A 57,671-nucleotide genomic window follows, 5' to 3' on the forward strand; every position below is an offset into this window, starting at 1 on the left:
ACGTCCTGTTGAACTGTTTGCGCCTATTCTTCATTATGGGAAGAAAAGGGGGATTTTCATGCCCGGGTGGAGAGCAAAAATTGCTCATGGATCTTTTCCATGCATTCCCTTGCTTTGTCTGCATCTCCTCTTTCAATGGCTTCGAATATTTGAATATGTTCTTGAATGGCTGATTTCATCCGCAACATATTTTGTTTTAAGATAGCAATTCTGTACAAACTGTTTATGCCGCGAATTTGTTCGATCATCCTAATTAAAAACGGATTTCGACTAGCTTCTACGATCCCCTCATGGAATTTTGTATTCATCTCGAGAATTTCTTTTAACCCCAACGGTTGTGCATCTATGCCAATGAGCTGCCTCCTGAGATCTTCAATTTGGTTTTTCGTTATTCTCTGTGCGGCATAGTAGGCGGCAAGTGGTTCAAGCACCACCCTGCATTCATAAAGATACTGGAAGTTTTCAATGTCCGGGCTGAATACCGCCACCCCTCCCCCTTTATTCACTGTGACAAGTCCCTCTTTTTCGAGCATGCAGATCGCTTCGCGAATAGGACTTCGGCTTACCTGAATTTGTTTCGCTATTTTTTCCTCTACGAGTCTTTCCCCTGGGGCAAATCCTCCTGTAATAATTTCCTCACGTAAATATTCATACACTTGCTTTTTCAACGTTTCTTTTTTCACTATTTGCTGTTTCAACATTAACCACCTTCATTTTCGTCGACTGTATACAGGACATGCCCAATGCTGAACCGATCGGCTCTGTTGTCATCATATTTATTAAGCAAGGAGAAAAATTATTACATTGATTTTTATAGCGAAAAAGACCATAACTCAGATATACCGCCTCATCTGACACATAAGTAAAACCGCTCGCTGTTTCGAACTTCTGCTGAAAGGGAAGGGAGCCTGTCTTCTTCCTTGCTTATTGTTGCCTTCCCACCCATCATTTTCTATAATGAAAGTACATCACACGCCCGGGAGGTCACGTATGTCAAAAGAAAGTTCGTTCGATATCGTATCCAAAGTCGATTTGTCGGAAGTGGCGAACGCCATCAACATCGCCATGAAAGAAATCAAGACGCGCTATGACTTCAAAGGAAGCAAAAGCGACATTTCGCTCGAGAAAGACGAGCTCGTTCTCATCTCCGACGACGAGTTTAAGCTTGAGCAGCTGAAAGACGTGCTCATCGGCAAGCTCATTAAACGCGGAGTGGCGACGAAAAACATCCAATACGGCAAAATCGAGCCGGCCGCAGGCGGCACAGTGCGCCAGCGCGCCAAGCTCGTCCAAGGGATCGACAAAGAAAACGCGAAAAAAATCACCACGATCATCAAGAACACCGGCTTGAAAGTGAAAAGCCAAGTGCAAGATGACCAAATCCGCGTCAGCGGCAAAAGCAAAGACGACTTGCAAAAGGTGATCGCCGCCATTCGCGAAGCGGATTTGCCGATTGACGTGCAGTTTGTGAACTACCGCTAAGCGGATGGGGAAAACCTCCATCCGCTTTTCTTGTTTAGTGAAACGCCTCTCGCCAAACAACGATGACGGGGTTGCGGCTCAATTCTTCAAACTCCAGGAATTTCCGCGCCTCTTTCTCCGCCTCCCGCAGCATTTGTTCGTAAACACTGGCATTCTTGATGCTGTTGTCAATCCCTTGGGCAACGACCACACCGATTTTGGCATGGGGAAATATGGCCCAAACATCGTCTTCAACAACAAAACGTGTCATCATTCACTCCTCCATTTCCTTACGGTTTCGAAGGGTTCGCCAAGGCGGAGAATAGTCCTAACAAGATATAACAACAGCCCGCCACCCGGTTCATCACCTTCATACTTCCTTTCTTGGCAGCCAGCCGTTTGCGGATGCCCGCGGCCAACATGGCATACAAGCTGTCATTCAGCAAGGCGAGAACAACAAATATCGCCCCCAAAAGCTACGCCGAGCACCGATACAACCCCTGCTTTCGTTCCTTGGCTCATGCTCCTAGCCATGATGTACAATACTGCCGGTCCGGGGACGATGAGTAGCGCCGTGGCTGCCACTATAAACACACCGATCGCCGCAAGATCCATCACATCTCACTCCTTCATTTTCTATTTCACTGCTGTTGCTTTTTCATCAGGAAAGCGATTCGCTTTTCGTTTTCAAATGGCATTTGCTCGAGCTGCTTGATGATCCTCTCTTGCCGATGTACAGAATGGTTTTGACTTAATTTGGCTTTTCCCTCTATTCGCTCGATATGGATTTTAAAAGCTTGAATTCCGCTTCTCATCTTGGAAAGCAACTTAGCATCGACCTCTGACAGCTGGTAACGGCTGCCCGGTGCTTCGTATTTTTCTACCATATCGTGCAGCGACTGCATGATTTCTTCTTCATCGTCGATCAACTCCACGTTCCCATACACATGGACGGCCACATAATTCCATGTTGGCACCGCCTGGTTCGTTTCATACCAAGAAGGAGAAATGTAACAATGTGGACCGTGGAAAATCGCCAAGACCGTCTGATGTTGAATGTCGTTCCATTGCGGATTCGAACGGGCAAAATGGCCGTACAAACACGTTTTCTCCCGATTGAGCAACAGCGGCAAATGGGTGGCAAACAACTCCCTTTGATGCACAGACACCAAGGTGGCAAAACTGTTCTCCTTAATTACTTGATAGGCGACATCCACATCGTTGATGGCAAAATCCTTCGGAATATACATTAAATCCCCCCTTCACTTTTTCCAACTTAACAATCGAATCTTTACGATGTATCATATAACTAAATTTGACATAGAAAAAGGGACAATAACAAAAAAATAAACATGTCAGAGGGATGGACATGAAAACGATCATTTTTGCTCTACATGACCGCTTGCCTAAATACAAACAAATCTACGAAAAGTTAAAATCGATGATTGAACAAGGCGACATCCAGGCGAATGAACCACTTCCCTCGATCCGTCAACTTGCTGAATCGTTGAATGTGAGCCGCAACACCACCTTAATGGCCTACGAACAGCTTGTTGCTGAAGGATATATTCGTGCGGAAAAACGAAAAGGGTATTTTGTCAATGAGGTGGAACCACTTTTCATTCCAAAAATCCAGGTTTCCTTGCGCCAATCGAAAAATAAACCGACATCGACTGTTGTTGTCGATTTTCGTGCTGATGCAGTCGATGCTGCTCATTTCCCTCTTAAAGCATGGAGACGAATTTCGAATCAAGTCTTTACTTCAGCACACTGCTTTCGCTATGGAGACCCGTTCGGGGAATTATGTTTGCGCGAACAAATCTCTGTCTACCTTTTGGAATCCCGTGGAGTAAATGCAGAGCCAAATGCCATTATCATCGGGAGCAGCACTCAACAAATGCTCCTCTCTCTCGGTCATATTCTTAAAGAGGAATTCCGGAGCATCATCGTCGAGGATCCCGGCTACGATGGTGCTAGGGAAGCGTTTCAGTTTCATCACTTCCGATTGGAGACAGTGCCCGTTTCCGAAACGAGCGTGGAACTTTCGTCACTGAGGGAGATGTCATCGCGGCTCATCTATGTGACCCCTTCACACCAAAGTCCCATGGGAGTCAGCATGCCGATCCAGCAGCGATTCCTGCTCATCCAATGGGCCAACGAGGTGAATGGCTATATTATTGAGGATGATTATGACAGCGAATTTCGCTATACGCAAAAACCGTTTCCGGCTCTTGCCTCCATTGATTCGTCAAGAGTCATTTATCTGGGCAATTTCTCAAAATCGTTTCTGCCTGGGATTCGCTTAAGTTACATGGTGTTGCCGCCGTCGCTTTTGGACCGTTATCAGCAGCGGTTTCGCCTTTTCGAGAGCACCGCGTCCATCCTTAGCCAATTGGCGATGGCCAAATTTATGGAAGAAGGGGAGTGGAGCCGCCATATTAAACGCATGCGCCTCGTGTATAGACGAAAAATGGAGCACTTAACATCACTGCTGCGAAAAGCATTTGGGGATATGATCTCCATTATTGGCGAACAGTCCGGTTTATACGTGTTAATCAAAGTTCAGTCGGATTGTACAGAAGAACAGTTGCTTCAGCGCGCCCTATCGTGTGGGGTAAAAGTGTATCCCACTTCGCGCTATTTTGTGAACCAACAGCCGGACCAACCCATGATCAAGATCGGTTTTAGCGGCTTGTCGCTCGAGGATATTGAGCTTGGAGTCCAACTGCTCAAAAAAGCATGGTGTTGACGATGACTTCACGGAAAACGATCTCTTTTTACACAGGCTCATGGAATCCCTGTCTTAGCGTGTATTTTTGATCGATTTCTAATATCACGTTAATTTTGGCTCTTCACCACAACATGTACTTGACAAGCAATACAGCTTCCTGCATAAAGATTTGAAAAAATCACTGATTTGTTGATTTTCCCTTACAAGCGTAAATAGAGTATGTTCAGAAAAAAATCAAGTACAACTTTTGGTGAAGATCCTTAATTTTAAATATTTACTTTTTTCTTTTTTTTTGTATAATGCAATTAAATTAGGAAAAGAAAGGAGAAAGAGAATATGGGTGGAAAAAATCATAGACCAACGAAAGGCCTGGCTATTACCACCGCTTTATCTGCTCAATGCGCTTGGGCTATAGGGCACCACCCTAGCTTACTAAATTGAAAGGGTAGAAAAAATGATTGCCGTGCAAGACGTAAACAAAATCTATCCGCCAAACCGCCAAGTATTACATGATGTCTCTCTCGAACTGGTTGAAGGGGATCGGCTTATTCTGTTAGGGCCGAATGGAGCCGGAAAAACTACTTTAATAAGGTGCATCATCGGGCTTACCGCACCAGACAGCGGCAGCATCTATGTAAATGGAATGGATGTTGTCCGCCATCCAGATGAAGCGCGCGAGTCGATTGCGGTTGTATTTGAAGAAGCTGACAACTCCTATTCCTATTTAACTGTTTTGGAAAATCTCATATACTTCGGCTTGCTGAACAAATGGAGTCGTGCTGAAGCAAAACGAAGAGCCGAACGAATGATGGCCGTGTTGAATCTAACCCCATACGCTGAGCGTCTTACCCAAACCCTTTCACGCGGGATGAAACAAAAACTGGCATTTGCGATCGCCTTAATGAAAGGAGCGCCGTTTTTGTTCCTTGATGAGCCGACTCTTGGCCTTGATGTGGAGTCGCAGCATCATATCCGAACCATGTTAATGGAAGAAAGCCAATGGTGGAAAGCCGTTCTCATCACCACCCACGACATTCCTTTTGCCCACGCCGTTGGAAATAAGTTTGTCTTTATCCAAGACGGAAAAATCGTTTGGAGCGGCACGAAAGAACATTTTTCAACTCCAGCCGACCTTGAAACTCATTTTTTGGCCGCTGTTCGTTCCAACCTATCCGTCTAAGGAGGTGAGTCGGTTGTTCCCCCAAATTTTGAATGTCGTATGGGCGTCCTTTTTGAAAAAAAGGGCAGAGTATCGTCGGTATTGGTTCGATTTTACCGTTGGGCTGATCATTAAATTTGTCTTTTTTCTCGGCACGCTGTACGCAAGCCCGATACAGACCGGAAAAGAAGCGACGGTCAAACTATTCGGTTTCAGCCTTTGGTACTTAAGTGCTCATTTGATCTCGAAGCTCGGCAACACGGTGATCGAAGAAGCATATCTCGGCACCGCCGAGCAAGTGCTTTCCACCAAGACTGCTCCATGGAAAATTTTGATCGGCGTAGTGATCGCTGAAATCGCGTTATCGTCCATGTGGGTGACGCTCTTTTTCGTTTGTGCGGCTTTGATGATCGGATTTTCCGAAATTCTCTCGGGAATCGGATCCATGATAACGGAGATCGTCGTATTTGGCGGCGTCAGCCTCATCGGGATGACGGGAATCGGCGTGTTGATTTTAGGGCTGTCCCTTCGCTTAAAGCAAGTGGGAGCGGTTACCGAGGTGCTGCTTTATTATTTATTGATCTTCTCAGGATTTTTTCTATCTTCGAATGTATTGCCGACAGCGTTTCATATTCTCAACTGCTTTTCTCCTCTTTCTTGGGCCGTGCAAGGAGTGAATGAAGGATGGCCCGTATTCTTTCCTGCTCTCGGGATCTCGCTATTATGGCTGGCCATGGGCTCATTGGTCTTGAAGCAACAATGGCATTGGGCGAGAAAAAACGGAAAAATCGGAAGCTACGTATAAAAGATCGGACGTTATCCCTCACTTTTCGCACCCTTTCGGCGAAAATCGAGAGGATGTTTTCGCGACCATGCCGAATGAATCCTCCGCACTCAGGGAAAGCAAAGGAGTTTTCATAACACGGACATCTTGCGCGAAGAGAGCTCTCTTTATTCCGACGCCGCCTGCGAACATCAATTTATCAACACTGGCAAAGAAGAGTGCCGCTATAATCTGATTATTCACTCGCCTGCTTCGAAAACATGACCCATAGTCATGTCCGTCCAAGGCGTCGCTTTTTTTTTTGCCGTCACATAGAAAGAAATCACAGCATCGACGGCGAATAAAAGAGATGTCATTTCTTTGACGGAGGTGTGTGAATGAACATCGGCCAAGAATATTTGCGAGTGGTGCGCGCACGCTTTCTTGACATGAAAAAGACCGCCGAACGGGCTATGGACCAATGTTCCGAGGAACAGCTGTTCCATTGCTTTCATGAGGAAGCCAACAGCATCGCCATCATTGTCAAACATATGAGCGGAAATATGGTGTCGCGCTGGACAGACTTTTTGTCGTCGGATGGGGAAAAACCGGACCGAAACCGCGATGATGAGTTTATCAACGACTTCCATACGCGCAAAGAAGTCATGGATTGCTGGGAAAAGGGGTGGTCTGCTTTCTTTCAGACGCTGAACGAACTGCAAGAAACGGATTTGTTGCGGACGGTCACGATCCGCGGCGAACCCCATTCCGTCATCGAAGCCATTGAGCGGCAAATGTACCATTATTCGTATCATATCGGGCAAATCGTCTATATCGCGAAACAGCTGAACGCAAACAATTGGAAAACATTGACCATACCAAGAAATCGAAAAACAACATAGGCAACTCCTTATTGGAATCATCTTGCAAACGCCATCCACCCCTCAGAACCGTCAGTCGATAAAGGCGGATGGCTTTTTTTTTGCAGCTTGGCGTTTCTCTACAATCATACCGATCTAAATCATGGTCATCGTCTGGAAAGTTTCACAATGCCGGCCAGCAAACAAACCATCCCTGCTCCCCACGCCAACCCCGCCTTGCCGAGAAGAAGGGAGATTTCTTCGGATGCCTGCGGATGGGTAAGATCAAAGGAAATGGCTCTAAACGCAAAGTAAGCGGCAATAGAGAGCAGCAGAAAATGAGCAAAAATCCAATAGAATGCCAAACGACGCGTCCGATTCTTCCTCCAAAGGGAAACGACCGTCATGATGGCGATCAACATCACGACGGAAAAACCGCCAATGAGTAAATCCATCACTTCCTCTTCCATCGGCAAATGTTTATGCATGTTTACAGCCCCTTTCATCAAGGTAAGGTGATATTTCTTCTATTCTTCTCTTTCCATTCCTCCTCTTCCTTTTTAATATTGGCTCTTCATCACAAAATGCACTTGACAAAGAAATATGTTCATAATAAAGAAAATCAAAATAACGTTTTTCCTTTTTATACAATTTACCTTATTTGAGCAACATTACTTTCTTTTTTCACATATAAAGCAGCCGCCATGTTTCATATCCTAACCTACAATATTGTTCTGCAACAAAGAAACAAGTCATCAAGACTTTGTGAAAACTTTCTCATCAAAATATGACAATTTTTTGAACAAACTTGCCGAACATTCGGAGAAAATGGACGAAATCTTGGCACATTTCCCCTATAAAATCTCTTTAGGCGCTGGCGAAACACATTTATTTCTTCTCAACCGCTTATTCGCAAATCCTAAAGAAGACGGCGGCCGTATTGCTTTTCAAACTCAGAAACTTGCTTGCTTGAAAAGTTCTTTCACTTTACCACCGGTCCCTTTTCCCCGTCACTATTGCTTGGCACGATTTTTGCGTTTCATAGCAGGTGAAACAAAAAAACTTTATAAAGGAGATGGTGAGAATGAAAGCCGCCGTTGTTCACAAATTCAAACAAAAACTTCAAATTGAAGAAGTGGAGAAACCAAAACTAGGGTATGGCGAAGTGCTTGTGAAAATTGAAGCTTGTGGCGTCTGCCATACCGATTTGCATGCGGCCCATGGAGATTGGCCAGTAAAACCGAAACTTCCGCTTATTCCTGGTCATGAAGGAGTAGGAATCGTTGTTGAGGTCGGCGAGGGAGTGAAATCAATCAAAATTGGCGATCGTGTTGGCATTCCATGGTTATACTCGGCATGCGGTGAATGTGAATATTGTTTAAGCGGTCAAGAAACACTTTGTCCACATCAATTAAATGGTGGGTACTCTGTCGATGGCAGTTATGCAGAATATTGCAAAGCCCCGGCCGATTATGTCGCACGAATTCCTAAAAATCTCGATCCTGTACAAGTTGCTCCTATTCTTTGTGCTGGAGTCACAACGTATAAAGCATTAAAAGTTTCAAATGCCAAGCCTGGTGAATGGGTCGCTATTTATGGAATCGGGGGATTGGGCCATATTGCTCTTCAATATGCCAAAGCAATGGGATTAAATGTCGTTGCTGTTGATATCAGTGATGAAAAGGCAGAGCTTGCAGCAAAGTTAGGAGCTGATATTACAATCAATGGCCTGCGTGAAGACCCCGTAGCAACAATTCGTGAAAAAGTAGGCGGAGTGCATGCAGCTATTAGCGTTGCTGTAACGAAAAAAGCTTTCGAACAAGCCTATCAATCCGTTCGACGCGGTGGTTGCCTTGTCATCGTTGGACTGCCTCACGATGAACTACCGATCCCTATTTTTGACACTGTATTAAATGGCGTTACAATAAAAGGTTCGATCGTCGGTACACGAAAAGATATGCAAGAAGCTTTAGATTTCGCCGCACGCGGAAAAGTTCGCCCCATTGTGGAAGCGGTACCATTAGAAAAAATTAACGAAGTATTTGAACGGATGGAAAAAGGCCAAATCAATGGCCGCATTGTTTTAACAATGTAACACAAAGCGGCAGAAGAACAATCCTAAATTTTCTAGAAGGCTGATGAAAAACGGCCGATTCCGCTGAAACCCTTGTTTTCAGCTGACAGAGAAGCATTGATTTGACAAGTCTTCTCCATTTGAGAAGAGAGTCCGTTTTCTGTGATGTTTCACTACATCACCGGCCTTCTAGGGGAACGGAGAAAAATGGAAATTTTTGGCATTTCCTGTTTTTAGTTTAGGCACAGATCGATATCATAAAGTTTCTCATTTTGAGAAATCAACCGGTTCAACCACCAGTGCCTAATAAATCCACCTGCTTTCTAGTATTACGAAAAGTGCTATCCGATTATGTCAAACTCTTAGGGGAAGATTCCCCTTCCCCTAAGAGCATATCTGAAGGAAAATAGCTTAATTTAAACATCTTTATTACACAAGGAGGATGCAAATGATTTACAGCAAACCAGGCGAAAGAGACGCAAAAGTTCAATTCAAAGCAAGATACGATAACTATATTAACGGAGAATGGGTGCCGCCTATTTCAGGCCAATATTTCAAAAATATCACGCCCATAACAGGAGAAGTATTTTGTGAAGCAGCACGCTCGCAGGCTGAGGATATTGAACTGGCATTAGATGCCGCGCACGCAGCAAAAGAAGCTTGGGGAAAAACATCCCCGGCTGACAGAGCGTTGATTTTAAATAAAATCGCTGATCGCATGGAAGAAAACTTGGAAATGTTAGCGGTTGCCGAAACATGGGATAACGGCAAACCGATCCGTGAAACGTTAAACGCCGACCTACCCCTAGCCATCGATCATTTTCGTTATTTCGCTGGAGCCATACGCTCCCAAGAAGGAACAATCAGCCAAATTGATGACGATACGATCGCGTACCATTTTTATGAACCACTCGGCGTTGTCGGGCAAATTATCCCATGGAATTTTCCATTATTGATGGCAGCATGGAAAATTGCTCCTGCGCTTGCTGCCGGAAACTGCATTGTGCTAAAACCAGCTGAACAAACTCCGGCATCGATTATGGTGCTTATGGAGCTGATTGGCGATCTGTTGCCTCCTGGAGTGCTCAACGTTGTCAATGGGTTCGGATTAGAAGCTGGCAAACCATTAGCTTCTAGTTCACGTATCGCCAAAATCGCGTTTACCGGTGAAACAACGACAGGGCGGCTGATTATGCAATACGCTTCACAAAATATTATTCCTGTTACACTGGAATTGGGAGGCAAATCCCCAAACATCTTCTTTCCTGATGTAATGGAAAAAGACGATGACTTTTTAGATAAAGCGATTGAAGGATTTGTCATGTTCGCTTTAAACCAAGGCGAGGTTTGTACGTGCCCTTCTCGTGCTCTCATCCATGAGTCCATTTATGACGAATTTATGGAGCGCGCTCTTGAACGCGTGAAAAAGATTCGAACAGGAAATCCGCTTGATACAAGCACAATGATGGGAGCGCAAGCTTCAGCAGAACAAATGGAAAAAATTCTTGCATACATTGATATTGGAAAACAAGAGGGCGCCGAATGCCTAATCGGCGGCGAAAAAAACATAATCCCTGGATTCGAAAACGGGTATTATATCAAGCCAACCGTATTTAAAGGACATAATAAAATGCGCATTTTCCAAGAAGAAATTTTCGGTCCAGTAGTCTCAGTAACAACGTTTAAAGATGAACAGGAGGCTTTGGAGATTGCTAATGATACGTTGTACGGCCTTGGCGCCGGGGTATGGACGAGAAACATCAACTTGGCTTATCGTTTCGGAAGAGGCATTCAGGCAGGAAGAGTTTGGACAAATTGCTATCATGCTTATCCGGCCCATGCTGCTTTTGGAGGATATAAACAATCTGGGATCGGTCGTGAAACCCATCATATGATGTTAGCGCACTATCAACAAACGAAAAATTTACTCGTTAGCTACAATCCAAAACCATTAGGATTTTTCTGATCAATCAAGCAACAAAAAGCTGATCCGAAAGCCATTTACGCTTTTGGATCAGCTCCTTTTTCTTTTAATAAATATCTTAATGTTCGTACGGTGATATTTAACCGTTCTGCTGCTTCTTTACGATTTCCTAACGTTTCTTTTAACATTTTCAGTACAAAAGATCGGCCGATTTTCGTTTCTAGTTCTTTCACTGAAGATAATACATGTTCAAGATCTAACCGATCACTGTTTCTCCATAGTGCTAGCACACCATTCATCCATTCTTGCAAATAAGCTTCTAAGTCTTCTACTCCATCTTTTGGACTTCGCACGCTATTCGATACTTGCCCTAAATGCAACGGAATCTTAAGCTTCTCCGGCAAATAGTCAAGGGTGATCACCTCTGTTTCTCCTTCCGCTAAAGTTACCGCCCTTTTAACAACATTAAACAATTCTCTCACATTCCCCGGCCAATGATACTGTTTCATCTGGGAAATACAGTCCTCTGAAAACGATAGAGGTGTATTTAGTTTTTTTAAAAAATAATCAATCAAAATTGGAAGATCTTCGAGCCGTTCTCGAAGCGGAGGAATGGTAAGTTTCACAACATCTAATCTGTATAATAAATCCTCTCTAAACGTCTTCTCCTCGACTGCTTTTGCCAGATTGACATGCGAAGCAGCAATAATGCGTGTATTCGTTTTGCGGATCGTTTCACCCCCGACGCGAATATACTCCCCTGTTTCCAGCACTCTTAACAGTTTTACTTGCGTTGCAAGAGACGCTTCTCCAATTTCATCTAAAAATAACGTGCCACGGTTAGCAATTTCAAAAATCCCCTTTTTTTCTTTTACCGCTCCTGTGAACGCCCCTTTTTCATGTCCGAACAATTCGCTTTCTAACAGTGTTTCCGAAACAGCGCCACAATTCACCCCAATAAAAGGCTGATCATAGCGCATGCTCGCGTTGTGGATAAAATGAGCGAGCACTTCTTTTCCAGTCCCAGTCTCTCCTTCAATCAACACATTCACATTTTTTTTCGCAATTTTATAAGCTAATTTAAGCAAATCATTCATCTCTTTATTTGTTCCAACGATGAAACCGAGCGTCTCAGCCAACTTATACATATCATCTTGGGATGAAAGAGGACCATCACTTAATAATTCATCGATTAATCGTTCTAACTGTTCAATATCGTCAAACGGTTTTTCAATATAGTCGTTTGCCCCATGTTTAATCGCTTCAACTGCTGTCTTTATTGTGCTATAGCCTGTCATTACAACCGCTTTGCAAGAAGGATATGAGCGTTTTAACTGTTTTAATAAATTTAAACCGTTTGCATCTGGAAGTTTCACATCGATGAAAGCAAGATCAAACTTGTATTGTTGAATCAACTGAAAAAAATCTTTCCCGCTAAATCCAAGCTTGACCTTGTTCCCTTTCCCTTCTAATAAATGTTGAAAAAACGTTCCTACTTCCCTTTCGTCATCAATAACTAAAATATTCCCCACTCATCTCCCCCCTTATTTCTTTTTTGGAAGTTTTAATATAAACTCACTTCCTTTACCAAGTTCGCTGACCACCTCAATCGTTCCACCGTGCGCCTCAGCAATCCCTAAACTAACAGACAGCCCAAGCCCGGTTCCCTTACCTGGCCTCTTCGTTGTAAAAAATGGATTAAAAATTTCCTGCAAATGTTGTTCTTCTATTCCTTTTCCGTTGTCACGGATCGATAGAACAACCCAATGTTCTCCGGCTTCAACGATCGACTTTGTTTCTATGACAATGATTTTCTCTGGAATATCCATCTCTTCAAGCGCATCTTTAGCGTTTATTAATAAATTTAAAATAACTTGGCTTATCTGTTGAAGGTTTCCTTCAATCAATTCAATGGAAGCGTCTAATCTTTTTTGAATACTAATATTTTGTTTGCAAATTTGATCACCAATTAACCCTAATACTTGTTCAACGGCATCATTTATAGAACAATCTTCAAACCTATATTCATCTTGTCTTGAAAATGTCAATAAATTTTGAATAATGGTTTTGCAGCGTTTCCCGCATGAATAAATATCAAATAGCAGTTTATATATACGATCATCTTTTGAAAAAGACCGCAACAACAGCTGGGCATTGCCAAGAATAGCGGTGAGAGGGTTATTCAATTCGTGCGCAATTCCAGCAGCCATTTCCCCAATTGCAGCTAACTTTCCTGATTGAACAAGTTGAGCTTCAATCTGCAATTTTTCAGTAATGTCATTAAGATACATAATCACAGCGTACATATTTTGTTTTTCATTCAAGACGGGATAAGAACGCAATTCGCATACCCTCTGCTGGATATGAATACGCCGATGAACAGATTTTTTTGTTTCTAAAATTTCCACGATCGGGCTTTCCTTTGGATTAATTGATAACAATTTACATATATCTTTTTTATACAAGTCAACTTGAAAAAACTCGTTAGCTGCATCATTATACCGTAAAATATTCCCTTCTAGGTCGACGAGGAATATCATTTCTGAAACAGCTCGGAATGTCTCTTCCCATTCTTTTTTACTGGTAAGTACCTCATTATAAAGACGGACATTTTCAATACAAACCGCCAGTTGGTCGCAAAATTGCTGAAAAAAGGACAGATCATCTTCATCATACACCACTTTTTCCTTGCTTCCTATACTCAGTACCCCGATCACCTTTCCTTTGCTAATAAGTGGAATCAATAATACACTGCGAACTCCTAAGGCGTTATATACAGCTGCTTCAACATACAAATCTTCGTCTTCTTCTATTTGATAAAAAATTTTTTCGAGCGATTGTACGACTTTCCAATAGAGCGACCTCTCTTTTGGTAAAACAAAACCAATAGGAAAATACAAAGAGTGAGCGGGATATACATTTGTTAACACTAATTTATGATTTTCACATAACGATAAGCTGATTCGTTCCACTGGAAAAATTGTTTTCAATTTATCCATACTATTTTTCATCATTTCATCCATTGATATATCAATATTGAAGCTTTTTGTAATATCATTAATAATCTCCAACTGCATATTTTTCTTTTTTAACTCTGTGACCATCTTTTTTAATTCTGTGTAATAACTTTTTTTCGAAGATTGAACTCCTGTTAAAAGGCTAATGAGTTGTTGCCGGTCATTCATTTTGTTTACCACGCCTTTCTGAATATTCCTTCAATTTCTTCTACAGTGATATCACGAGGGTTGGTGATCATACATGCGTCATGAAAGGCGACCAAACTCATTTTCCGTATTTCTTCTTGTTTCACTCCTATATCCGATAATCGCTGCGGCACCCCAATATCCTCTGCCAATCGTTTTACATACTCAATCGCCTTTCTTCCCGCTTCCATATAGGACATGCCGCGAGTATCAATTCCGAGAAAATAAGCAATATCAGCAAATTTTTTCGGATTCGCCAACAGATTGAACTCCATCACATGCGGAAGCAATATAGAGTTTATATCCCCATGAAGAAGAGGATACCTTCCCCCGACAGCATGGGACATGGCATGAACAGCGCCTAAAATCGCGTTGGAAAAAGCCAATCCTGCCTGTAAACTCGCCATTGCCATATTTGCTTTTGCCTCTTGGTTGATTTTAGAGGCGACAGAAGGGCGTAAATATTTTCCTACTAAAGAAATAGCGTTTTGAGATTGAACATCTGTAAGTGGTGTAGCTGCTAAGCTTACATAAGCCTCAATGCCATGCGTTAAAACATCTAATCCTGTTGAGGCTGTCAAATGAGCGCTTTTTGTCGATAATGTTTCTGGATCAATGATTGCAATATCAGGAATAAGAGATCGGGAAATGATCGTCATCTTTTTTTTCTCTTTTGTATCAACAATAACAGAAAATTGAGACACTTCTGATCCCGATCCTGCTGTTGTTGGAACCATCACTTGAGGAGGAAGGGGAAATTGAATTTTATCCACTCCCTCATATTCATGAATTTGTCCACCGTTTGTAGCAAGAATGGCGACAGCCTTTGCGGCATCAATAGAACTTCCTCCACCGATTCCAATGATGGAATCGCATTCATTTTCAAGATATGCTTCACAGCCTTTTGTCACTTCTTCATCCTTTGGATTTATTGTTACATCACAAAATGTCGCGTATTTTAATCCTGCCTGTCTGCAACTCTTAATGACAACATCGAGCCAACCGGCTTCCGCAACACCTGGATCGCTGACAATCAACACATTTGTCGCACCAAGCCTTAGACAACTTTCCCCTACTTGATGAATGGAACCGTTGCCAAAAATCACTTCGGGCATCACGAACTTATGAATGTTCATCCTCGTGCCCCCTTATTGGCCATCTTCTTTTTATTGCTCAACAACTTTATGTTTTAAGCACTCATTCGACATCTGGATGAAAAATCCTCCTGATTTTCTGCACGAGAAGGAGAAATGAGAGATCAAGACGAAAATCCCTCTATGATTAATGACACACTTGGCAAACATGGTGAGCACTGCCTGCAAACAAAAATCCTGACACTGTCCGACCTTTATAGGACGCAACACCCCGGATATGTTCGTTCTTCTCAATGTCGTTCCAATACAATCTCGTCTACATTCACCGACACATCATTTTAGTACATCGCAACGGCTTTCTCACTTTTACCGTTACCGCACCACCTGTAAGCACACCATTATTCATATCATATCAGACAAATCGTCTATATTATCAAACATCTGAACGCCGATCGCTGGGAGACACTGACCATCCCGAAAAAAGAAGCCGCTCAGCCCTTCTGCCAAAAAAGCGAGCGCCAGTCCTCATGAATGAAGACGGCGCTCGCTTCGTTGGTAAAGGGGACATCGCTTGTTCACTTTTGCTGCATCTTAAACTGCAAAAACAGTTCGTTGTAGTAGGCGAGCATGTGTTTTCCTAAGTTTTCGTACACTTCGAGATGCCCTGCTGAATCCAAATCGGGGTAAAAGCGCCGATCGCCCGCGATGTCTTTTGGCAAATAGCGAAGCGCCTTTTTGTTCGGCGTCGAGTAGCCGACGTACTCGGCGTTTTGCGCCGCGTGTTTTGGGTCGAGCATAAAGTTGATGAACGCGTGCGCTCCTTCGATGTTTTTCGCTGTTTTCGGGATGACCATGTTGTCAAACCATAAGTTGGAGCCTTCTTTCGGCACGACATAGTCGAGCTTGTCGTTTTCCGCGATGATTTCGGCCGCATCGCCCGACCAGACGACGCCGATGGCTGCTTCTTCATTGGCAAGCAGCAGCTTGATTTCATCGCCGACAATCGCCTTCACATTCGGCATGAGCCGATCGAGCTTCCGCTTTGCTTCTTGCAAGTGGGCTTTGTTCGTGTCATTGAGGGAATAGCCGAGGCTGTTTAACGCCATCCCCATCACTTCGCGCGCCCCGTCGACAAGCAAAATTTGATTGCGCAAGCTTGGCTCCCATAAGTCGTTCCAGCTTGTGATGGTCTTGCCGCCAAGCATCTCGCGGTTGTAGACGATGCCGACCGTCCCCCAAAAATACGGCACGGAATACCGGTTGTGCGGATCAAACGGCAAGTTGAGGAACCGCGGTTCGATATATTGTAAATTCGGTAGCTTGTCGTGATCGAGCGGCAACAGCAAGTTTTCCTCGATCATTTTGCTGATGGCGTAATCGGATGGAACGGCGACGTCAAACGTTGCCCCGCCTTGGGCGATTTTCGCCATCATCGCCTCATTGGAATCAAACGTTTGGTAAATCACTTTCCACCCTGTCTCTTTTTCAAATTCGCGAACGAGCGCGGGGTCAATGTAATCGCCCCAGTTGTAGACCGTCACCGTTTTGCCTCCGCCGTACCCTTCCGCTTCGTTCAGCCGATGAGTGACAAACATCAGGACGAACGCGGCGATGAACACGGCCGCAAATCCTTGGACAAGCCGTCTCACCTACTTTCGCCCCCCTATCCCGTACAAGTGGCCGCCTTTTTGGCTGAGCACGTAATAGCCGATGACGAGCAGCATGGTAAATAAAAACAGAAGCGTCGACAATGCGTTGATTGACAAGGAAATGCCTTGGCGCGCCCGCGAATAAATTTCCACGGACAGCGTCGAGAACCCATTTCCCGTGACAAAAAAGGTCACGGCAAAGTCATCGAGCGAATACGTGAGCGCCATGAAAAAGCCCGCCCATATGCTCGGAGCCAAAAATGGCAGCACCACACCGGACAACACTTGCCAATGACTGGCTCCTAAATCTCTAGCCGCATCAATCAGCGTCGGGCTCATTTCCTCGAGTTTCGGCAGCACCATCAACACGACAATCGGCACGCTGAACGCGATATGAGACAACAGCACGGACGTAAAGCCGAGCTTGATGCCAGCGATTGTAAACAGCAGCAAAAACGAAGCGCCGATGATGACATCGGGGCTGACGATCAGCACGTTGTTGAGGGCGAGAAGAGCGTTTTTCGTCCGTTGCCGCTTGACATAGTAAACGGCGAGCGCCCCGATGACCCCAAGTATCGTCGCGACCGCCGCCGACAGCAGCGCAATGACGATTGTATTCAAAACGATGATGAGCAAGCGGTCGTCGGACAGCACGTCGCGGTACCATTTAAACGTGAACGATTGAAAATCGTGCATCGTCCCGCCGCTGTTGAACGAATAATACATCAAATACACAATCGGCGTATACATCACGGCAAACACGGCTAACAGGTACACACGTCCCCACCAATGCGTCCGTTTCATCGGCTTCCCTCTTTTCTTCCGCTTCCTGTCAGGACGACGATGACCGCCATCGCGATCATTAACACAACGGCGATCGTCGCCCCCATCCCCCAGTTTTGGGTGACAAGAAAATGCTGCTCAATGGCGGTGCCGAGCGTAATGACGCGGTTGCCAGCGACAAGGCGTGTAATCATAAACAGCGACAGCGCCGGGATGAATACCGCTTGGCAGCCGGCCTTCACTCCGCCAAGCGTGAGCGGAAAGACGACGCGGCAGAACGTCGTCCAAGCCGAAGCGCCCAAATCGCGAGCGGCATCGACAAGCGATGGCGGCAGCTCCTCCAGCGCGTTGAAAATCGGCAGCACCATAAACGGAATAAAAATGTACACAGAGACGAACACAAAGCTGAAATCGGTGAACAACAACTGCCGCGCCCCGAGGCCGATCGCCTGCAAAAAAGCGTTGGCCAGTCCATATGTGCCGAACAGCCCTAAAAACGCATACACCTTCAGCAGCAAATTCACCCACATCGGCAAAATAAGCAACAACAGCCATAACTGCTTGTGGCGCGTCTTCGTCAGCCAATAGGCGGTCGGATAGCCGATGAGCAGCGACACAAGCGTGATTAAAAACGCATACCAAAACGAATACGCCATCATTTTCAAATAAATGGGCGTCCACACGGATTTGTAGTTGGACAACGTCCAATGGCCGTCAAGATCCAAAAACGATTCATACACCAAAAAGACAATCGGGGCCACGACAAACAGCACAAGCCAAATGCCATAAGGGATTAAATACCAGTTCCGCCACGCCCGTTCCGTCATGCGTCCTCATCCTCCTTTTCGACTCGCATGACGTGAATCGCTTCCGGTTCAAAACGAAGGCCGACCGTTTCCCCGACTTCGGCCTTTTTCGTCGAATGGACAAGCCATTCGTTGCCGTTTTCGTCATAGCCGCAAATTTCATAATGGACACCGCGGAATAAGAGCGAATCGACGCGGATGACGATCTGCCCATCTTCCGGCGCCGCGAGCTCCAAATCTTCCGGGCGGATGACGACATCGACCGGTTCGTTTGGCGCGAAGCCGCGGTCAACACACGCAAACTGTTTGCCGGCAAATTCGACGAGGAAATCATCGATCATGCGCCCTGACAAAATGTTCGATTCGCCAATGAAATCGGCGACGAATCGATTGACAGGCTCGTCGTAAATGTCTTTCGGCGTCCCAAACTGCTGAATTTTTCCTTTATTTAGAACAAAAATGTAATCGGACATCGCCAATGCTTCTTCTTGATCATGCGTGACAAAAATGAACGTAATCCCTAAGCGGCGCTGCAGTTCGCGAAGTTCGTACTGCATTTCCGTGCGCAGCTTCAAATCCAAGGCCGATAGCGGCTCATCCAAGAGCAACACTTCTGGCTCATTCACAATCGCCCGCGCAATCGCGACGCGCTGGCGCTGACCGCCGGACATCTCTTGAATGCGGCGGCGCTCATAGCCGTCCAAGTTGACAAACCGGAGCGCTTCGCTCACTTTTTGGCGGATGTGCGCTTCTTTCATCTTTTTCACGCGCAAGCCAAATGCCACGTTTTCAAACACATCGAGATGAGGAAACAACGCATAGTCTTGAAAGACAGTGTTGACTTGCCGCTTGTTCGGCGGGACGTTTTGAATCGGCTTCCCGTGGAAATAAATCGTTCCTTCCGTCGGTTCGATAAACCCGGCAATCAGCCGCAAAATCGTCGTCTTCCCGCACCCTGACGGGCCAAGCAGCGTATAAAACTTCCCGCGCTCCATCGCAAAACTGACATCATCCAGTACGGCTGCGCCGTCGTATTCCTTCGTCACTCGCTCGAAGCGGATGATTTCTCCGTTCACTTTCAGCCCCCCATCTTCTTGATGTTCACTATTCCTAATTAGAACATAGGAGAGTAGAAAGTGCAACGGAAAAATATGCTTTCCGCCATGTCGGCGACTAAAAAACAAAAAGCGGCTGACTATTCCGCAGAACAGCTTCCAATTTTGCCCGCAATGCGGAAAGCCGCTGTCTCATTGATCGTTTTTTCAAATTTCCTTGCTTCACCGTATTGAATAATTTCAAAAAATACATTAAATTATATAGTAATAGTCAAGACGAAATAAACAACCGCATACGGACATTCTTATCAAGAGAGGGGGAGGGACTGGCCCGGTGAACCCTCAGCAACCTGGCCGCGGCCAAGGTGCTAAATCCAGACAGGCAACAGCCTGGAAGATAAGAAGAAGCGAACGAAAAGTCTTCTTCTTAGAAGGCTTTTTTCTTTTACTACAACGAAATGGGGGAATCAAACGTGGGGCTGCTCGATGAGTTGAAACAACGCATTCTCATCGCCGACGGAGCGATGGGGACGCTGTTATATTCGCATGGCGTCGACCGTTGTTTTGAAGAATTGAATCTATCGAATCCAGACGAAATCATTCATATTCATGAAGCGTATATCGCGGCGGGCGCCGATGTCATTCAGACGAATACATACGGCGCCAACTATGTGAAACTCGCGCGCTACGGCTTGCAAGACGAGGTGCCGGCGATCAATCGCGCCGCTGTAAGACTGGCGAAGCAAGCAGCCAATGGGGGGGCGTACGTGCTCGGAACGATCGGAGGGCTGCGCACGTTAAACAAAAGCGTCGTCACGCTCGAAGAAGTGAAACGGACGTTTCGCGAGCAGCTGTTTGTGCTGCTTGCCGAAGGGGTTGATGGTGTGCTGCTGGAGACGTATTACGATTTGGAAGAGTTGGAGACGGTGCTTGCCATCGCGCGCAAAGAGACGGACTTGCCGATTATCGCCCATGTGTCGCTCCATGAAGTCGGCGTTTTGCAAGACGGCACGCCGCTCGCGGACGCCCTTAGCCGCCTGGAGGCGCTCGGGGCCGATGTTGTCGGGCTCAACTGCCGGCTTGGTCCGCACTATATGATTCAGTCGCTTGAGGAAGTGCCCCTGCCCAATCGCGCATTTTTGTCGGCGTATCCGAACGCGAGCCTCCCGGATTACCGCGACGGCCGGCTTGTCTATGAAACGAACGCGGAATATTTTGAAGAGGCGGCCAAAGCGTTCCGCGATCAAGGGGTGCGCTTGATCGGCGGGTGCTGCGGCACGACGCCGAAACATATTGAGGCAATGGCAAAGGCGCTCGCCGACCGGACGCCGGTGACGGAAAAAACGGTGAAGCGGCGCACGACGGCATCTGTATCGGTGCAAGCCGATCGGCCCGCGCCGACTCCGCTTCCCGAGCTCGCCCGCACGCGCCGCTCGGTCATTGTGGAGCTGGATCCGCCGAAGCAACTCGGCATTGACAAGTTTCTCGCTGGGGCGAAAGAGCTCCATGACGCTGGCATCGACGCGCTGACGTTGGCCGACAACTCGCTTGCTACGCCGCGCATCAGCAACGCCGCCGTCGCCACGATCGTGAAAGAGCGGCTCGGCGTCCGCCCGCTCGTGCATATTACGTGCCGCGACCGCAACTTGATCGGCCTGCAGTCGCATTTGATGGGGTTGCATACGCTCGGCATCACCGACGTGCTCGCTATTACCGGCGACCCGTCGAAAATCGGCGATTTCCCGGGAGCGACGTCCGTGTATGATGTGTCGTCATTCGATCTCATCCGCCTGATCAGCCAATTCAACGAGGGATTATCGTACTCGGGCAAACCGCTCGGGCAAAAAACGAACTTCTCGATCGGTGCGGCCTTCAATCCGAACGTCCGCCATTTGGATAAAGCGGTCGAGCGAATGGAGAAAAAAATTCAATGCGGCGCCCACTATTTCTTGACCCAGCCGGTTTACTCGGAAGAAAAAATCGTGCAAATATACGAAACAACGAAACATCTCGCCACGCCGATCTACATCGGCATTATGCCGCTTGTGAGCGCGCGCAACGCCGAATTTTTGCACCATGAAGTGCCGGGGATCACTCTGTCGGACGAGATTCGCGCCCGCATGGCCGCCTGCGGCAGCGACCCAGTAGAAGCGGCGCGCGAAGGAATTGCCATCGCCAAATCGCTCATTGACGCGGCGTTTGATTTGTTTAACGGCATTTATTTGATCACGCCGTTTTTGCGCTATGACATGACAGTCGAGCTCGTCCGCTACATCCATGAAAAAGAAGCGGCCGCCAAAGAAAGGAAGGTTGTTCATGGCTAACATCACCTTAGAACAGCAGCTGCAGCGAAAAATTCTCGTCATTGACGGCGCGATGGGGACGATGATCCAAAGCGCCAACCTATCAACCGCCGATTTTGGCGGCGAGGCGTATGAAGGGTGCAACGAATATTTGACCCTCACCGCCCCGCCTGTCATCCGCCGCATTCACGAAGCGTATTTGGAAGCGGGCGCTGACATCATCGAAACGAACACGTTCGGGGCGACGCGCATTGTGCTCGATGAATACAACCTCGGGCATTTGGCGCTCGAGTTGAACATCGAAGCGGCCAAGCTCGCCAAACAAGCGGCGGAGGCGTTCTCAACTCCCGACTGGCCGCGCTTTGTCGCCGGGTCGATGGGGCCGACGACGAAGACGTTGTCGGTGACAGGCGGCGCGACCTTTGAGGAACTCGTCGCCGCCTATGAAGAACAAGCGCGCGGGCTGCTGTTGGGCGGCGTCGATCTTCTGTTGCTGGAGACGTGCCAAGATACGTTGAACGTAAAAGCCGGATTTCTCGGCATTTCCAAGGCGTTTGAGGCGGTCGGCCGCCGCGTGCCGCTCATGATTTCCGGCACGATCGAGCCGATGGGCACGACGCTCGCCGGGCAGGCGATCGATGCGTTTTTCATCTCGGTGCGCCATATGAAGCCGATCGCCGTCGGCTTAAACTGCGCGACCGGCCCGGAGTTTATGACCGACCATTTGCGGACGCTCGCCTCGCTTGCGGATACGGCGGTCAGCTGCTATCCGAACGCCGGGCTGCCGGATGAAGAAGGCCGCTACCATGAAACGCCGGAGATGTTGGCAGAGAAAATCCGCCGCTTTGCCGAAAAAGGATGGATCAACATCGTCGGCGGGTGTTGCGGCACGACGCCGGACCATATTCGCGCCATCGCCGAAGCGGTGCGCGGCATCCCGCCGCGGGCGATCCCGTCTTCGTTTGACGTCCACGCCGTCTCCGGCATCGAGGCGCTCATTTATGAGGAAACGATGCGCCCGCTCTTTGTCGGCGAGCGGACAAACGTCATCGGCTCGCGCAAATTCAAGCGCCTCATCGCCGAAGGGAAATACGAAGAAGCGGCGGAAATCGCCCGCGCACAAGTGAAAAACGGCGCCCATGTCATCGACATTTGCCTCGCCGACCCAGACCGCGACGAACTCCATGACATGGAGCAGTTCGTCCGCGAAGTCGTGAAAAAAGTGAAAGTGCCGCTTGTCATCGATTCAACCGACGAGCGCGTCATCGAGCGCGCCCTCACCTACTCGCAAGGGAAAGCGATCATCAATTCGATCAACTTGGAAGACGGCGAGGAGCGGTTTGCGAAAGTCGTTCCTCTCTTGCACAAATACGGCGCCGCTGTCGTCGTCGGCACGATCGATGAACAAGGAATGGCGGTCACCGCCGAACGGAAGCTGGAAATTGCCTTGCGTTCGTATGACTTGCTCGTTAACCGCTACGGGGTGCCGGCGCGCGACATCATTTTCGATCCGCTCGTCTTCCCGGTCGGCACCGGTGATGAGCAATACATCGGCGCGGCGAATGAAACGATCAAAGGCATTCGCCTCATTAAAGAGCAACTGCCGGAGTGCTTGACGATGCTCGGCATCAGCAACGTCTCGTTCGGCTTGCCGCCGGCCGGGCGCGAGGTGCTCAACTCCGTCTTTTTGTACCATTGCACGCAAGCTGGGCTCGATTATGCGATCGTCAACACTGAGAAGCTTGAGCGGTTCGCCTCGATTCCGGAAGAGGAAGTGCGGATGGCCGAAGCGCTTTTGTTTGACACGAGCGATGAAACATTAAACACCTTTATCGAATTTTACCGAAGCAAAATCACCGCCGCCAAGCCGGCTGAGGAGAACTTGAGCCTTGAAGAGCGGCTCGCCCGCTACGTCATTGAAGGGTCGAAAGACGGGCTCATTCCCGATTTAGAGAAGGCGCTTGAGACCTACTCCGATCCGCTGTCGATCATCAACGGTCCGCTTATGGCCGGCATGGATGAAGTCGGGCGGCTGTTCAACAACAACCAGCTCATCGTCGCTGAAGTATTGCAAAGCGCGGAAGTGATGAAAGCGGCCGTCGCCTTTTTAGAGCCGTATATGGAAAAGAAAGAAGGAAGCACAAAAGGAAAAGTCATTCTCGCCACCGTCAAAGGCGATGTGCATGACATCGGCAAAAACTTGGTCGACATCATTTTAAGCAACAACGGCTACGAGGTGATCGACCTCGGCATTAAAGTCGCTCCGCAGCAACTCATTGAAGCGGTGCGCGAACATCAGCCCGACATCATCGGGTTGTCGGGCTTGCTTGTCAAATCGGCCCAACAGATGGTCGTCACCGCCCAAGATTTGCGGCAAGCCGGCATCTCAACGCCCATTTTAGTCGGCGGCGCCGCCTTGACGCGCAAATTTACCGAAAACAAAATCGCACCCGAATACGACGGCGTCGTCCTGTACGCAAAAGACGCCATGGACGGGCTCGCGCTCGCCAACCAACTCCAGCAAGGCGAAATTGACTACAAGAAAAAAGAAGCGACCGAAAACGAGCCGACACGGCCAACGGCGGTCGCCACCGCGTTCAAATCGAACGTCTCGACCGATGTGCCGGTGTATGTCCCGGCCGACCTCGAGCGCCACGTGCTGCGAAACGTGCCGCTTGACCATGTGTTGCCGTACGTCAACTGGCAAATGGTGCTCGGCCACCACCTCGGCTTGAAAGGAAAAGTGAAGCGGCTGCTTGAAGAACGGGACGAAAAAGCGTTGGCGTTAAAAGCGGTCGTCGACGAACTCGTTGCCGAAGCGAAAGAACGCGGCTGGATTCAACCCGCCGGCGTCTACCGCTTCTTCCCGGCGCAAAGCGACGGCAACCGGGTTTACATTTACGATCCGACTGACGGCAAAACAGTGCTCGAGATGTTCGACTTTCCGCGCCAACCGCGGGCGCCGTATCTTTGCCTCGCCGATTATTTGAAATCGAAAGAAAGCGGCGAAATGGATTACGTCGGTTTGTTCGCCGTCACCGCCGGGCATGGCGTCCGCGAACTCGCCCAGCGCTGGAAGGAAGAAGGCGAATTTTTGAAAAGCCATGCCATCCAAGCGTTGGCGCTCGAGATTGCCGAAGGGTTCGCCGAACGAATCCATCAAATTATGCGCGACCGCTGGGGCTTCCCGGACGACCCGGATTTCACGATGGAAGAGCGCTTCGCCGCCAAATACCAGGGCCAGCGCTACTCGTTCGGCTACCCGGCCTGTCCGAACTTGGAAGACCAGGAGAAACTGTTCCGTCTGCTTCATCCAGAAGACATCGGCATCCGTCTCACCGACGGCTATATGATGGAACCCGAAGCATCGGTTTCGGCGATCGTCTTCGCCCATCCGGAAGCGCGGTATTTCAATGTCTTATAAGCGGGAAACGAGCTGGCGAATAGGCCGGCTCGTTTTCCTAATTTTTCTGACAAACCGATCATCGAACGATGGACTCAACTATCTTTTTTTATTATAATTGTTATAACTTGTTATAACCATGAATAAAATAGTATGGAAGGAGAATCGATATGAGTACGGTGGTGAAACCAATGGAACGAAAAATAACGAAAGTAGGGAACAGTCTAGGAATCACTCTTCCCCAGGAAGTGTTGGACCATTTGAAGGCAAAACAAGGAGATGAAATTCAATTTCGCCTCGAAGCAGATGGAAAAGTGGTCATCAGCAAATACTCACCCATCGACTACAGCATCCTAGACGACTTCGGCCAAGATTTTGTCGATGGTCTCAAAGACTTATTTGCGAATTACGACAACACCCTCCGAAATTTGGCAAAAAAGTAGGCGAAAACAGATATGACTCGTTTTTTGACCGAAAAAGAGATCATCTTCCTCAATGCCTTGTTGATCGAAAAATACACTCCAGAGGAACAAAAAGGCGTAAAATTTCCAGAGCTGTTGAACAGCGCGGTCAACCGCCCGAAACAAAGCGCTTTCGGACAGGACGCTTATCCAACCCTTTGGCTGAAGGCGGCAGCGTTATACGCCAGCCTCTGCCAAAACCATCCGTTTCACAATGCCAATAAACGAACAGGCTTTGCCGCCATGAAACAGTTTCTTTGGCTAAACGGTTATCTCCTCGCCGCTCCGGAAAAAGAAGCAGAAGAATATACCGTGAAAGTCGTGACCGATAAACCATCGATTGAGGAAATCGCAATGTGGATTGAAACGTGGGCGAAAAAAAGATGACCAACGGCTTATTCATTGTTCGTGGTCCATCCCCTCTTAACACATAATTCCCCTCCTCCGTCCCATACTAACGATGACAATACATGCTAAGGAGGAACAAACATGGTCACAAAGCAACAAACAACGCTGCCCCCGCAGCACCAGACGCGCCAGCCCGGCCTGCAAACGGAGATGAACCCGCAGCCGGTCACCATCAAAGACACCTATAAAGGAAGCGGCAAGCTCAAAAACAAAACCGCCATCATCAGCGGCGGCGACAGCGGCATCGGCCGCGCGGTCGCGGTTCATTTCGCCAAAGAAGGGGCCGATGTGGCGATTCTCTATCTCAACGAACATGAAGATGCCGACGAAACGAAACAGCTCGTCGAGCAGGAAGGAAGACGGTGTCTGGCCCTTGCGGGAGACATTGGCGATGAAGCGTTTTGCAAAGAAGCGGTGAAACAAACAATCGAAGCGTTCGGCAAGCTCGATATCGTCGTCAATAACGCCGCTGAACAGCACCCGCAGCCGAACTTTCTCAACATCACCGCCGCGCAGCTGGAAAAAACGTTTCGCACGAACGTATTCGGCTGCTTTTTCCTAACGAAAGCGGCGCTCCCGCACTTAAAAAGCGGAAGCGCGATTATTAACACCGCTTCGATCACCGCCTACGAAGGAAATGAGCAGCTCATCGACTACTCGGCGACAAAAGGCGCGATCGTCGCCTTCACCCGGTCGCTCGCCAAAGCGCTCGTCGGCCAAGGCATTCGCGTCAACGGCGTCGCCCCAGGCCCGATTTGGACGCCGCTCATCCCGTCGACGTTCAAAAGCGAGCAAGTCGCCACATTCGGCGCCAACACGCCGATGAAACGTCCCGGCCAACCGTGCGAAGTCGCTCCGTGCTACGTCTTTTTGGCGAGCGATGAGTCGTCGTACATGACCGGACAAATGCTGCACGTCGATGGCGGAAAATTCGTCAGCGGCTGACCATCTCAGCCGCTGCGGTCAATCCTTTTTGACAAAACTTCGTTATCTTTTCTTACAAAAATATAGAATCATTGTAAAAAAACCGATACGATAAAGCTACGATGTTCCTCCACTTCTTTGCAAGGTGCCCCTCTTCTCTCAGTCCGCCCCGGAATGGGGTGGATTTTTTTACGTTAAAGGTTCACTAAAGGTAGATCGTTGAACCTAAAAATGCCTCCGCGGCTTCCCCCCTCTGTTTTAAGCAGTCAATAGTTCGGGGAATGCCACTGCATGTTTTCTATTCACCATCTCATGTGAAGAGCGTTTCCGCCTCTTGCCCAGCAACCGCTATGTCTCGTTTTTTCTTGCGCACGCAAAGAACAGCCAAAGAAGCGATAACGCCTGGCAGCGCAAAAGCAACAAAGCACATGAAAATGGGGGCTTTCATTCCTAGCAGCGCCCCGCCAAGCATCGGGCCAACCATTCCTCCTAAGCGACCGACGCCATTGGCCAATCCAACGCCCGTAGAGCGGACATGGGGCGGGATAATATTGCGAGACAAATGTATTCAACAAACTTTGCGTCCCCATTGTACAAACACCAGCTACCGCAATGCGGAAACATTCCATACGTACGGAACACCCAGCATTCCAAGCAACATAAAACCATAACCGCATTCAGCTCCTCTCAACGCCAATGCCATGAGCGAAAAGAGGAGCTCTTTTTCATTTCCCTTTTTCAATCTTCAGCCGACGCTGACTGTGCCGCTTGTTTCACCGCCTTCACCTCATAATGTCCGACTTCGACATTGAGGATGTACTCCGGCTTCGCTTCGTTTCGTCTCTGTTTATGTCCGGCGATATGAGCGTCGCTTTTCTCCCATCTTCCGTCGTATATTTCAAGGCATTGTCAAGCAAAATGACGATCAATTGATGGATGCGTTCACGGTCGCCCACCCACTCAATAGGGATTTGCGCTTCGACGCTCATCGTTTTCTGCTGGAAGCGATCTCGCTGTACTGTTCGCCAATGTCGCGGACCAATTCATCCAGCCGAAACGCTTCTTTTTGCATTTCCAACTGATTCGAGTCTGAACGCGCCAAGGTGAGCACATCATTCTTTCTTGCCGCCCTGGATTATTCGTACTGGAGGAAGTGGAAACGCTCGGCAGCTGCACGATTTGCCCTTCGCTCAATCCATCGGTAATTTCAATGTTGTCTTCATTGCTAATGCCGGTTTTCACCGTTTGGCGCACAGCCGTGCTGCTCCCGTCCGCCGACTGTTGGACGACAAGCACGAACTTTTCATCATTCATCGTGTGAACCGCTTCGATCGGAACATACAACGCATTATCTTTCTTTTCGACTAAAATGCTTACTTCCGCTGTCATGCCGATTTTCACATTCGTCGGTTTATCGATGTGCACCGTCACATCGAAAGTCGACACACCGTTCGAAACCGTCCCTTCTTTGGCGATGGAGGTGACCTTTCCGGTATATGTCGCCTCAGGAAAAGCGTTGATCTTAATCGCAGCAGTTTGTCCGACCTTCACTTTTGGAATATCAAGCTCATCCACTTGCACTTTTACTTGCAAATCGCTGTAATTGGTGAGATGGGCGACGACTTGTCCGTCATTGACGCGGTCTCCTTCTTCCACGTCGAGCGAGGTGATCGTTCCAGCTGCTGGCGCTTCAATCGGATCGCTGCCATCAGTAAATGTAATGAGGTCTTCCCCCTTCGTCACGGTTTCCCCTTCGGAAACGAGCACTTCATCCACTTCTTTGCTGCCGTCAGCTTGAATGTCCGTGCTCGTTACGGACTCAACCGTTCCCGATCCACTCACTTTCACTTCCAACATGCTCGAAAACAAAAAAAAAACGCCCGCCAATACGACGGACGTCTCTTTGCCAACACCGCTTCTTTCTAACGCTGTGCACACGACCCCCGTTCCACGAGCCGGTGCGGGATGATGATGCGTTTGATCGGTTCATTCGGGTTGGTGATTTTCTCAATTAAACTTTTCGCCGCTTCGTAGCCGAGCTGAAAAATGCCGATGTCAACCGACGTGAGCGGCGGACGCGACATTTCGGCGAGCAGCGTGTTGTTGAAGCTGACGATCGAAACATCTTCCGGGACGCCAAGCCCCATTTCATCAAGCGTTTTCAAGATGCCGAGCGCCATGAGATCATCGGCGACGACAAGCCCGGTCGGCGGCTCAGGCAACGAAAGAAGCTCCTTCATCGCCTCTTGGCCGCCTTCCTGCAAAAATTCTGCATGGACGACGTATTCCGGCCGGTACGGAAGCCCCGCCTCCTGCAAGGCCGCGGCGTAGCCGGTTTGGCGGTCGACGGTCACCAAATATTGCGGATTGCCGCCGACAAACGCGATGCGTTCGTGCCCGCGAGCGATCAACCAGTTTGCCGCATCTTTCCCCGCCTGGACGTTGTCGTTGTCGACATGGGTCACTTGTTCCGCTTTTTGGTGCGGTTTGCCGATGACGACGAACGGAAAGCCATGCTTTAACAAGTACTTCATGAGCTTATCGTTTTGCCGCGAGTAAAGCAAAATAACGCCGTCGACGCGCCGTCCTTGCAGCATCTCCACGACTCGCTCGTAAATGTCGTTTTCTTTCTCTCCGGTCGACATTTGCAAAGCATATCGCTTTTCATGGGCAGCTTTGCTGATGCCGCGGATGACTTCCGGGAAAAACGGGTTTTGTAGCGCTTGGTCGGCGGAGCTCGGCATGACGATGCCGATCACTTGCGTCATTTGGCTCGCGAGGCTGCGAGCAATAAAGTTTGGGTGATAGCCGAGCTCTTTCATCGCTTCGCGCACCCGCTGTTTCGTCTTCTCGCTGATGCGCGGGCTGTCGGCGATGACGCGCGAGACGGTTGACGGCGCAACGTTCGCTCGTTTCGCTACATCTTTAATCGTAACGGTCATAAGGTCCCTCCTTTCCCTCTATTCCGGCATCCGCTTCGCCCGTTTTTTCACCAAATACAAAAACAAAAGAAACAACACGCAAACCGATACGATGGCGGCGATAAACGAAACGTTGATCCCTGTTTTTTCCCGCAGTTTGTACACTTCCGCCGTTTCGCGGTCGAGCACAAGATCGTATCCGTCGCCATCGCCGCGGACGAGATCGTCCAATAAAAAGCCGCGCAGTTCCTTGTTTTTTGGCAGCTGGTCGTTCGTTAGGTGAACGTGCTGCGTTTTGCCCGTGTTGTTGATGGCGATAACCGTTGTTTCATCTTCATATTGCCGTTTCCACACCGCCATGCCGTCTTTTTCATACAGGAGCGTAAAATCGCCGCGCCGCAAAGACGGCAGCTGTTGGCGGAGCGGGCCGATTTTTTTCAAGTAATCGATGATCTCCGGATCGGCGCGGAAATCCATCAAGCGGCGGTTGTCCGGGTCTTCGCCGCCGTTCATGGCGATTTCCGTTCCGTAATACATGATCGGGATGCCGGGGGCGGTGAACAAATACGTCATCGCCAGCTTGATGCGTGAAATCGGATTGTTGCGGTTGTCAATCGAAAGTTTCGTAAACCGCACGTTATCGTGATTGTCCAAAAACGTCCCGAGCAAGTACGGGCGGTCGTAAAACGTTTTGTTGTATTCCCAGGCGTCATACAACGGCCGGAGCGATGCATCGCGCCTAGCAAGCGACTGCTTCACCGCGCCATACAGCGGATAATCGACAAAACCGTCGATGCCGTATTGGCCGTACTCGGCAATATAGCGCGGATCGTCGCTCCACACTTCGCCAAGAAGGAAAAAGTCTTGTTTCACCGATTTCACTTCTTTGGCAAACTCCTGCCAAAATGATTTTGGCACATGGCGCACCGTATCGAGGCGATAGCCGTCAATGTCCGTTTCTTTGATCCACCATTTGGCCGCATCGATTAAATATTTCTTGACTTCTGGATTTTCCTGCGCTAAATCCGGCAGCCCATACACCCATCCGTTTTCTAGTTGTGTTTGATCATTCCAGTCGAAAATCTCTTTTTTCGGATGGAACCAATCTTTTTTCGCCGGGTCGCGAAGCCATGGATGGTCGTAGCCGACATGGTTGGCGACAAAGTCCAAGATGACTTTCATATGGCGCTTGTGCGCTTCTTTGACAAGCGTCTTCAAATCATCCAGCGTGCCGAAATGCGGATCGACGCGATAAAAATCTTTGATCCAATACCCGTGGTATCCGCCCGGCATGTTTTCGAAAATCGGCGTCAGCCAAATGGCTGTAAATCCCATCTCCTTGATGTAATCGAGTTTCGCCGTCACCCCTTTCAAGTCGCCGCCGAAATACCCTTTCGGATCGTTGACATTGACGCCCTTGTCATTCGTCGGATCCATATTGTTAAACCGGTCGACCATAATGAAATAAATCGCTTCATCTTGCCACGTCCGTTCTTCTTTCTCCGCCGCCTGCACCGGCCAGGCATAAAAAAGAAGGAACGGAAGGACGAGCAGCATAAAGAGCCGGTTCCCCATTTCCATTCCTCCCTTCCCGATTCATTTGCTCATTCGGAAACGGGTAAGCCCACTATTTATGATAGCGGTTCTTACCCTTTTGTGCCACCGGCCGTTAAGCCGGAAATCAAATACCGTTGCAGGAACAAAAAGACGACGGCGATCGGCGCGGCAATCAAAATTGAGCCGGCGGCAAAGCGGGTGAAGTTGTTCGCAAACCGGTCGCTGATGAAGTTAAACAGCCCGACCGCCAATGTAAATTTGTCCGGGTCGCGCAACACTATCGACGGCAGCAAAAAGTCGGTGAACGGCGCCATAAAGTTGAACAACGCGACAACGGCCAAAATCGGCTTGGCTAAGGGCAGCATAATGCGGAAAAAGACGCCGAAATGCCCGGCGCCGTCGATGCGCGCCGCCTCATCCAGCTCGCGCGGAATCGTATCAAAGTAGCCTTTGACCAGCCAGGCGTTAAACGGAATTTGTCCGCCTACATAAATGAGAATGAGCCCCCACAGCGAATCGAGCAAATGGAGCATATTGAGCAAAATATAGATCGCCACCATCGCCATGAGCGACGGAAACATTTGCAACACTAAAAACAAATACAGCCCCGTTTTCCGCCCGACGAATTGGTAGCGCGAAAACGCATAGGCGATGAGCGCCGTAAACAAGACGGACAACGCCGCATTGGCCGTCGCAACAAACAAGCTGTTTTTATACCAAAGCAAATAATCGCTGTCCGGACTGGTAAACAACCACTTATAGTGCTCAAACGACCACTTCTCCGGGATGAGCGACGCCGAATACAGGCTCGTTCCTGGATTGAGCGACATGCTGATCGTCCAAAGGAGCGGATAGGCGATGACGACAAACATGAAGGCGATAAACAAATAAATAAGCGCTACTTCCACGCGCGATTTCCATTTGCGGTTCATCAAATGTTCCCCTCCTCTTTAAAGGAACGGGTGCGCCGGAACTGGTAAATGGCAAACCCGCTGACGATCAAGCCGATGATGAGCGAGATCGCCGCTGCCATATTGTAGTTGTTCGTCGTGAACGTCAAATCGTACACCCATGAAATGAGGATGTCCGTTCCACCGGCGTTTTGCCCGCGCACCGCAGGCCCCCCGTCGTTGAACAAATAGATGATGTTAAAGTTGTTGAAGTTGCCGGCGTATTGCATAATCAACAGCGGTGCGGTCGCATACAGGACGTGCGGCAGCGTGATCGATTTGAACTTTTGCCAGCGCGTCGCCCCGTCGATGTCGGCCGCTTCGTACCAGTCGCGGGAAATGCTTTGCAAAACGCCGGTAAACAGCGCAAAGACGAACGGAAAGCCAAGCCACGTTTGAATCAAAATAAGCGCCACTTTCGTCCAAAACGGATCGGTCATCCACGGGATCGACACCCCAAACAAACTCAACACTTCGCGGTTGATGGCTCCGAATTTGTCGTTGAACATCGCCGCAAACACCAAAATCGTGACAAACGCTGGCACGGCCCACGGCAAAATCAACACCGTGCGGATGAACCGCTTGAACTTGATGCGCGGGTCGTTGACAAGGAGCGCCAAAAACAGGCCAAGGGCGATTTGCGCCGTTGTCGCCACCACGGTCCAAACGATCGTCCAGGCGAGAACGCTAAGAAACGTGCTTTTCCAAATCGGAATCGACACTAAGTTTTTGAAGTTTTCCAATCCAACCCAATTCAGCAAATGCCGTGGCGGCGAGTGGTACAAGTTGTAGTCGGTAAAGGCGAGCGACACCATAAACAACAGCGGCAGCACGACGATAAACAACAGCATCACAAGCCCGGGCGTGACAAAGATGTACGGAAATCCTTTATCCCAAGCGTTGCGGCACGATTCCCACAGCGACGGAAACGGTTCGCCCCTTTGCCGGCGGCGGGCGTCGTTGCGCGCATCAATGATGTTCGCAATATGCAGGGCGGCCGCAAATGCGATGATGATGACCGAAACCAATCCTTGAATCAAGAGAAAAATCGAATGATCCAACATCGGAATTTCGCCAAGCGTGACGAGTCCCCACAGCCCGATGTTTAAAAAGTTGTAAAACGTCAGCAAAAACGAAGCTTCAATGATGATGAACAAGATGCCTTTGACATACCGGCGGTTGTACAACTGCCCAAGGCCGGCAAACAACAAAGACAGCGCCATCGCCACCGCCGGCCGATGGCGGACGTTTGCTTCCGGCATTCCAATCCCCCCTATCATATGGATAAGAATAGTGGATAGGGCTGATCCTATCCACCACGACATCACTCGTTATTTTCCAGCGCCGCTGGCGGCGATTTTATCTTGAATCGTTTTCACTGCCTCACCGAGCACCGCTTTCGGGTTGTCGCCTTTCGCGATAAATTGCAACGCATTGCCCATCGGCTCCCACACTTGCGACATTTCCGGCACGTTCGGCATCGGCTCGCCGTATTGGATTTGCTCCGCAAAACCGGCGATCAGCGGGTCGTTCGTAATTTTCTCATTCGTCAACGCTTTTTCGTTCGCCGGCATTTCGCCCGCCACTTCATAGTAATGAAGCGAATTTTCTTCGTTCGTGACAAACTTCATGAAGTCGACCGCCCATTCTTTGTTTTGTGAATAGGCGGAGAGCATCCATGTTTTTACGCCGACGAACGATTTCGGATGCTCGCCGTTGTCCAAAACCGGCAGCGGCGCCGTCGCCAATTTGTCGCCCAACGCTTCTTTATACGACGCGATGTTCCATGGTCCGGTGATGGCAACGGCCACATTTCCTTTCGTAAACAGCCCGTTCATAATATCGCCGGTGATTTCTTTCGGAATGTAGCCGTTTTTAAACCACGATTGGACGAGCTCGGCTCCTTTGACGGCTCCATCATTCGCGAGCCCAATGTCGCTTATGTCGTATTTGCCGTTTTCATTTTTAAACACATAGCCGCCATAGCCGGCGAGGAACGGATAAACGAAATAGAAATTCGTCGCTTCCATTAAAAAGCCGTATTGGTCTTTGGCCGCATTCGTTTTTTCCTTGGCGATCTTCATCAAGTCATCCATCGTTTTCGGCGCTTCCGGCACTAAATTTTTATTGTAGAACACGCCGTATGTTTCAACGACCATCGGCACGCCATACGTCTTTCCGTCATAGGTGACCGCGTTGATGGCCGTCGGACTGTACTCGCCTTTCGCATCGCCAAGGTCGACTGGATCGGCCAATCCTTGCAGCACAATGTCGCCGATGCGGTCATGCGGCTGGTAGAACACATCCGGCCCTTTGCCAGCCGGTCCGTCGAGCGCTAGTTTTTTCGTTTGATCGAGCATGTTGACCCCAACCATCTCGATTTTGATTCCGGTTTTTTCTGTGTACTTTTGGAAAATATCTTTTAATGCTGGTTTCTGCTTTTCGTCGTCGTTCACCCAAACGACCAGTTTGTCCGGTTTTTCCGCCTTTTCGGTCGTTCCTTGACTTTCTTTCGGCTGTTGAACGTCCCGTTTCGGTCCGCAGGCAGCGAGCACGCCCACGAGCAGCACAGCCATGAGAAACAAAGACAATGTTTTCTTCATGCTCTCCCTCCTCTTTTGATCGACTCTTTTTCAGTGCAACCATAGCGAAACCGTTTGCGCATTAAAATCGCAATCACTCCAATGAAAACGATTGCACCTTTCAACTCTATTATATCGTCTATTTTTCATTTTACAAGCTTATTTTCTATGAAATTTGACTTTTTTTTTACATTGGCGTACGCTTTGTTTAACGGAAGTCTATCATGCAAACGATTGCTTTTACCCAAATTGGATTCAAGAGGGGGAACGATGATGCAAAAAGAAGCCATTCACCACCGCCCGACTGACAACTTCGCCTATGCCTATGATGGCGAAACGCTTCATCTTCGGCTTCGGACAAAAAAAGATGATGTTGATCGGGTGGAGCTGTTGCACGGCGACCCGTACGAGTGGCAAGACGGCGCCTGGCAGTTTCAAACGATGCCGATGCAGAAAACGGGAAGCGACGAACGATTTGACTATTGGTTCGCCGAGGTCAGACCGCCATATCGGCGGCTGCGCTATGGGTTTGTGCTTCGAGCTGGGGGCGAACAACTGGTCTATACGGAAAAAGGATTTTACCATGAAGCTCCGAGCGACGACACCGCTTACTACTTTTGCTTTCCCTTTCTTCATCGGGTCGACCTGTTCCAAGCGCCGGGCTGGGTAAAAGACACCGTATGGTATCAAATTTTCCCTGAGCGGTTCGCCAACGGCAACCCGGCCATCAGTCCGGAAGGAGCGCGGCCGTGGGGAAGCGAAGACCCAACGCCGACAAGTTTTTTTGGGGGGGATTTGCAAGGAATTATCGACCATCTCGATTACTTGGCTGACCTTGGCATCACCGGCCTTTACTTGACGCCGATTTTCCGCGCGCCGTCGAACCATAAATACGACACCGCTGATTATTTTGAAATCGACCCGCACTTTGGGGACAAAGAGACGTTGAAAACACTTGTCAAGCGCTGCCATGAAAAAGGGATCCGCGTCATGCTCGATGCAGTCTTCAACCATTGCGGCTATGAGTTTGCCCCGTTTCAAGATGTGTTGAAAAACGGCGCAGCCTCTCGGTATAAAGATTGGTTCCATATTCGCGAGTTTCCGCTCCAAACCGAGCCGCGCCCGAACTACGACACATTTGCGTTCGTGCCGCACATGCCGAAACTCAACACCGCTCATCCGGAAGTGAAGCGCTACTTGCTTGATGTCGCGACATACTGGATTCGCGAGTTTGATATTGACGGCTGGCGGCTCGATGTGGCAAACGAAATCGATCATCAATTTTGGCGCGAATTCCGGCAGGCAGTGAAGGCGCTAAAGCCCGATGTGTACATTCTCGGCGAGATTTGGCATGACGCCATGCCTTGGCTGCGCGGCGACCAGTTTGACGCCGTCATGAACTACCCGTTCACGGACGGGGCGCTTCGCTTTTTCGCGAAAGAGGAAATCAGCGCCCGCCAGTTTGCCGATATCATGATCCGACTTCTTCATTCGTATCCGAAACAGGTGAACGAAGCGGCATTCAACTTGCTTGGCAGCCATGATACACCAAGGCTGCTTACGGTTTGCGGCGGCGACGTCCGCAAAGCGAAGTTGTTGTTTTTGTTCCAGCTGACGTTCACCGGTTCGCCGTGCATTTACTATGGCGATGAGATCGGCATGACGGGCGGAAACGATCCGGAGTGCCGGAAATGTATGGTGTGGGATCCGGAGCACCAAAACCGCGAACTGTTGGCGCATGTCAAGCGGCTGATTGCGCTAAGGAAGCAGCACCCGGCGCTCCGGCGCGGAGATGTCTCCTTTCTTTCCGCCGACGACAACCCTAACCATCTCGTGTATGAAAAAATTGACGGCGCTGAAACCGTGCTCGTCATCATCAACCGAAGCAATGATGCCGCCGACATTCCGCTCCCGCTCGACCTTCGCGGAAAATGGCTTGTTGACCTCTTGACCGGAGAGCGGTTTGCGGCCGAGGCGGAAACGCTTTGCGCCTCTTTGCCTCCGTATGGGTTTGTGCTCTATAAAGTTGAAAGCTGGTAAGATGGCGCAGCCATGTGTTGCTTTGATCACAAACCGGTGCAGCGGTTCGCTGCGCCGGTTTTATGTACGCCTAGCCATGCGCCGGTATTCGGTCGGGGTCATCCCTTCCATCTTTTTGAATACACGCGAAAAATACGCGCCATCATCAATGCCGACCCGCTTGGCAACCGCCTCGACTGTTTCATTCGTTTCCGCAAGCCATTGCTTGGCTTTCGACAGGCGGTAATACGTCAAATAACGGCTAAATCCCATGCCCATCGTTTTTTGCATACAGCGGGTGATGTAATCGGGATGAAAACGGAGCCCTTTCGCAAGCATTTCGAGCGTAATCGGCTCGTTGAAATGTCGTTCGATGTACGCCACCGCCGCCGCACTGACTTGTTCCGCTGCACTTGGGACGGACAGCTCCTGCTTTTGCAAGTGCCAAAGAAATTCCACAAACAAAAGCAGCTGTCGGAGCGGCCGGTCCATATCCCGCTCCACGTTCGGCTCGACAAGTTGGGCGAGCAGCTGTTCGGCGCGCTCCCGTTGTTTCAGCTCCCCATATTGACGGATCGAAAGCCGGTATTGGATTGGCTCAGTGTACGTCGCCTCTTTTTCCATCACCGTTTGCCGGCTCGCCGGGCAGTCCGGAGCAACCGTGTAGTCCGGCAGCAAAAAGTGCAGCCAAACAAGCTCCGTTTTCTCTTCACACGGGCGGTGTCCGTAATGTTCGCGGCCGGGGATCAACAGCAAATATTGCCCGCTGCCGATGGCAAACTCGCGCCCGTTTTCCGTCATATACAAACAGCCTTGTTTCACATACAGCAAGTCAAATACGGTAAACGTGCGGCGAAAATGCCGTTTTCCTTTTGGAAATACGCTTTCCGCCCCTTTAATAAACACCGGCAGCGGCGGCAACGAAAACGTGATATAGTCCATCGTCGTCCCCTCTTTCCTTGTCGGAAAAATGCAAGTGAAATCGCTTCTTTCTCTTTCCATTATGCAGCAAACTAGCTAAACTGAGTATATCGTTCAAGTCGGAATTTGAAAAAGGAGTTGTCTCAATATGCGCCAAGAGGCAAAAACATGGTCACTGTTCTCGTTAACGTGGCCGATTTTTATTGAAACGTTGCTTTATATGGTCATGGGCAACGCTGATACACTTATGCTCAGCCAGTACTCGGATCATGCGGTCGCCGCCGTCGGGGTGGCGAACCAAATCATCGCGTTAACGATCGTGCTGTTCAACTTCGTTGCCTTGGCGACCGCCGTACTTGTCACCCAATATTTAGGTGCCCGGCGGGAACAAGAGGCCATTGACGTGTCGCGCGTATCCCTTGCCGCCAATTTGCTGTTTGGGTTGCTGCTAAGCGCCGTTCTCGCCGCGTTTAGCCGGCCGATTTTGCGGCTGATGGGGCTGCCGGCTGAACTGTTTGACGAGGGGAGCAGCTATTTGGCGATTGTCGGCGGGTTTTTGTTCATCCAAGCGCTGATGATGACGGTCGGCGCCATCTTAAAAAGCTACGGCTTTACGCGCGATACGATGTATGTCACGATCGGCATGAATGTACTCAATGTCATCGGAAACTACTTCCTTATTTTCGGCTCATTTGCTCTTCCTCCTCTTGGGGCGGAAGGAGCTGCTATTTCAACAGCAGCCAGCCGGTTGGCCGGCTTTGTTGTGCTCGTTGCCTTATTGCGCAAACGAACAGGTATTGCACTCGCGCCGCGTGCCTTTTGCGCCCTGCCGTTTCGCCACTTTCGTTCGCTATTGAAAATCGGTGTGCCGTCAGCCGGCGAGCACCTTTCCTACAATACAGCGCAAATGGTGATCACCTATTTGATTACGTGGCTGGGCGCCGAGGCGCTAACGGTACGAGTGTATACGCAAAACATTATGATGTTCGTCTTTTTGTTCGGCATCGCCATCAGCCAAGGAACGCAAATCCTTGTCGGCCATTTTGTTGGCGCCGGGCGGTATGAGGAAGCGTACGCCCGTTGTTTAAAAAGTTTGTACAGCGCCATTGGCATGTCCGTGTTGCTTGCTACAGCCGCCTATTGGTTCGCCGAACCGCTGCTCTCCTTCTTTACTGATGACGCGTCGATGATTGGGCTTGGGCGCAAACTGTTGCTTTTAACCATCATCCTTGAGCCGGGGCGGTCGTTTAATCTCGTCATCATCGGCTCGTTGCGGGCAGCCGGAGATGTGCAATTTCCGGTCTATATGGGCATTTTGTCGATGTGGGGCGTCGGGGTCACAGTGGCATACATCTTCGGCATTGCCCTTGGGTTTGGCCTTGTCGGCATTTGGCTGTCGTTCATCGCCGACGAATGGTTGCGCGGACTGTTGATGCTTTGGCGCTGGCGGTCGCGCGTCTGGATGAAAAAAACGATGGTGCCACAAGCAAAAATGGCGTAGCGCCGCCAAATCGAATAAGAGCTGCGCGTAGGCGCAGCTCTTATTCTTTAATGCGAATGCCGTAATGATCAAACCAAACGTGCACTTGGCCAAGGTAAGCGAGCAGCTGCGGACCGGTCATGAGCTGCCCAAACCACGGCACTTGGAACGACTTCCCTTCTGTTTCAATGAGCGCCAACAATTTTTCCCGGTCGAAAAACTCGTGCAAAACCGAAGAGCGGTCATGGAGCAACTGCTCAAGCCATTGCTTGACAAGTTTCGTATATAGAGGATGGTGCGTTTTCGGATATGGGCTTTTTTTCCGGTAGAGCACCTCTTCGGGAAGCAATCCCTCGAGCGCTTTTCGCAAAAGGCCTTTTTCTCGTCCTCCATACATTTTCATATCCCACGGAATGTTCCAAACGTATTCGACAATGCGATGGTCAGCGAACGGCACGCGCACTTCCAAGCTTGCTCCCATGCTCATCCGGTCTTTCCGGTCAAGCAGTGTCGTCATAAACCAAATCATATTTAAGTAAAACAGCTCACGCCGCTTCGCCTCCTCGGCGCTTTCCCCCTCGAGACGCGGCACTTCAGCAAGCGTTTGTTCATAACGCATTTGCACATAGTCGTCAAGGCGAAGCTTTTGCCGCCACTCATCTTTTAATAGACCCATGCGCGCGTCGACCGAACGCATCCACGGAAATCCTTTGCGCGCCAAATCGTCCGGGCGATGAAACCATGGATAGCCGCCGAAAATTTCATCGGCGCACTCCCCTGATAAGCTGACGACAAACTGGTTGCGAATTTGTTTGCAAAACCAAAGAAGCGACGAATCGACATCAGCCATGCCCGGAACGTCGCGAACGATGACGGCTTCATGCAAATGGCGGAACAGTTCTTCTTGCGTGATCACGCAGCGATGATGAACCGTTTGAAATTGGTTTGACACCTGTTCGATAAATGGTGCATCGGTGTTTGGCTGAAAATCGTTTGCCCGGAAATACTGATCGTTTCCTTCATAATCGATCGAGTACGTATGAAGCGGCCCTTTTCCAGCTGTCGCAAAGGCATTGGCGGCAATCGCCGTAATGGCGCTCGAATCGACCCCGCCAGAAAGGAAGGTGCAGACCGGCACATCGGAAATGAGTTGGCGCGTGACCGCATCCGTCAATAGAAAGCGCAGCTTTTCGACCGTTTCCTCGAATGAATCGCGATGGACGTCGCTTTCGACATTCCAATACCGCCAAATGCGAAGCCCGTTGCGTGAGAAAGTCAACGCGTGCGCGGGGCGCAATTCTTGGATGCCGCAAAACACGCCGTGCCCCGGCGTGCGCGACGGCCCCAGCCCGAATACTTCCGCCAAGCCTTCATAATTGACTTCCGCTTTCACATCCGGATGGGCCAAAATCGCCTTGATCTCAGATCCGAACAAAAGCTCCTTGGCATCTTGGCGATAAAACAGCGGTTTGACCCCGAGCCGGTCGCGCGCCATAAATAGCTGCTCCCGTTCTTCATCCCAAACGGCAAAGGCAAAAATGCCGTTGAGCCAGTCAACACATTGTTCTTTCCATTCGATATAAGCGGCGAGCAGCACTTCCGTATCGGAGTGGCCGTCAAACCGGTAACCTTTATGCAACAGCTCCTTCCGGATGTCTTCCGTATTGTACAGCTCGCCATTGTAAACGATTGTGTAACGCCGTCCGTTTTTGTTCCGGATCATCGGTTGTTTGCCGCCAGCCGGGTCAACCACAACGAGCCGCTTATGCCCGAACGCGGCATGGACGTCAAGCCATGTATTTGTATCATCCGGCCCGCGTTTCGCGAGCGTCTCTGTCATCTCGGCAATCGTTTTCCGCTCACGGCGCAAATCGCGCCCGAAATGCACCCAGCCAGTAATGCCACACATACGAACCAATCCTTTCCTTATCAAAATGACAGGCAACTGTTCTTCGCCGAACTGTTCGCATTGTTCTTTGGATCGCCCGTTCTTTTTTCTTGCGGATCTCGTGGGCTGCCGCCATTTTCCCCAAGGCGCTAGCCCTCCCCGCATCGGCATGATTCCATTTTATGCACCACGGGTCATTTCGATGAATTGTCCGATGTCAACAATAACGTGAATAAACGGACAAAAAGGTGGAAAAAAAGAGAAGTACAAGGAGGATGAGAGACATTGAATATTGAAGAGCGCCTGCAGTGCATTGCTGAACAGCCGCGGGCTTACGTGCAAGGAACAGCGGAGTTTGTCAACAATGAATGGGTGTTTTTTGATGAGGAAGCAGAGGAAGCGGCGTTAGTCGAGGAGATGGCCCAGCAAGGGATTGAACTGTTCCGCTATGGGCATTGGCTGTCCGGACGGTGGCAGGAAAACGGCACGATCGCGACCGACCTCGGCATCTTCCCCCTCACTGACGGCGACCGCATCCGCTTCCGCAAACAGCTGACATACGCGTACCGGCAATGGCTTGCCTCGCTTCCCAATCCGTCCTTTTTTCAATACGTCCAATGGCTGAACCATCTTGGGTTTTCGCTTTACGACTGCCTGTACTGCTACAACGGCTTATTGTTTGCCAAATCATCCGGCGTCAATTTTATGATCTATGACAATACAGAGCAAATCGCCAGCGTCCATCATTACTATGAACGCGGGCCGATGCCGGCCGACCGATTTGAAATAACATTCAACAGCGGCGAACGGGCGATTTGCGCCCAAATAGGCTGAGGACAAAAGCGGCAACCAATAGAAGGCTGCCGCTTCGCTTTAGAATAAGTCAAAACCAAGTGGCAGCAGCAGGCCAAGGAACAGCGTCACCACAAGGGCAATGACCCATTGCGTCCATCCTGCCGCCGCGCTTTTTCCTTTTTTTACAGCTGCTAAAACCATTTCCATCGCTCCGATCACCCACAGCCCGGCAAGCGCTTTTAGCCAATAAAGCGCGGATATCGAAGCAATGCTATGCAGCAAAAGCCCCCCCGTCGCGATCGTGAGAATGTAAAACAGCCGCAACACCATTTGCACGATCTTGGCTTTGCCCGCCCCTTGCCGCTCCATCGACACCGCAAGGAAAAACAAAACAATCGTGATGAGCCAGCTCGTAATATGGGCATGCGTCAACATCCATCCCTCCAACCATTCCTTGTTCCTTCCCATCATAGCACGGCGGGCGGACGGTTGACAAACTTCACGAAAACGAAAGACGCCCTTTCTTTCAAGAGGACGCCTTTTGAGCATCAATGGGGGCTTCCTCACTTTCGCCGTTTACTCTCCCACTTTGTTGCGCAACATGCCGATGCCTTCCACCGTCACCTCAATGACATCACCCGTCTGCAAAAAACGCGGCGGGTTCATCCCTTTGCCGACTCCAGCCGGAGTTCCTGTCGCAATGATGTCGCCCGGCTCAAGCGTAATGCCTTTGGAGATCGTCTCGATGATCGATTCAATGGAAAAAATCAACTGTTTCGTGCTCGCGCGCTGGCGCACTTCCCCGTTCACCCGCGTTTCAATGCGCAAGTCATTAGGATTCGGGACAAAACGGCGCGGCACAATCCATGGCCCCATTGGGCAAAATGTATCCAGGCTTTTGCCGAGAAAATATTGTTGGTGCCGCTCCTGCAAATCTCTTGCCGTCACATCATTGATAATCGTATATCCAAACACATAATCAAGCGCCTCTTCCCGGCGGATCGCCCGCCCTTGTTTGCCGATAATCACCGCCAGCTCCCCTTCATAGTCCATTTCATCCGTGACATCGGCATGGCGCAAAATCGTTTCCTCATGGCCAATGACCGTTGTCGGCGCTTTCGTGAAGACGATCAAATGCTCCGGCACATCGGCGCCGCCGAGCTCCAGCGCGTGATCAACATAGTTTTTTCCAATGCAAAAAATGTTTTTCGCCGGCCGTGGGATCGGGGCCAAAAGACGGACATCGTTGAGGCGATAAACGTACTCCCGCGTCGGATGGCCTAGCGCCCAGTCAATCACTTTTTGCGCCCGTACGAGAAACTCCTCCCCTTGGGCAATCGCTTCAACCATCGTCGTCGGCATCGTCTCCGTTCCATCCATCGCCCGTTCGGCGCGGCGCAAATGAACCGCCCGGTCGTCTCCTTGCGGCACGGCTCCAACAAACGTTTCTCCATCGAAAAGTGCGGTGATCAGTTTCATCGTGCCTCTCTCCCTTTCTTTGTTATGTAGCGGACGCTTCGTGAACTCTTCTCTTCCACCCGTCTTCGTCATTTTGGCGCGTTGAGGATGATATTCGCCATCGAGGCGAAAAAGTCCTGCTTTTGTAGAATTTTGTCTAAATTAGGAAATTTATCACTTATTTTCCCGAATCGCTTCCTTTTTTCGTCGGGATATGTATAATAATGTTTAGTTTCCACTAGGGCGTCGATTGCGACTTTCGTCATGCAACAAACGTCTTGCATCGACGCGGCATGCCTCAACCAACATTTCAAACGATTGATGGTGAAGGAAATGGTTCTGTTGCAAATTGAAGAAAAACGACAACAAATGATTGAATTGGCGCTCACGTATGGGTTCACGGCCAAAGAGACGATCGAATGCAGCCAAGAGCTTGACCAATTGATCAACCAATATTTGCAGCACACGAGAATGTTGGAATCGCCTTCCCCGTCCGTTCAGTAAGCGGGGGTTTTTATTGCCCCGGCCGGCGGCGAAACGGCGGCCGCGTTCCGTATGTCCCCCACCTCCACATCCACTCAACCGGACCATAATGAAAACGCGCAAACCAAAAGCGGCTTATCCACACTTGAGTCGCATACAAAGCAAACGCAATCAACATCTCCTGCCATGCGCTTGTTCGTCCGTACCACCCAAGCCCATAACCATAAAACAGCGACGTGCAAACGAGCGATTGCGCGAGATAATGAGTGAGCGACATTTTGCCAACGTCTTGCCACCACCGCCAAGCGCGCTGCCAACTTCGTTTCCCGCAGACGAACACGGCGGCCGCCGCGTAGAACACCGCCAATGCGGCGCCTCCAAAGCTGTTTTGGATGTACATGGTCAAGTCGTTGACCCCAGCCCAATACGGAATGGTTTTCAGCGCTAAACCAAAACATAGCGCCCACCTCATCAGGCGGCGCAGCTTGGCGGGCGAGTGACGGTCGGGTTCAAGCCAACGTTTGCAAGAGGCATAGCCGCCGAGGAAACAAAAGGGCAATACGGTCAACACCGTAAACAGCAGCCCGCCATCGCTGTTGACATAGGCCCAGTCATGCCAACGTTGCCAAAACACATCACCAAACGTTCCGCTTTGATAATGACGAACCGCTGCGGCCGCCTCAGCCTCGTGGCCGCCAACTGGTTTCGTTCCTCCTGTCCACATGCTGAGGGCCATTAGCAGCACCATAAGGCCGTGAAAAAGAAGAAAGACAGCGACAGCCGCCGTCCGCCACCAATGCGGCGGGGCGGCGAACAAGAAAAACATGATGAATCCGGCGACCGCATAGGGGATTAAAATATCGCCAAACCAAAGGCCAAACGCATGAACCATGCCGATCCCAAGCAAAAGAAAGAAGCGGCGCAACAGAATCGGAATCGGCCGCTTTCCGCGGCTGCTGATCCGGCGGAACATGGTCATCGCCCCGAACCCGAATAAAAACGCAAACAACGGATAGGCGCTCGCTTCAAACAATACGTCGACGACCGCGTCCAAAACTCGGTCAAAAGCACCGCCCTTGACGCTTTCGTCGTATAACGCTGGCGAGGAAACATAACGCATGTTGACAAGCAAAATGCCGAGCAAGGCGAATCCACGCAACACATCCGCCGCGGCGATTCGCTCGGTCGATCTGATCATCGCTTTCTCCCTTCTTTCTACTGCCTAGTCGTCTGCGCAATCGGCGGCGCCTTACCGCCTTGCCGGCACGCCCGCCGCCTTATTCATTTCATTCGGCGCGCTCTCCTCTGTCCGTCTGAAGACACATGCCTGTATCATCAGTTGACATAGCGACCCGATTTTCCGATTGCATCCCAATATTGGCGGCGCAAGTGTACTTTCTGAATTTTTCCGGAGGCTGTTTTCGGCAGCTCATCAACAAACGTAACACCCGTAATGGCTTTGAAATGGGCTAGTTTTTCCCGTGAGAAGGCAATCAGCTCTTCCTCTGTCACATTGTGCCCTGGTCGGACGACGACAAACGCATGCGGCGTTTCGCCCCATTTTTCGTGCGGCGCGGCAATGACCGCTGCCTCGAGCACAGCAGGATGTTCATAAAGCGCCCCTTCGACTTCAATCGACGAAATATTTTCTCCTCCGCTAATAATAATATCCTTTTTCCGGTCGACGATATCAATATGCCCGTATTCATCGACGGTCGCCATATCGCCGGTATGCAGCCACCCGTCACGGATCGTTGCGGCGGTTGCTTCTTCGTTTTTCCAATATCCTTTCATGACGCCATGGCTGCGGACGATCACTTCTCCAATCGTTCGGCCGTCCGCCGGCACTTCCTCGCCGTTGTCATTCACCACCTTCACTTCGCAGCCGATCATCGGATAGCCGGCTTTTGCCTTGATCCGCTGCTTTTGCTCCACAGGCAGTCCGTCAAGCTGCGGACGAATGAGCGAAATCGTGCTGAGCGGAGATGATTCGGTCATGCCGTACACCTGGATAAACTCCCAGCCGAGCTTTTCCTCAACGCGTGCGATAAACGCCGGCGGCGGTGCGGAACCGGCGCTGACGACTGGGCGGCGAGCCATTCATCGTAAGCGATTTCATCAATCACCGCCTCTGTTTTATGGTGGACAATGATCTCCTCGACCGTTTCAAGCTTGTTTTTGACTGGTGCAATCAGCCCATACAGCTCCTGATCCACAAACAACACTTTCGTTTCGCTATGATTCAAAATAAAAACGTAATCATCCGGTTTCAGCCGCGTATTCAGCGGCACCATCACCCCTCCCACCTCAAATACACCGTAAAACCCTTCCAGCATTTCCAGCGTGTTCGGCGCGAGATACGCCACGCGATCCCCTTTGCGGATGCCGAGCTCACGCAACCCATTGGCGAGCCTCCGCACTCGTTCGCCAAGCTGACTGTATGTCACCGTCCGTCCGGAACAAATCATCGCCGGCTTGTCCCCGTACAAAGCGACAGCGCGGTCTAAAAAATGGGTCAGAACAAGCGGTGCGTTCATTCTCCCATCCCCCAAGCTTATATTTTAGAAAATTCATAATTATATTATAGATGAAGATGGACAAAAGAAAAAGACGGTCTTTTTGGTCATTCGGCCGTCTAATTGTTCCCTTTCGCTCCAGCGTCGAACACATCCGGGTCCACTGTATTGGTGACGCTGCAAAACGTATTCGTCTGCAAAAACTCGCCCGTATTGCCGCCGCCGGCGCCTGAATTCGTCTTTGAGGTGCTTTTGGGAGCGATTTGCAGCACGTCGCCCATGTTCACCGTGCCGTTGCCGCCTACACTCGTCACTTTAATCCCGCCGATGACGATCGCTGGCATCGGTTGTCCCTTCCTTTCCATTCCTTCTCATTAGCATATGCTGACAACTTAACCGCCGATTGGACATCCGCCCCGCGTTGAACCAGTTACGTGTTTTTTTCATACAATATGCTATAACAATGGGAACAAAAGGAGGGGGCGCGAGTGCCTTCGTTTATCAGCGGACCGATTAAAATCACTCATGTGAGCGGAGATGGCACGGTCAATTTTGGCGATGTTTTGCAAATCGCCCCAAAGAGTACGTCCAAATCGCACACCGGCTCTGGGGGAAGCAACAACGGTGATTTCCTGCAAACGAACACATTTGTCAGCTTTACCAACACCGGCGATCCGGATATGATAGACGCGAACAACGCCGCGAACAATTAGGGCGAACGTCAGCCGGCTTGCGCCCATACACTATAGCAGCAACTGCGAAGCTGGGAAAGGAGCATGCCCCATGCCGGCTTTTGTCGGAACCGTGAAACTGAATAGCATCGGAAGCAGCGGCGTGTTCCATATCGGCGACGTGTTTGCGATTTCCCCGCAAAGCGTGACCAAAACGTTCGCCGGCGCCGGCTCGTTCAACACCGGCGACGGGCTTCATGTCTACAACTATTACAGCAATACGAATACGAATGACGCCGATGTCGCCGATGAAAATGTCGTCGGGAACGTATGAAGGAGGAGAAGGAGGTTGAATGTTTACATCAGCCAAAGCATTTGCATCCATCAATTGCGGATTGGCTCCGTCACCAACTCATCCGTTTTGCAAATCGGCAGCGCCGGCAGCATCCAAGCATTGTCAACGCTTGCCAACACCGGCAGTTTCACTGGCCCGGCTTCGCAAGCGACCGTGCCGCTTGGCACCGCCGCCCAGCCGTCCGCTCCTCTCGTTCCTCTCCATTCGGCCACCCGCTAAATGCAGAGAAAAAAAGTGATGAGGACGACAGGCCGTCCATATATTGAAGTAAGAGGGGAATGTAGAGAGGATGATGGTGCACCATGAGTATATACGACTATTTCGTCCAACTGCGCCGCTATTTATTATGGCAGACAAACAAAGTACGGACACTCGAACGACGTCTTTCCGTTCTCGAAGCCCGGCTGCGGGAGCTGGAATCGCAGCCGCGCACTACGATCGAGCGGATTGAATACAAATTTGACCAGCTGAAAGTGGAAACGCTCGAAGGAACGCTCAATATCGGCATCGCCCCACCGGGGGCCGGCGGCACCATCGAAGATTTCGCTGTCGAACCGGTGAAAACCGTCGTCCCAAAGCCGGAGCCGGTGTTGATGCGCCCGATTCAGGAAAAAGTAGCCGCCTACTTAAACAGTGAGGCGGCAGAAACATTGAAGCGGCTTGAGCAGCAATACAACCGCCGCCTTGATGATACGTACCGGCAGTTTATTTTGCAAGATATCGCCCGACAGACGGATGAACGCATCCGCTTTTATTTGCAAGAGAAAGCAAACCAAGGCTATGTTCCCGCGGGCGATCGCGATGAAACGGTCGAAAACGAGATCTTCCAAAAAGTGAAAGCGGATATTGAACAATCGCTCGACGCGTTTTTGAAACACTTGCCTTCAGGGGAGGAATCAACGTGAATTATACCGTCATTAACCGCGACGTGCATGTCGGGGACATCCGCTTGACAGCCGTCGCCAGCGCCTCGCTGTTTTTAATCGGCGATGCTGATGTGATCAACTTATCGTCTGCGTTTGATACGCCGCCGGAATCGCTCATCATCGGCCCGTTTGTCCCGCTCGTGCCGGCTCGGGGTGGGGCATCGTGAAACGGACATCGATCGTTCAGGCGCTCCATGCCGAAACGTTGATTATTAGCTCTGTGCTGCAAATCGGCGACTCTGAACGGATTTCCGCCCGCACACGCGCTTTAGCCGTGCAGCGGCAATACGAGCTGTTTTTCGGGCCAGAAGGGGAACAAATATTCCCGATTTTTACCAAGCCGATTCCACGCTGGTCTTCCCCGCCGCCGGTTGCATCACAACAGACGCTCCACGAATCCCCGGTCATTTCCGTCCGGTCGATCCGCGTGCTAGGGATCTCCTCTTCGGCCGTTGTCCACATCGGCTCAACCTCCATCGCTGAAGGCGAAGCGCGCATCAAACATATCCGCCAGCTGGCCGGCCCGATGCCGTCAGCAGCAGATATATAGAGGCAACGAGGAAGTTTAACATGTCCCCTGACGGAAAAACGGTTTGCCCCTTTTCGACTGTCGAGGGAAAGCCACAGGCTTCTCCGTCACGCCTTGGCGTGACGGAGGACCGAACAACCGCCTGCTTCACAGACCTATATAATGGGTCTGGAAGTGGCGTTGTTCGGTCGCCCGACAGTCGATCAAATACTCGGTAAAAGTTGCAAATGGTAAATCTTCAAATTGCATCTATATAGAAAGGAAGAGCTGTAATGCCTTCATTCGTCGGTCCGATCAAAATCAACAGCGTCGGCAGCGGCGCGGTCGTGCAAATGGGCGACTGCTTGTATATCGCACCAAAAGTCGCCACGAAAACGCAGGCTGGATCCGGCGGGTTCAACACCGGCGACTTTATCATGACAAACAACGCAATCAGCTTTACAAATGCGTTTGATCCCGATGTATCTGACCAAAACGTGGCCGCCAACAACTAAATGGGGGCAAGGACCGCCCCCTATCCCCCCCCGTTCCTTCAATCCAGTGGGCCGGACTAACCAGCCGGCGCAGCGGCCGCTGGCAACGCATCCGCCAAGCACTGCTCCCGACAGACGGGTTACATCCATTCAAGCCGGACGCGCGTGCCGGGGCCGGACGGCTCCGCCGGCTCGACAATGAGACGGCGCGGCAGCCGGTTGCGAATCTCTTGGACATGGCTGATGACGCCGACAGCCAGCTGCTGCGTATGCAACTTTTCCAAAGCAGAAACGACCGTATCGAGCAGCTCGGCATCCAATGTGCCAAACCCCTCGTCCAAAAAGAAAAACCGGAGCGGATATTCACCGCGCAACTGAATTTGCGCCGACAGCGCCAGCGCCAACGACAGCGATGTCAAAAACGTTTCCCCGCCGGACAGCGTCGACACCGGCCGCCGCACCCCCCCGTTGGCATCATCGCGAATCAAAAACCCGCCTTGCGAATCGAGCTCAAGCGCATAGCGATGGCGCGTCAACTGCTGCAGCCGCTCAGACGCCATGATGGTCACCTGTTCGAGTTGCTCTTCCGCCATAAATTCGACAAAACTGTTGCCGCGAAGCAACGTTTGCAGCTGTTTGTACCGCTCAATTTGGCGGCCGAGAGTTGCCTGCCTCGCCTCCAATTCAACAAAACGGACATGTTTTTTTCTCAGCTCCGCCACTTTTCCGCGCACCGCGCCAAGCTGCTCGGTCATCATCTCAGTGTGCGCTTTCAACTCGTTGTATACTTGCTGCATCATCTCCCATTGTTCAGCGCTCACCGCTTCTTCGCCGATGACAGCCGCCAGCTGGGCGCGGCGGTGCTCAGCCTGCTCGACCTGGCGCCAGTAAAGGCGGATGGCTTCGTCCCATTCATCACATTGCGCTTTTGCCGCCCTCGACATTCGCACTTCTTCAGCATCAGCGAACACAGTGCCGGCCAAGGCGCGGCGCCAGCGAGCGAGCGCTTCTTCCTCGCGGCGGGCCGCTTCCTCGCACGCCTGCTTCGCTGCCTTCGCCTCACTTTCTGTCGCCTGGTATTGCTGTTGGGCGCGCTGCCATTCATCGTACGCCTGCTGTTCGCCGTTTTGCAGCCGGCGCCATTCGGCTTCCGCTTCCCGAAGCTGCACACCTGCCGGGCCAGGTCCGGCCTTCTCGCGCCGTTGCCGCTCATATTCTTTCCACAGCTCCTGTTTGGCGCTCATAAGCGATTCGAGGCGCACCCGCTCCGCCTCAAGCCGGCGACGCTCCTCAGCCGCCTGTTCTTTTGCTCTTTGTTTTTCTTCTAAAAACGGAACGCTGTCTTCAAGCCGTTTTTGTACATCACGCCACATTTTCTCTTGTTCGCGCAGCTGCTCGTAAACCACCGCGATCGTTTCCAGTGAAAAGGAAGGATGCGCCTCGCGCCACTGCCGTTCAAGCTGCTGTTTCTCCTCTTCAAGGCGCTGTTTCTCCGCTTGCAGCGCTTCGATATCCGCTGCCGCCCATCGGCAGGCGTTTTCCGCTTCACGCCGCGCCGCTTCCGCCTCATTCCACTGCGACAACGCCCGGTAAACCGCTTCCTTTCGTTCAATGACATCCTGCCCGAGCGCCCGGACTTCAACGGCCATATCGACGGTTTCGCCTGCCGGGCGGACAGCCGCCTGAACAGGGGGTGTCCCGTGGCTGGCCGCCAGCGCGGCAAGCTGCTCAAGCTGCGCCTTGAATGAGAACAGTGTCTGCAAATCTTGTTCGCAACGCTGCCGCTCTTGCTCGAGCTCAGACAACCGACCAGAGGCTACCGTTTGCGGCCTGGCGGACGGATGCGGGTGCTCACGCGAGCCGCACACCGGGCACGGTTCACCGGGACGGAGCCGCTCAGCCAGAACCGCTGCCAGTTCGGCCGTCTGCGCCTCTTCGATCCGTTGCTGCTCCGCCTCGATCTGTCGCCGCAAAACATGCAGCCGCTTTTCGATATCTTGTTGCCGGCTGCAGACGGAATGGTGCGTTTGTTCAACAAGCTGAAACAGTTGATGAAGGCGGGCGCCGGCAGCGGCGGCGCGGCGCTCCCGCTCAGCCCGCTCTCGTTCGGCTTGGCGCCAGGCAGCTTCCTTTTGCTGGAGCTGCACATCGACGCGGGCGAGAGCGGACGCCGTTTGCTCAATGCGCCGCTTCTCTTCGCAGGCGCGCTCTATTTCGTCTTTGCCAGCGAGCGCAGCGGCATGCCGCTGCAACTCTTCTTTCAGCTCCTGTTGGCGCGCCAAGCCGCGCGCGTACCAGGCCTCCGCTTCCTCGAACTGACGCTGCACCGCTTTTTCCCGGTCCGCCAAGCGGTTCCACTCCTCATGGAGGGCGGCGAGCTCCGCCTTGAGTGTTTCCATTTGCCGTTCGAGCTGCTCCGCCTGCCGCAGCCGCTCCATTTGCACCAACAGCTCCGGCTCGCGCCGCGCTTTTTCCTGCCGCGCCTGCTCATAGCGGCGCACGGCATCCTCATAGTGGGCTTTGGCCGCCTCCAACTGTCGCAACGCCGCCTCCTGCCGCTGCAGCGCCGCGGCCTGCAGGAGGCGCATCTGTTCGTACTGCTCCCAGTACGGCCAAATGCGCTCCGCCTGCTCGGCCCGCCCTTTTTTCGCTTCAAGCGCCCGCACTTCGGGCTCCCGCCGGCGCAATGCCGATAATTCCGCTTCAACCGCTTCTTTTTCCTGCTGCCACGCCCGAAGCTGCCTCGCCCGTTCGACGTCTGCCTCGATTTTCTCAAGCTCTTTTTTGCGCTTGGCAAACAGCGCCGCAAGCTCCCGCTCCTCGGCTTCTGCCTGCTCAAGCGCCGCTTTCGAAGCATCGCCGAGCCCCGCTTTTTCCGCTTCGATTTTTTGCCATTCCTGCTCCGCGGCGGCGAGCCGCTCTTTTAACTTTTTATTCAACTCGTCACCGTATCGTTCAAGATGGAACAGGCGCTGCAGCATTTGCCGGCGCTCCGCCCCTTTGAGGGATAAAAACTCGGCAAACTTCCCTTGCGGCAAAACGACAGCGCGGGTAAAATCTTCCATAGTCAAACCAAGCAGCTGTACGACCGCCTTGTCTACATCAGAGAGCTTGTCCGCGAGCACGACCGGCTCGGCCTGATGTTCGATCAACCGGCAGACGGCGCTCCGCGTCCGCCATTCATCCGCCCTTTTCAAACAGCGTTCCACCGTGTACCGTTTTGCCCCAGCGGCATTTTCCAATTCGAACGTAAAGGAAACGAACAGTTCCTTTTCAGCGTGGTTGATGATCGCTTGTGTCCGATTGGCCGCCCGTCCGACACTTCCGAACAGCGCGAGCGTGATGGCATCCAAAATCGTCGATTTGCCGCTTCCGGTCGGTCCAAAAATGCCGAATACGCCGCCGTCGCAAAGGGCCGTAAAATCGATCGTTTGTTTTTCACGAAAGCTATGAAGCCCGGCAATCGTCAAGGAAATTGGCTTCATTCCTCTTCTCCTTCCCCTTCCTTCTCATCGGCCGCCAATTCCAAAAAAAGGCGCACGAGCTCTTCATCCGGTGTTTGTCCGCCGGTTTGACGTTCGTAAAAACGCCGGAACATTTCCACAAGGGAAAGCGGTTTGCGGTCTGTTTCAGCCGCCGCCTCCCGCTCCCGTTCCGGAAACACCGGGCGGATATGGATAAACCCTTGATGAAGCTTGCGCAGCCGTTGAATCTCTTCCATTGTCAACGGCTCGTTTACATGGACCTCTAAATCGATCCAGCACGACCGGTCTCTTCCTTCCTCGCACCAACGATACACTTGGGCAAGTCCGTCCGTCGCCTTCCAACGGACAAGCGGTTTGCCGGAAACAAGCGGAATCTCCGTCACGTTGGCCTTTCCGCCCGGCTGGACGTCGACAACCGTCACCGACTTGGTGTGCCCAGCTTCGGAAAAGCTGTAAGCAAGCGGTGAACCGGCGTAGCGCGCCGCCGTCTCCGCCCGTCTGACGTCCTGCGGGCGGTGCAAATGACCGAGCGCCACGTATTGCGCCGCCCCGGGCAAACTGGCAGCCGCCACCGTATAGGCGCCGCCCACCTCAATCGGCCGCTCGGAATCGGACGTATGGCCGCCAGCCACGTATAGATGGCTCATCACAACATTGACAGTTTCATCGGCAAATGAGGCGGCCATCGTAGCGAACAATGCCCGGATGCGGTCGTCGTACCGATCGCGAAGCGCGGTTTCCTTATGGTCGGATGACAATAGCTCAGCGAGCCGCGATTCAGACGGGTACGCCAACGGCGCAAGCATCATCGCCTCGCCGCACGACGGAACGTCAATTCGGCAAACTTCCGCCTGTGGGCGGCCAAAAAGGAAAATGTTGTAGTCGGAAAGCAGCGGCCGGGCGGCGCTGATGCGGTCCGGATGGTCATGGTTGCCGCTGATGACCGCAACCGGACGCCGGCCTTTATCGGACAGTCGGGCCAAACTCTCGTAAAACAGCTGCTCCGCCGCCGCCGGCGGATTGACGGAATCGAACACATCGCCAGCCATCAAGACGACATCGATTTGTTCTTTTGCTACAATCTCGACAAGTTCGTCGATAAACGCCTCTTGCTCCGCCAACCGGCTTCGGCCTTCAAGCGTCCGCCCGAGATGCCAGTCTGCCGTATGCAAAATGCGCATCGTCTTTCCCCCTCCGCGTCATTCCACCGCGATAATGTATTGGCCGTCAAACGAATACAAATAGCACTCCGCTACCGGCACGCGCCAAATTTGCTCAATCGCTTGCCGATACAGGCGCATTTGCGTTCCGTAGCGGCCGAGCAAAAAGCGGGCGGCCTCCTCTTTCTGGCCGGCAAAACGGCCGGTCACCTCATCCGTTTTATAGTCGATCATCACATAACCGCGCTCATCCGCAAACACACAGTCAATCACCCCTTGGACAAGCACCCGGCGGTCGTCTTCCATCCCGTCATGCCCGTAAAGATGGGAAGCCGGAAGCCCTAGACTGAATGGCACTTCCCGGTGCACCTCGCGGGCGGCGCAAAGGCGGCGGCCGATATCCGTAGCGAAAAAGGCGGCGATCGCGGCCGCATCGACCGCTTCGGCTTGCTCGGCCGACAACAGCTCTTTTTCGATGAGCCGACCCATTTGCTCACGGATGGACGCTTCACTGACCGGCGCACGCAAGTCGAGATGGCGCATGACGATATGAAGCGCGGTTCCTTTTTCCATCGGCGTCAACGTTTTTTCCTGCATAAAGCGCGGCCGCGAGAAAATCGGCGCTGTTCCTTGGCGCAGCGGCCATTCACTCGCCAGCTCGCCAAACAGCACCCGTTGCTCTTTCAGCTCCGACACCGACTGTTTGGCGCGCACAATCGTCCCTTTTTCATAGCGATACCGCCATAACAAACGCCGCTCTGCTTCCTCTTTCCAGCCGCCGCCAGCCGGAACCGGGCGGCCATGTTCAAGCGCAGCGAGCACGCTCTCGTCCGCCTGGTCGGCAGCCGCCTCGCCGCTGCGCAGCTCGGCCGCGGGCACAATGGCAATGCGCCATACGGACGGATGGGAGGCGATTTCATCCGGCGCCTTCTCTCCCGCTAAAATGCACCCGTCGCGGTGGCGAATGAGCGCCCGGCCGATCCAGTCTAAATAGGAACGGGCCGATGCTCGCACATCGTCGGGAAGCAGCCATTCGCGTTCTCCCGCAACGCCTTTCCATTTTTCGATCTCCTTATCGGCATCGTTGACCGCGGCGAGCAAATAAAGCTTCTCTTTCGCTCTTGTCAGCGCAACGTACAAAATGCGCATTTCCTCGGCGAGCAGCTCAAGCCGCTTTTTCACTTGGATCGCCAGCAATGGCAGCGTTGGATAGCTGATGCGCAGCTGTGGGTGGACAAAACGGGCGCCAAAGCCGAGCTCTTTATCCAACAAGTACGGATGATGCAAATCCCGCGTATAAAACGGGCGGGCGAGTCCGGCCAGAAAGACGACCGGAAACTCGAGCCCTTTGCTGCTATGGATCGTCATCACCCGCACGACATCTTCCTGCTCACCAAGCGGCCGGGCTGCTCCTAAATCATCGCCGCGCTCCTGCAGCCGCTCAATAAAGCGGAGAAAGCGGAACAGCCCGCGAAAGGCCGTCGATTCGTATTGGCGGGCGCGATCATACAAGGCACGCAAATTGGCCTGCCGTTGCTTTCCACCCGGCAGCGCGCCGACAAAATCGTAAAATTGTGTATCGCGATACAGCTGCCAGATGAGGTCGGCCAACGAGCGGCGGCGGGCCATCGTGCGCCAGCGCCCGAGCTGCTCCAAAAACGCGGCCGCTTTTTTCTTGGCGGCCTCCTCCTCATCCGTTTCCGCCGGCTTTTGCCGGAACAACTGAAGCGCCTCATAAAACGTTCCTTTTGGATCGGCGAGGCGGATCATGGCCAGCTCGTTTTCATCAAAGCGAAACAGCGGCGAGCGGAGCACAGCGGCGAGCGGAATGTCTTGGTGCGGGTTGTCAATGACTTTCAGAAGCGACAGCATCACCGAAACTTCCGTCGCCTGAAAGTAGCCGGACGATAAATCGGCAGCCGCCGGAATGCCGTGCGCCTGCAGCTGCTCGATCATTTGCGGGGCGTTCGTCATCGAACGGACGAGCACAACGATGTCTCGGTACATGGCACGCCGCGGTTGCCCGCTTGAGCGGTCATGCACATAAAATGGCCGCGACACGATTTCTTTGATTTTCTCGGCCATTAGGCGCGCCTCCAGCTCGGAGCCCTCAAGCTCCGCTGCCTCTTCGTCCTCTTCTTCCGCCGCGCGCTGCCGGTTGATGATCATCACTTCCGGAACAGTATCCGCCCCATCCGGATAATCGGCGCCATACTTAAGCTGGGCTGCTTCATCGTACGCCATCTCCCCAACGGTTTCCCCCATGATTTGTGCAAAAAGGAAGTTCGTGCCGTCCAGCACCTCGGCGCGGCTGCGGAAATTGCGCGCCAAATCAATTCTCATTCCCCCTGCGGCCCCATCAGCGGCAAACCGTTTGTATTTGTCCAAAAACAGCATCGGCTCGGCGAGGCGAAAACGATAAATCGACTGCTTGACATCGCCGACCATAAATAAGTTGCCAGTCCGCTCGCTTCCTTTTTTGACGAGCTGCAAAATCGCTTCTTGCACAAGGTTCGTATCTTGATACTCATCGACAAGCACTTCATCAAACTGCGCTTGGTACTCCAAAGCGGCCGCCGATGGCTGCCATTCGCCCGTTTTCGGGTCGCGCTGCCGCAAAACATGCAGACAATAATGTTCCAAATCAGAAAAGTCGACGATCCCTTTTTCACGTTTCACGGCTTGAAACCTAGCGGAAAAACGGCGGACAAGCGCAACGATCGTCTCAACCGCCGGCTTCATCTCCCGCATATGGCGGATCCAGACAGACGGGGGCAGCGAAAATATGTTGTCGCGCAGCGCTTCCAGTTTCTTCTTCGCCTGGTCGCGAAGCGATTTCGCCTCATCGACGAGCCACTTGTCATAGCCATCGCCGCGACAGCCCGGAAGCCGGCCGAACGCCAGCGACTGCAAAGCACGATACAGTCCTTCCCACGATTGCGACCGCCATCTTTCAAGTTCAGCGACAACGGCGGCATCCTCGCGCAGCCGTTTCTCATACGGCCGCGGCCCGCCCGGTTCCTGCGCAAGACGCAACGCCCTTTCGATGAGCCGTTTGGCCGCTGCCAGCTCCATCGCCGCATGTTGGTTGATATAGCGCGATGGCAAAAGCGACTCGGGCGGCGTCTGTTCATCGACCTCATACATGGATACAAGGCCTTTCAGCCATTCATCGGGAGCGGGGTGGGAGCGGGAGAAGTCATGCAACGCGAAAATCATGTCTTGCAGCTCGGCATCGCTCCGGTCTCCGGTGTAAGCATCAATGACGGCAAAAAAGCGCTCGTTATCCGCCTTTCCATATTCCTCCTCAAGCAGCTCCTCAAGGACGTCCTCTTTCAGCAGTTCGATTTCTGTCTCATCAGCGATGCGAAACGACGGATCCAGATCGAGCAAATAATAATATTTGCGGATGACATCTAAGCAAAACGAATGGAGCGTCGA

Annotated in this window: 52 protein-coding genes, 4 pseudogenes and 1 riboswitch (1 of these 57 running past the window's edge); of the genes and pseudogenes, 26 read left to right on the forward strand and 30 right to left on the reverse strand. The window is 51.2% G+C overall.

What is annotated here, in order from left to right; all coding sequences use genetic code 11:
- Positions 1 to 56 precede the first annotated feature (56 nt).
- The gene (locus CV945_RS03910) at positions 57 to 698 is read right to left on the reverse strand and encodes a GntR family transcriptional regulator (RefSeq protein WP_100659202.1); all 642 of its coding nucleotides are present in this window, start codon (positions 696 to 698) and stop codon (positions 57 to 59) included.
- 292 nt (positions 699 to 990) lie between these two features.
- On the opposite strand from CV945_RS03910, the gene CV945_RS03915 reads away from it, so the two are divergent.
- Entirely contained in the window at positions 991 to 1,482 is a 492-nt protein-coding gene (locus CV945_RS03915) for a YajQ family cyclic di-GMP-binding protein (protein WP_100659174.1), read from the forward strand.
- 40 nt (positions 1,483 to 1,522) lie between these two features.
- Here CV945_RS03915 and CV945_RS03920 read toward each other — a convergent pair.
- The 3 genes and pseudogenes from CV945_RS03920 to CV945_RS03930 all read right to left on the reverse strand — a co-directional run.
- Positions 1,523 to 1,732: pseudogene (locus CV945_RS03920) on the reverse strand (B3/B4 domain-containing protein); the annotation flags it as partial.
- 19 nt (positions 1,733 to 1,751) lie between these two features.
- Positions 1,752 to 2,076: pseudogene (locus tag CV945_RS17455) on the reverse strand (hypothetical protein).
- Positions 2,077 to 2,102: 26 nt separating this feature from the next.
- Positions 2,103 to 2,711, reverse strand: a complete 609-nt coding sequence (locus tag CV945_RS03930; protein ID WP_100659175.1) for an FMN-binding negative transcriptional regulator — start codon at positions 2,709 to 2,711, stop codon at positions 2,103 to 2,105.
- 119 nt (positions 2,712 to 2,830) lie between these two features.
- Here CV945_RS03930 and pdxR point away from each other — a divergent pair, with 119 nt between their 5' ends.
- From pdxR to CV945_RS03950, 4 genes are all read left to right on the forward strand, one after another.
- Complete coding sequence (gene pdxR / locus CV945_RS03935) at positions 2,831 to 4,210, forward strand: MocR-like pyridoxine biosynthesis transcription factor PdxR (RefSeq protein WP_100659203.1); 1,380 nt, start codon at positions 2,831 to 2,833, stop codon at positions 4,208 to 4,210.
- A 436-nt stretch (positions 4,211 to 4,646) separates the two neighbouring features.
- Positions 4,647 to 5,372, forward strand: a complete 726-nt coding sequence (locus CV945_RS03940; RefSeq protein ID WP_100659176.1) for an ABC transporter ATP-binding protein — start codon at positions 4,647 to 4,649, stop codon at positions 5,370 to 5,372.
- Between the two features lie 4 nt (positions 5,373 to 5,376).
- Complete coding sequence (locus CV945_RS03945; protein WP_232721981.1) at positions 5,377 to 6,156, forward strand: ABC transporter permease; 780 nt, start codon at positions 5,377 to 5,379, stop codon at positions 6,154 to 6,156.
- A 356-nt stretch (positions 6,157 to 6,512) separates the two neighbouring features.
- A complete protein-coding gene (locus CV945_RS03950) occupies positions 6,513 to 7,016 on the forward strand; it encodes a DUF1572 domain-containing protein (protein ID WP_100659178.1) in 504 nt (167 codons plus the stop codon).
- 125 nt (positions 7,017 to 7,141) lie between these two features.
- Here the strand turns inward: CV945_RS03950 and CV945_RS03955 are convergent, their stop codons facing one another.
- Positions 7,142 to 7,462, reverse strand: a complete 321-nt coding sequence (locus CV945_RS03955) for a hypothetical protein (protein ID WP_100659179.1) — start codon at positions 7,460 to 7,462, stop codon at positions 7,142 to 7,144.
- A 310-nt stretch (positions 7,463 to 7,772) separates the two neighbouring features.
- On the opposite strand from CV945_RS03955, the gene CV945_RS03960 reads away from it, so the two are divergent.
- From CV945_RS03960 to adh, 3 genes are all read left to right on the forward strand, one after another.
- Complete coding sequence (locus CV945_RS03960) at positions 7,773 to 8,105, forward strand: hypothetical protein (RefSeq protein ID WP_232721983.1); 333 nt, start codon at positions 7,773 to 7,775, stop codon at positions 8,103 to 8,105.
- A complete protein-coding gene (adhP, locus tag CV945_RS03965) occupies positions 8,059 to 9,069 on the forward strand; it encodes an alcohol dehydrogenase AdhP (protein WP_013146145.1) in 1,011 nt (336 codons plus the stop codon). Before CV945_RS03960 ends, adhP begins: the two co-directional genes overlap by 47 nt.
- A gap of 427 nt (positions 9,070 to 9,496) precedes the next feature.
- Positions 9,497 to 11,014, forward strand: coding sequence for an aldehyde dehydrogenase (gene adh, locus CV945_RS03970; protein WP_013146146.1), 1,518 nt, complete (start codon positions 9,497 to 9,499; stop codon positions 11,012 to 11,014).
- 35 nt (positions 11,015 to 11,049) lie between these two features.
- Here the strand turns inward: adh and CV945_RS03975 are convergent, their stop codons facing one another.
- The 3 genes from CV945_RS03975 to CV945_RS03985 are packed head-to-tail and all read right to left on the reverse strand — an operon-like array spanning position 11,050 to position 15,311.
- Entirely contained in the window at positions 11,050 to 12,504 is a 1,455-nt protein-coding gene (locus tag CV945_RS03975; RefSeq protein WP_013146147.1) for a sigma-54-dependent transcriptional regulator, read from the reverse strand.
- 12 nt (positions 12,505 to 12,516) lie between these two features.
- Positions 12,517 to 14,157, reverse strand: a complete 1,641-nt coding sequence (locus tag CV945_RS03980) for a GAF domain-containing sensor histidine kinase (RefSeq protein ID WP_094240028.1) — start codon at positions 14,155 to 14,157, stop codon at positions 12,517 to 12,519.
- 5 nt (positions 14,158 to 14,162) lie between these two features.
- On the reverse strand, positions 14,163 to 15,311 hold the full coding sequence (locus CV945_RS03985; protein ID WP_100659180.1) for an iron-containing alcohol dehydrogenase: 1,149 nt from the start codon (positions 15,309 to 15,311) through the stop codon (positions 14,163 to 14,165).
- 363 nt (positions 15,312 to 15,674) lie between these two features.
- On the opposite strand from CV945_RS03985, the pseudogene CV945_RS03990 reads away from it, so the two are divergent.
- Positions 15,675 to 15,800, forward strand: a pseudogene (locus tag CV945_RS03990) (DUF1572 family protein); the annotation flags it as partial.
- Positions 15,801 to 15,844: 44 nt separating this feature from the next.
- Here the strand turns inward: CV945_RS03990 and CV945_RS03995 are convergent.
- Genes CV945_RS03995 through CV945_RS04010 form a run of 4 tightly spaced genes read right to left on the reverse strand, consistent with a single transcriptional unit; the run spans position 15,845 to position 19,583 of the window.
- The gene (locus tag CV945_RS03995; RefSeq protein ID WP_100659181.1) at positions 15,845 to 16,918 is read right to left on the reverse strand and encodes an ABC transporter substrate-binding protein; all 1,074 of its coding nucleotides are present in this window, start codon (positions 16,916 to 16,918) and stop codon (positions 15,845 to 15,847) included.
- Positions 16,919 to 17,722 carry an ABC transporter permease gene (locus CV945_RS04000; RefSeq protein WP_100659182.1) on the reverse strand — a complete coding sequence of 268 codons (804 nt, stop codon included), beginning with the start codon at positions 17,720 to 17,722 and terminating at the stop codon, positions 16,919 to 16,921.
- On the reverse strand, positions 17,719 to 18,528 hold the full coding sequence (locus CV945_RS04005) for an ABC transporter permease (protein ID WP_100659183.1): 810 nt from the start codon (positions 18,526 to 18,528) through the stop codon (positions 17,719 to 17,721). Before CV945_RS04005 ends, CV945_RS04000 begins: the two co-directional genes overlap by 4 nt.
- Positions 18,525 to 19,583 carry an ABC transporter ATP-binding protein gene (locus CV945_RS04010; RefSeq protein WP_100659184.1) on the reverse strand — a complete coding sequence of 353 codons (1,059 nt, stop codon included), beginning with the start codon at positions 19,581 to 19,583 and terminating at the stop codon, positions 18,525 to 18,527. The genes CV945_RS04005 and CV945_RS04010 overlap by 4 nt, the downstream gene beginning before the upstream one ends.
- 60 nt (positions 19,584 to 19,643) lie before the next feature.
- Here CV945_RS04010 and CV945_RS17015 point away from each other — a divergent pair, with 60 nt between their 5' ends.
- The 6 genes from CV945_RS17015 to CV945_RS04035 all read left to right on the forward strand — a co-directional run bounded on the left by CV945_RS17015 (position 19,644) and on the right by CV945_RS04035 (position 27,082).
- Positions 19,644 to 19,796 (forward strand): hypothetical protein, encoded by a 153-nt coding sequence (locus tag CV945_RS17015; RefSeq protein ID WP_157807507.1) that lies wholly within the window; start codon positions 19,644 to 19,646, stop codon positions 19,794 to 19,796.
- Positions 19,797 to 19,864: 68 nt separating this feature from the next.
- Positions 19,865 to 19,966: riboswitch (SAM riboswitch) on the forward strand.
- Positions 19,967 to 20,035: 69 nt separating this feature from the next.
- Positions 20,036 to 21,886, forward strand: a complete 1,851-nt coding sequence (locus CV945_RS04015; RefSeq protein WP_100659185.1) for a bifunctional homocysteine S-methyltransferase/methylenetetrahydrofolate reductase — start codon at positions 20,036 to 20,038, stop codon at positions 21,884 to 21,886.
- A complete protein-coding gene (gene metH / locus CV945_RS04020; RefSeq protein WP_100659186.1) occupies positions 21,879 to 25,289 on the forward strand; it encodes a methionine synthase in 3,411 nt (1,136 codons plus the stop codon). The genes CV945_RS04015 and metH overlap by 8 nt, the downstream gene beginning before the upstream one ends.
- 149 nt (positions 25,290 to 25,438) lie before the next feature.
- Positions 25,439 to 25,711: an AbrB/MazE/SpoVT family DNA-binding domain-containing protein gene (locus CV945_RS04025; RefSeq protein ID WP_033013800.1), complete on the forward strand. Its 273-nt coding sequence runs from the start codon at positions 25,439 to 25,441 to the stop codon at positions 25,709 to 25,711.
- Positions 25,712 to 25,723: 12 nt separating this feature from the next.
- Positions 25,724 to 26,116: a type II toxin-antitoxin system death-on-curing family toxin gene (locus CV945_RS04030; protein ID WP_033013801.1), complete on the forward strand. Its 393-nt coding sequence runs from the start codon at positions 25,724 to 25,726 to the stop codon at positions 26,114 to 26,116.
- Positions 26,117 to 26,218: 102 nt separating this feature from the next.
- Positions 26,219 to 27,082, forward strand: coding sequence for an SDR family oxidoreductase (locus CV945_RS04035; protein ID WP_100659187.1), 864 nt, complete (start codon positions 26,219 to 26,221; stop codon positions 27,080 to 27,082).
- 289 nt (positions 27,083 to 27,371) lie between these two features.
- Here the strand turns inward: CV945_RS04035 and CV945_RS17020 are convergent, their stop codons facing one another.
- The 8 genes from CV945_RS17020 to CV945_RS04070 form a co-directional block, all read right to left on the reverse strand.
- Positions 27,372 to 27,533, reverse strand: a complete 162-nt coding sequence (locus CV945_RS17020) for a hypothetical protein (RefSeq protein WP_157807509.1) — start codon at positions 27,531 to 27,533, stop codon at positions 27,372 to 27,374.
- A gap of 310 nt (positions 27,534 to 27,843) precedes the next feature.
- On the reverse strand, positions 27,844 to 28,050 hold the full coding sequence (locus tag CV945_RS17025) for an ATP-binding protein (protein ID WP_033013803.1): 207 nt from the start codon (positions 28,048 to 28,050) through the stop codon (positions 27,844 to 27,846).
- Positions 28,022 to 28,999: an efflux RND transporter periplasmic adaptor subunit gene (locus tag CV945_RS04045; protein ID WP_232721986.1), complete on the reverse strand. Its 978-nt coding sequence runs from the start codon at positions 28,997 to 28,999 to the stop codon at positions 28,022 to 28,024. The genes CV945_RS17025 and CV945_RS04045 overlap by 29 nt, the downstream gene beginning before the upstream one ends.
- On the reverse strand, positions 28,984 to 30,003 hold the full coding sequence (locus CV945_RS04050) for a LacI family DNA-binding transcriptional regulator (RefSeq protein ID WP_013146183.1): 1,020 nt from the start codon (positions 30,001 to 30,003) through the stop codon (positions 28,984 to 28,986). The genes CV945_RS04045 and CV945_RS04050 overlap by 16 nt, the downstream gene beginning before the upstream one ends.
- 18 nt (positions 30,004 to 30,021) lie before the next feature.
- The gene (locus CV945_RS04055) at positions 30,022 to 31,557 is read right to left on the reverse strand and encodes an alpha-amylase family glycosyl hydrolase (RefSeq protein ID WP_100659188.1); all 1,536 of its coding nucleotides are present in this window, start codon (positions 31,555 to 31,557) and stop codon (positions 30,022 to 30,024) included.
- Positions 31,558 to 31,628: 71 nt separating this feature from the next.
- Positions 31,629 to 32,471: a sugar ABC transporter permease gene (locus tag CV945_RS04060; RefSeq protein ID WP_033011695.1), complete on the reverse strand. Its 843-nt coding sequence runs from the start codon at positions 32,469 to 32,471 to the stop codon at positions 31,629 to 31,631.
- Positions 32,471 to 33,751, reverse strand: a complete 1,281-nt coding sequence (locus tag CV945_RS04065) for a carbohydrate ABC transporter permease (RefSeq protein ID WP_100659189.1) — start codon at positions 33,749 to 33,751, stop codon at positions 32,471 to 32,473. The genes CV945_RS04060 and CV945_RS04065 overlap by 1 nt, the downstream gene beginning before the upstream one ends.
- A gap of 69 nt (positions 33,752 to 33,820) precedes the next feature.
- Positions 33,821 to 35,092 (reverse strand): sugar ABC transporter substrate-binding protein, encoded by a 1,272-nt coding sequence (locus CV945_RS04070; protein ID WP_100659190.1) that lies wholly within the window; start codon positions 35,090 to 35,092, stop codon positions 33,821 to 33,823.
- Positions 35,093 to 35,344: 252 nt separating this feature from the next.
- On the opposite strand from CV945_RS04070, the gene CV945_RS04075 reads away from it, so the two are divergent.
- Positions 35,345 to 37,111, forward strand: coding sequence for an alpha-glycosidase (locus CV945_RS04075; protein WP_100659191.1), 1,767 nt, complete (start codon positions 35,345 to 35,347; stop codon positions 37,109 to 37,111).
- A gap of 60 nt (positions 37,112 to 37,171) precedes the next feature.
- Here the strand turns inward: CV945_RS04075 and CV945_RS04080 are convergent, their stop codons facing one another.
- Positions 37,172 to 38,032, reverse strand: coding sequence for an AraC family transcriptional regulator (locus CV945_RS04080; protein WP_100659192.1), 861 nt, complete (start codon positions 38,030 to 38,032; stop codon positions 37,172 to 37,174).
- Between the two features lie 127 nt (positions 38,033 to 38,159).
- Here CV945_RS04080 and CV945_RS04085 point away from each other — a divergent pair, with 127 nt between their 5' ends.
- Entirely contained in the window at positions 38,160 to 39,512 is a 1,353-nt protein-coding gene (locus CV945_RS04085) for an MATE family efflux transporter (RefSeq protein WP_100659193.1), read from the forward strand.
- A 40-nt stretch (positions 39,513 to 39,552) separates the two neighbouring features.
- Here the strand turns inward: CV945_RS04085 and asnB are convergent, their stop codons facing one another.
- The gene (asnB, locus tag CV945_RS04090) at positions 39,553 to 41,400 is read right to left on the reverse strand and encodes an asparagine synthase (glutamine-hydrolyzing) (RefSeq protein ID WP_100659194.1); all 1,848 of its coding nucleotides are present in this window, start codon (positions 41,398 to 41,400) and stop codon (positions 39,553 to 39,555) included.
- A 264-nt stretch (positions 41,401 to 41,664) separates the two neighbouring features.
- Between asnB and CV945_RS04095 the strand changes: the two genes are divergently transcribed.
- Positions 41,665 to 42,213 carry a DUF2777 domain-containing protein gene (locus CV945_RS04095; RefSeq protein ID WP_033024823.1) on the forward strand — a complete coding sequence of 183 codons (549 nt, stop codon included), beginning with the start codon at positions 41,665 to 41,667 and terminating at the stop codon, positions 42,211 to 42,213.
- Positions 42,214 to 42,252: 39 nt separating this feature from the next.
- Here CV945_RS04095 and CV945_RS04100 read toward each other — a convergent pair whose 3' ends face one another.
- Both CV945_RS04100 and CV945_RS04105 read right to left on the reverse strand, forming a co-directional pair.
- Complete coding sequence (locus tag CV945_RS04100) at positions 42,253 to 42,606, reverse strand: YisL family protein (protein WP_025950975.1); 354 nt, start codon at positions 42,604 to 42,606, stop codon at positions 42,253 to 42,255.
- Between the two features lie 144 nt (positions 42,607 to 42,750).
- A complete protein-coding gene (locus tag CV945_RS04105) occupies positions 42,751 to 43,653 on the reverse strand; it encodes a fumarylacetoacetate hydrolase family protein (RefSeq protein WP_100659195.1) in 903 nt (300 codons plus the stop codon).
- A 300-nt stretch (positions 43,654 to 43,953) separates the two neighbouring features.
- On the opposite strand from CV945_RS04105, the gene CV945_RS04110 reads away from it, so the two are divergent.
- On the forward strand, positions 43,954 to 44,136 hold the full coding sequence (locus CV945_RS04110) for an aspartyl-phosphate phosphatase Spo0E family protein (protein ID WP_080706486.1): 183 nt from the start codon (positions 43,954 to 43,956) through the stop codon (positions 44,134 to 44,136).
- A gap of 10 nt (positions 44,137 to 44,146) precedes the next feature.
- Here the strand turns inward: CV945_RS04110 and CV945_RS04115 are convergent, their stop codons facing one another.
- The 3 genes and pseudogenes from CV945_RS04115 to CV945_RS04125 all read right to left on the reverse strand — a co-directional run bounded on the left by CV945_RS04115 (position 44,147) and on the right by CV945_RS04125 (position 46,975).
- Positions 44,147 to 45,313: a DUF418 domain-containing protein gene (locus tag CV945_RS04115; protein ID WP_100659196.1), complete on the reverse strand. Its 1,167-nt coding sequence runs from the start codon at positions 45,311 to 45,313 to the stop codon at positions 44,147 to 44,149.
- 137 nt (positions 45,314 to 45,450) lie between these two features.
- Positions 45,451 to 46,652 (reverse strand): annotated as a pseudogene (locus tag CV945_RS04120) (AMP-binding protein).
- Positions 46,653 to 46,750: 98 nt separating this feature from the next.
- Positions 46,751 to 46,975: a spore germination protein gene (locus tag CV945_RS04125; RefSeq protein WP_033011658.1), complete on the reverse strand. Its 225-nt coding sequence runs from the start codon at positions 46,973 to 46,975 to the stop codon at positions 46,751 to 46,753.
- A 144-nt stretch (positions 46,976 to 47,119) separates the two neighbouring features.
- Here CV945_RS04125 and CV945_RS04130 point away from each other — a divergent pair, with 144 nt between their 5' ends.
- The 7 genes from CV945_RS04130 (at position 47,120) to CV945_RS04165 (ending at position 49,606) form a co-directional block, all read left to right on the forward strand.
- Positions 47,120 to 47,344, forward strand: a complete 225-nt coding sequence (locus CV945_RS04130) for a spore germination protein (RefSeq protein ID WP_033011656.1) — start codon at positions 47,120 to 47,122, stop codon at positions 47,342 to 47,344.
- A gap of 70 nt (positions 47,345 to 47,414) precedes the next feature.
- Entirely contained in the window at positions 47,415 to 47,636 is a 222-nt protein-coding gene (locus tag CV945_RS04135) for a spore germination protein (RefSeq protein ID WP_100659197.1), read from the forward strand.
- Between the two features lie 15 nt (positions 47,637 to 47,651).
- Positions 47,652 to 47,876 carry a spore germination protein GerPB gene (locus CV945_RS04140; protein ID WP_100659198.1) on the forward strand — a complete coding sequence of 75 codons (225 nt, stop codon included), beginning with the start codon at positions 47,652 to 47,654 and terminating at the stop codon, positions 47,874 to 47,876.
- Between the two features lie 83 nt (positions 47,877 to 47,959).
- The gene (gene gerPC / locus CV945_RS04145) at positions 47,960 to 48,562 is read left to right on the forward strand and encodes a spore germination protein GerPC (RefSeq protein WP_033011650.1); all 603 of its coding nucleotides are present in this window, start codon (positions 47,960 to 47,962) and stop codon (positions 48,560 to 48,562) included.
- Positions 48,559 to 48,750, forward strand: coding sequence for a hypothetical protein (locus CV945_RS04150; RefSeq protein WP_033011648.1), 192 nt, complete (start codon positions 48,559 to 48,561; stop codon positions 48,748 to 48,750). The genes gerPC and CV945_RS04150 overlap by 4 nt, the downstream gene beginning before the upstream one ends.
- Entirely contained in the window at positions 48,747 to 49,133 is a 387-nt protein-coding gene (locus CV945_RS04155; protein ID WP_100659199.1) for a spore germination protein GerPE, read from the forward strand. The genes CV945_RS04150 and CV945_RS04155 overlap by 4 nt, the downstream gene beginning before the upstream one ends.
- A 251-nt stretch (positions 49,134 to 49,384) precedes the next feature.
- Positions 49,385 to 49,606, forward strand: coding sequence for a spore germination protein (locus CV945_RS04165; protein WP_033011644.1), 222 nt, complete (start codon positions 49,385 to 49,387; stop codon positions 49,604 to 49,606).
- Positions 49,607 to 49,725: 119 nt separating this feature from the next.
- Here CV945_RS04165 and CV945_RS04170 read toward each other — a convergent pair whose 3' ends face one another.
- The 3 genes in view from CV945_RS04170 to addA are tightly spaced (at most 18 nt apart) and all read right to left on the reverse strand, a layout consistent with a single transcriptional unit that may run on beyond the window.
- Positions 49,726 to 53,070 (reverse strand): AAA family ATPase, encoded by a 3,345-nt coding sequence (locus CV945_RS04170; RefSeq protein ID WP_100659200.1) that lies wholly within the window; start codon positions 53,068 to 53,070, stop codon positions 49,726 to 49,728.
- Entirely contained in the window at positions 53,067 to 54,251 is a 1,185-nt protein-coding gene (locus CV945_RS04175) for an exonuclease SbcCD subunit D (protein ID WP_050368292.1), read from the reverse strand. The genes CV945_RS04170 and CV945_RS04175 overlap by 4 nt, the downstream gene beginning before the upstream one ends.
- Before the next feature lie 18 nt (positions 54,252 to 54,269).
- Positions 54,270 to 57,671 carry the 3' portion of a helicase-exonuclease AddAB subunit AddA gene (addA, locus tag CV945_RS04180; protein WP_033011636.1) on the reverse strand. 327 nt of this gene lie beyond the right edge of the window, so 3,402 of the gene's 3,729 nt are visible here — the last part of the coding sequence; its start codon lies off the right edge, out of view; the stop codon is at positions 54,270 to 54,272.

Origin of the sequence: Geobacillus sp. Manikaran-105, assembly GCF_002809955.1 — a bacterium.
Lineage (GTDB): Bacteria > Bacillota > Bacilli > Bacillales > Anoxybacillaceae > Geobacillus > Geobacillus thermophilus.

What these genes read in the sequence shown, in the direction of transcription:
- CV945_RS04055 (WP_100659188.1), bottom strand. Translation starts at nt 31,557, where the DNA reads ATGGGGAACCGGCTCTTTATGCTGCTCGTCCTTCCGTTCCTTCTTTTT.
- CV945_RS04105 (WP_100659195.1), bottom strand. Translation starts at nt 43,653, where the DNA reads ATGAAACTGATCACCGCACTTTTCGATGGAGAAACGTTTGTTGGAGCC.
- adhP (WP_013146145.1), top strand. Translation starts at nt 8,059, where the DNA reads ATGAAAGCCGCCGTTGTTCACAAATTCAAACAAAAACTTCAAATTGAA.
- CV945_RS03955 (WP_100659179.1), bottom strand. Translation starts at nt 7,462, where the DNA reads ATGCATAAACATTTGCCGATGGAAGAGGAAGTGATGGATTTACTCATT.
- CV945_RS17025 (WP_033013803.1), bottom strand. Translation starts at nt 28,050, where the DNA reads ATGAGCGTCGAAGCGCAAATCCCTATTGAGTGGGTGGGCGACCGTGAA.
- CV945_RS04115 (WP_100659196.1), bottom strand. Translation starts at nt 45,313, where the DNA reads ATGATCAGATCGACCGAGCGAATCGCCGCGGCGGATGTGTTGCGTGGA.
- CV945_RS03940 (WP_100659176.1), top strand. Translation starts at nt 4,647, where the DNA reads ATGATTGCCGTGCAAGACGTAAACAAAATCTATCCGCCAAACCGCCAA.
- CV945_RS04000 (WP_100659182.1), bottom strand. Translation starts at nt 17,722, where the DNA reads ATGAAACGGACGCATTGGTGGGGACGTGTGTACCTGTTAGCCGTGTTT.
- CV945_RS04060 (WP_033011695.1), bottom strand. Translation starts at nt 32,471, where the DNA reads ATGAACCGCAAATGGAAATCGCGCGTGGAAGTAGCGCTTATTTATTTG.
- CV945_RS04165 (WP_033011644.1), top strand. Translation starts at nt 49,385, where the DNA reads ATGCCTTCATTCGTCGGTCCGATCAAAATCAACAGCGTCGGCAGCGGC.
- CV945_RS03950 (WP_100659178.1), top strand. Translation starts at nt 6,513, where the DNA reads ATGAACATCGGCCAAGAATATTTGCGAGTGGTGCGCGCACGCTTTCTT.
- CV945_RS04030 (WP_033013801.1), top strand. Translation starts at nt 25,724, where the DNA reads ATGACTCGTTTTTTGACCGAAAAAGAGATCATCTTCCTCAATGCCTTG.
- CV945_RS03930 (WP_100659175.1), bottom strand. Translation starts at nt 2,711, where the DNA reads ATGTATATTCCGAAGGATTTTGCCATCAACGATGTGGATGTCGCCTAT.
- CV945_RS04005 (WP_100659183.1), bottom strand. Translation starts at nt 18,528, where the DNA reads ATGACGGAACGGGCGTGGCGGAACTGGTATTTAATCCCTTATGGCATT.
- CV945_RS04065 (WP_100659189.1), bottom strand. Translation starts at nt 33,751, where the DNA reads ATGCCGGAAGCAAACGTCCGCCATCGGCCGGCGGTGGCGATGGCGCTG.
- CV945_RS04085 (WP_100659193.1), top strand. Translation starts at nt 38,160, where the DNA reads ATGCGCCAAGAGGCAAAAACATGGTCACTGTTCTCGTTAACGTGGCCG.
- CV945_RS04175 (WP_050368292.1), bottom strand. Translation starts at nt 54,251, where the DNA reads ATGCGCATTTTGCATACGGCAGACTGGCATCTCGGGCGGACGCTTGAA.
- CV945_RS04110 (WP_080706486.1), top strand. Translation starts at nt 43,954, where the DNA reads ATGGTGAAGGAAATGGTTCTGTTGCAAATTGAAGAAAAACGACAACAA.
- CV945_RS04125 (WP_033011658.1), bottom strand. Translation starts at nt 46,975, where the DNA reads ATGCCAGCGATCGTCATCGGCGGGATTAAAGTGACGAGTGTAGGCGGC.
- metH (WP_100659186.1), top strand. Translation starts at nt 21,879, where the DNA reads ATGGCTAACATCACCTTAGAACAGCAGCTGCAGCGAAAAATTCTCGTC.
- adh (WP_013146146.1), top strand. Translation starts at nt 9,497, where the DNA reads ATGATTTACAGCAAACCAGGCGAAAGAGACGCAAAAGTTCAATTCAAA.
- asnB (WP_100659194.1), bottom strand. Translation starts at nt 41,400, where the DNA reads ATGTGTGGCATTACTGGCTGGGTGCATTTCGGGCGCGATTTGCGCCGT.
- CV945_RS04170 (WP_100659200.1), bottom strand. Translation starts at nt 53,070, where the DNA reads ATGAAGCCAATTTCCTTGACGATTGCCGGGCTTCATAGCTTTCGTGAA.
- gerPC (WP_033011650.1), top strand. Translation starts at nt 47,960, where the DNA reads ATGAGTATATACGACTATTTCGTCCAACTGCGCCGCTATTTATTATGG.
- pdxR (WP_100659203.1), top strand. Translation starts at nt 2,831, where the DNA reads ATGAAAACGATCATTTTTGCTCTACATGACCGCTTGCCTAAATACAAA.
- CV945_RS04135 (WP_100659197.1), top strand. Translation starts at nt 47,415, where the DNA reads ATGCCGGCTTTTGTCGGAACCGTGAAACTGAATAGCATCGGAAGCAGC.
- CV945_RS04075 (WP_100659191.1), top strand. Translation starts at nt 35,345, where the DNA reads ATGCAAAAAGAAGCCATTCACCACCGCCCGACTGACAACTTCGCCTAT.
- CV945_RS04070 (WP_100659190.1), bottom strand. Translation starts at nt 35,092, where the DNA reads ATGAAGAAAACATTGTCTTTGTTTCTCATGGCTGTGCTGCTCGTGGGC.
- CV945_RS03980 (WP_094240028.1), bottom strand. Translation starts at nt 14,157, where the DNA reads ATGAATGACCGGCAACAACTCATTAGCCTTTTAACAGGAGTTCAATCT.
- CV945_RS04025 (WP_033013800.1), top strand. Translation starts at nt 25,439, where the DNA reads ATGAGTACGGTGGTGAAACCAATGGAACGAAAAATAACGAAAGTAGGG.
- CV945_RS04050 (WP_013146183.1), bottom strand. Translation starts at nt 30,003, where the DNA reads ATGACCGTTACGATTAAAGATGTAGCGAAACGAGCGAACGTTGCGCCG.
- CV945_RS03915 (WP_100659174.1), top strand. Translation starts at nt 991, where the DNA reads ATGTCAAAAGAAAGTTCGTTCGATATCGTATCCAAAGTCGATTTGTCG.
- CV945_RS03985 (WP_100659180.1), bottom strand. Translation starts at nt 15,311, where the DNA reads ATGAACATTCATAAGTTCGTGATGCCCGAAGTGATTTTTGGCAACGGT.
- CV945_RS17020 (WP_157807509.1), bottom strand. Translation starts at nt 27,533, where the DNA reads ATGCTTGGCGGGGCGCTGCTAGGAATGAAAGCCCCCATTTTCATGTGC.
- CV945_RS04080 (WP_100659192.1), bottom strand. Translation starts at nt 38,032, where the DNA reads ATGGACTATATCACGTTTTCGTTGCCGCCGCTGCCGGTGTTTATTAAA.
- CV945_RS04035 (WP_100659187.1), top strand. Translation starts at nt 26,219, where the DNA reads ATGGTCACAAAGCAACAAACAACGCTGCCCCCGCAGCACCAGACGCGC.